A 56,087-nucleotide genomic window follows, 5' to 3' on the forward strand; every position below is an offset into this window, starting at 1 on the left:
AAAAAATTCCCAGAAATCGACACACTTTTCTTGTAAGATATTATATAATGTAGTTGCGGATAACGGTTTCATTTATTTCTAACCAGATCCTTTCATGTAAAGGATCCAGTAAAGGGTAAACCTGCTGAAAGGCAGGGACACAAAGTCTCGGGTCTAATGTAGAATTCTCTATCTACTACGACGGCTGGACTGCCTGGGGACGCAAATATTCTAGGAGGAGATATCTTGGAAAAGTCCAACCAGGGAAATGACGGAGAACTGCTGATGGGTGATCTGGATCTAGAATGGGTGTATTTGCTGATGTCGGCGAAGAAGGCAGGCATCGATGCGGATGAAATCCGCCGGTTTTTAAGAGAAAAGTCAGCGTTGCAGGCGATGTAGGGGCGTTCACTTTGCGGGAATACATACAGAAAAGGGCATAGCGGTCATACGCTGTGCCCTTTTCTGTATCGTTTACGAACAAACGGCCATTATTGATCCTTTTGCTCCAGACGCCATTTTTGATAATCTAGGAACTCTTTGAATTCCCGCTTGCTTATACCGGAAGCCATGGCTTCCTGAACGAGTCGGAACCATTCGCCATCTAGTGCGGATTCGTCAGTTTCTGAAGGGTCGCCGTAGAGCAGGCTGTGAATAGACACCTGGAGCGCATCGGCGATTTTTTCGATAAATTGAATTGAGGGGTTGGATTGAATATTTCTTTCTACATTGCTTAAGTATGATTTTGCCACATCTGCCTTGTCCGCCAATTCGGATAAAGACCAGCCTTTTTCCAGACGGAGTTGGTGGATGCGACTTCCCATATTATCCGGCACGATTGCAACGCCCCTCCGTACTTTTTGTTAAAATATGAGGATTAGGTTCTGCACCATCATCATCCTTATATTTCTCGCTGAAACGGCCCCCTGAAGCAATACGGGGTATTGCTGCTTCGGAATTATACGCTTGTAAAGGAATGCGCAGCCGTTTCCACTTGTCAGTATAACAAATTTCCGTAAAATGGACAAAAATCAACGTAATAAGGGGCAAAAGCAGCCTATTCTGCTCCGGAACCGGAATCAGAACAGGCTGCTTTCAGATTGCAGTCGGCTATGGATTAATAGTCTTTTTTAGGGCCTTGCTTCGCTTCGAAGTTCCAAGTCAGTTTCAGCTTATCCTTCTGGAAGTAATTCTGTACTTCACCGTTATCTACGAACTCGAACTTAACCGTAAAGCTATCGCTGCTATTGGCTTTGATACCATCGGCTTCCGTCCAGATCTGATCCAGGCCGGTATTGTTTACAAGATCAGGGGTTTGGCTCTTCAGGGCATCCAGTGTGGTTTCGTACACAACAACTTCCGGTGTGAGAATTGTTCCTTTATCATTGTTCTTCAGGAATTTGACCTTGATGAATTTGCTGAGATCTACACCGTTGTTGTCACCGAGGGTATCGGTAACCTCTGTGGTAGTTTTGAGCAGAATAGAGCCGATATCAAGGGTTCCGTCATTTTTGAGCTTGAAGGATCTGGTTACAGTATCACCCGGTTTCAGGTTAGGGATATCTACGATGACGGAGGGATCCGAGTTCAGATCCAGTGTGCCGGCCGCAAAAGTTGCTGTACTTGTAGCGGTGTCACTGAAATATGCAAAGGTACCTCCCCCAATCAAAGACAAACCGAGTGCTGCCGACGCCATACCAAAACCCAATGTTTTTTTGATACCCATATTCATATTCCTCCTTTGATTTGTGAAGCGAATGATAAATGTATATATTGTATCTTCCGTTTCGTAAGCGGAAGCGGACAACCGGATCAGGGCTGTGTGTCAGTTCCCGGAGGTGTCTCCAGAAGTGGGGTGTTCTTTTTCTCAAGAGCCGTAAGAGCTTTCCATGAGCTGTAGAGCGCATAGAGCAGGAGCAGTAATCCAGGTACGATCATCAGAACCACACTGCCTGCTTTGGAGGCGGCGAAATTCATGGCATATCCTATATAAGGAACGGTAACACCGGTGTACTCGGCCACGATATTTCCGGAACTTACGGGTGTCATATCCGCAGCGTCATTATTATCGCCTTTTGTATGATAGATGACCTCGCCGTTAGCATTCTTGGCTGAAGCATCCACAATACGGTGAGTGATCAGAATATTGCCCTCGCTAAGAAAGGTAATGACATCCCCTTTTTTGAACCGGGTCATATCTCCTCCGGGCTTCAGGGCGACAATGGATCCGGTTTGAATACCAGGCTCCATTGAACCGGAAAGCACCGATTTTATCTCATATCCAAAAAGGGTGGGTTCGCCTCCCGAGGCCCTGGACACCACAACAGCTGCTAGCAGTACCACAAAGATCAAAATCATCAATGCGGATAATATCTGGCTGATTATTTTTTTGATAAGCATGTCAGTCTCCACCTTTATTGAGTTGTGGCTCCGAAGGTGATGCAGTCTTTTGCGGACCTGTCATCGGAGACTCTGTTGCCTGGGGTTGTTCGGAAGGTATCTCTACCACATCCCCATCCGGAGGGGTAATCTGGTCGCCCGCAGTAGGTGCCGGAGTGGCGCTGGCTTCAGGTTCCTTAACGGTTTCAGGCTTAGGAGAGGCCTCAGGTGTAGGAGTAGCTTTCGGCTCAGGAGTAGGTGATGCTTCCGGTTTGGAAGAGGCTTCCGCTTTGGCCTTCTCTTCGTCTTCCTTCTGCTGTTTCTCGAGGGCTGCCTTGGATTCTTCCTCCAGCTTGGCCTTATCCAGTTCTTCCTGGCGGGCCTTCTCGATCTCTTCAAGCCGCTTGACGCGGGTCTGGCTGATCAACTGCTGCTGCTGCTCCAGTCCTGATATGCTGGCTGTTGTAGTCTCAATGGCACTGTTCAGCTCTGCCTCCAGCTTGTCATAGGCAGACATTAGCTCTATGGATAACTCTTCCTTTGGCTGGTTGAAAGCAGTCAGGATTGGAAAGAGCTCTGACGGTTCTTCCAGGCTGGAATTGAATGGGTTGTAGACAGCTTCATTAACCGTTAAGGATAATGGAGTATTGCGGTTCTGGATGGACTCGAGATAACGAAGGATTGCCGCTATGGAAGCCGTAAAGGATTCAGAGAGCACGCCGCTTTGACTAAGGCTGTTCTGCATTTCGTCAAAAAATTGCTTATCCCTGATTTCCATACAATTGGGATCGAGCTCGATCATATATCCTCCAATCTGTGCCACAACTGCAGCAGCAGCGCTGATCTCTGCGTGAATCCCGTTCCAAATCTCACGGTTGGCGGCCTGCTGCCCCTCGATAGCACTCCGTTCAGATTGAAGATCAGTAACCTGCTTTGAAATTTCGTTCTCCGCCAGATCAAGTTCTTCCAAAGACATAGACTCGATTCCAGACAGGCCTGTTAAGCCGGAAGGGGAACTGTAACCTTTCAAAGTTGCTTTTAGAGCTTCAGCAGCCTGGAGATGTCCTTCCAATTCATTGAGCAGCTGCTTGATGGAATCCGGGAACACACTACAAAAACCAATGGTGCTGACTGTCTCTGCAGTACCGTTAAACCCTCCGTAAGTACTGCCGACTTGGCCAGAGGTATACAGCAGAAGAACGGATATGGCCATTCCGGATTGCAGGATGCGAAGAGCATTTTTTTGATTTTTTCTTTTACGCCGTTTGGCGGATCTGGGGTACAGAGGCGGGCCCCCCTCTCATAACTTCCTATTGATATTATTCGCTATATTCGTTCTTAATTAAGAACGTTTTCGTAAGGAAATCATACACTGTCTGCAGGCCAAAAGAAAAATGTTAATTTCGTCTGAATGTTCGCAATAAAGACCATAAATCACATATTTATCTGCCTATAGCTTTCTTAATCGCTGTTTTTCGTAAAATGTTCTTAATAAAGAACGAAGTAGTGGGGGCGTTTGTTTGGTGGAGAGCGTGGTGGGGAGGAGCTGAAAAAGAGCCGTGCGAAAAGCACGACTCTTGTCAGGGGATTAATCCGCCTAAAGAGCGGTCGATTATGACGTACAGGGCTAGAGGTAGGATATTATCCAACTCCTTCAGGGAGGTCAGCCTCTATTAAGATAAGGGAGCAAACACCGCTGTCAGCGGAGAAGTCATACAAGTCTTAAGGCAGCTTCTCGCCGCGTGAGCTGACGTACAGGTCATACCATTCCCTGCGGGACAGCTCCAGTCTGTCCGCATCTCTGCAGGCGGCGATCCGCTGCGGATTGACCGTACCGATGACAGGCTGGATTGCGGCCGGATGACTCATCAGCCAGGAGAGGACAATCGCCTCCGGCGTTGTATTCTTCTCTTCGGCCAGCGCCTTCACCATAGCGGCGGTGTTCACAATATTCTCCGGCTGCCCGTCCAGAGGGCGTCCGCTGAATATTCCCTGGGCCAGTGGGCCCCAGGCCTGAAGCTGGATGTTCTCAGCGCGGCAGTGCTCGATGGTGCCCTCGGGGAAAGTGATATCTTTCCAGGGCTCCCGGTTAACACTGATCACGGCATCGACCCAGCTGATTTTGGCCAGGCTCATGTGCAGCTGGTTGACGATGAAGGGTTCATCGCAATAAGTCTGAAGCAGCTTGATCTGGGCTGCGCTCATATTAGAGACCCCGAAATGCCGCACCTTTCCCGCCGCCTTGAGCTGGTGCAGCGCTTCGGCGACTTCTTCGGGATCCATTAGTGGATCTGGCCGGTGGAGCAGCAAGATGTCGATATACTCCGTTCCCAGGCGGGCAAGAGTCCCATCGACACTGCTCAGGATATGCTCCCGGGAGAGATCGAAGACATTGGAGGATTCTCCCGGTTCGATCAGCTTGATTCCGCATTTGGATTGCAGAATGATCTCTTCCCGCAGGCCCGGACGGTCCTTGAAAATCTGTCCGAAGATCTTTTCAGCTTTTCCGCGGGTATAAATATCGGCATGATCAAAAAAGTTGATGCCGATGTCCAGCGCGGCTTCTACCGCTTCATGGCCCTGCTTTACTTGTTCAGCTGTAATCGGTTCATGATCCCAGCCTCCGCCAAGTCCCATGCAGCCCAAGGCAATGCGGCTGGCCGGGACTCCGCGTTGGTTCAGTGGTAGCGTTCTCAGCAAGATGATCCCTCCGTAACGATAAAATGACAGCTCTGAGCATAGTGTACCTCTTTAGAATCCGGTATGGTACTTTTTGTCACTGGAGGAACGGTGTTTGGTGCCTTCCTTATCTTTTTCTTCCTGCTTCTCCAGATTCAAATCCTCCATGGGGATCGGATCAACATTCTGTTCACTTTCGTCCAGATCGAACAGGCTGGGGTTCTCTGTGGGATATTGCTCAGGGTGGTCACGGTTATCTCCTTGGAGCTTTTTATCTTTGTCCATGTGGCTTCTCCTCACTTTCGGCAGTTTGCTCATTAATAAACGGATTTCCTCCCCTGTAAACAGGAAAGAGGCCCCCGGGGGCCTCTTTCCAAACCTAAGCATGCCATCCTACAAATCAAGCGGTGTACCGATATCATTCATTTTCCGTTCGGACACATCCGTATAGAGGCGCTTCAGCCATTTCAGTTCGATAAGACTGTGCTCATATTTGCCATACATCGCATGAAGCACCGAGCGTGGGACGATGGCAATATGCTCCTCATACACCTGATAGGCAAAATTCACTTTATGTTCGGTTTCCCGAATCCGTTCCTCCAGCAACTTCTCGACCTTACTTTGATCAATATGACGGGAGAACGCAAGCGCAGTATACAGCGGGTTGAAGATCAATTCGTTCTTTTTGATCTGCTGCAGAATCAACTGCTGGAACAGGTCCTTGCCTTTATCGGTGATGCGGTAGATCGTCTTGTCCGGACGGTCATTGCTGTGAATAACCTCTACGGTTTCAATGTGGCCTTCTTTGGCCATTTTGTCTACAGCATAGTATAAAGACCCCATCTGAAGCTTCATCATCTGGTCCATCGTCCGTTCTTTCATTACCAGCTTAATCTCATAGGGGTGCATATCCCGTTCCAGCAGCAGACCGAGAATCACCATCTTCATGGACATAACGGCTTAACCCTGATTGCCAGCCGGTTGCTGCTTTTTGCTGTGAACCTTGAGACGGTCGCCCGGCATCAGGAGGACAAAAACAAATCCCAGCACAGCCGGAACCAGCGCCCACATAAAGGTATGGGAAATTGAACCGGACAGTGCATTCGTGATCTTCTCCAGCACAGGAGCAGAAATCTGGGCTCTGGCTTGCGGAGTCAAGGCCGACCGGGGATCTCCGAAGGACGAAGTATCTGCACCTGCGCCAAAAGCATTACTAAGCTCATTCGTGAAGCTGTTGCGTTGGATAATCCCAAAGATTGTAATGCCCAGCGTCATTCCCAGTGAACGCATAAAGGTACTGGTCGAAGTAGCGGAGCCGCGCTGACGCATGTCGAAATGGTGGATTGAGGACATACTGAGCACGGAGAAAGAGAAACCTACACCAAATCCGGTCAGCGCCATGAACACATTAAGCATCAGGCGGGAAGTATCCGGGGTCAGCGTGCTTAAGGAGAACACTCCAGCCACGAAGCATACCGCAGATAACAGCATAATGTTGCGGAAGCTGGTCTTGGTGGTAAGCAGTCCGCCAACCTGGCTGCCGATGACTGTACCGATCATCATCGGCATGAGGATCAGCCCTGAGTTTGTAGCCGAACCACCGTATACCCCTTGTACATAAATAGGAATGTATACTGTGGCGACAATGAAGGCGGAGCCGTAGAACAAACCCAGCAGACTGCTGGTTGCAAATAACCGGTTGCGGAACATGGCGAAGGAAATGACTGCTTCCGGTGCTACCCGTTCAATGAACAGGAAGGCAATCAGCAGTACGGCGAAGCCGGCGAACAACCCGAGAATCTGAGCCGAATCCCAGGTATATTGATTGCCGCCCAGCTCCAGGGCAAACATCAGGCAGATAATGGCACCCACCAGAGTGAAGGCGCCGCCCCAGTCAATACGCTGTTTGGAGTGGGAGACGGATTCTTTGTAGGACACAGTGATCAGAATAAAAGCGACGATACCAATCGGCAGATTGATGTAGAATACCCACTGCCAGCCTACATAGTCGGTAATATAAGCACCAAGCAAGGGGCCAAGCACGCTCGAAATCCCGAAGACGGCACCGAAGAGTCCGGTCAGCTTGCCTCTTTTTTCCGGGGGATAGATATCGAACACAATGGTGAAGGCAATCGGCATAAGTGCCCCGCCGCCAATACCCTGAATAGCCCGGTATATACTGAGCTGTGTGATACTGGTTGCCGTTCCGCATAGTGCAGAGCCGGCCAGGAATACGATCAGGCCAAAGATGAAAAAACGTTTCCGGCCATACATATCGGACAGCTTGCCGAAGATCGGCGTTCCGGCCATAACCATAACCATATAAGCCGAGGTTACCCAGACGATTTTATCGAGTCCGCCAAGGTCGGAGACGATAGTGCCCATAGCTGAAGCTACGATGGTATTGTCCATTGCGGACATTAGAATACCGAGCAGCAGACCGACAACAACAAGCTTCAGGTTGCTTTCTTTACTATTCATGGTTTGAATACTCCTTCTGAAAATGTTTTGAGAGCCTTATTATAGTCAAATTTGAATAGGGTAGCAAGCCTTATTTTACTGCATTTTTAACAAAAATTTTTTCTGTTCAGGTCTTGAAATCATACAAAACGCAAAACACAAATAACCGCCGCCCTTATACAAGAACGGCAGTAGAACTAAGTATTGCAATAATGAGGGATATAAATAACAACAATTTTATTTTTATATAGTTCAGCTTATGTGGATCGCCGCTTCACTACTGATGGAGTCTTGCTTCTGGATGTATTGGATGAACAGCTCGGTCAGATCAGGGTCGAATTGGCTGCCGGCACAGGCGCGAAGCTCAATAATGGCTTCTTGGAATGACTTCGTCGGCTGGTAGGGCCGTTCGGTGGTCATGGCGTCGAAGGAGTCAATGATGGTCAGCATCCGGCATAGCCGGGGGATTTCTTCATATTTGAAGCCGTAAGGATAACCTTGGCCGTCGTAGCGCTCGTGATGCAGCTCGATGTAGGGGGCGAGCTCCTTGAATTTATCATTAGTTAACGCCATTTCTCTGCCCCAGGTGACATGCCATTTGACCATTTCCCACTCTTCGGGTGACAGCTTGTCCTTTTTGTTCAGGATTCCCCAGGGAATCTCCAGCTTGCCGATGTCGTGAATCAGTGCGCCCAGTGTAAACTGCCGTCTGGTGAGAGGGTCGAGCTGCAGCAGCTCGCTGATGTCCACCGCATAGCGGAAGACGCGCTTCGAATGCTTGAAGGTCTCCAGATCCTTGTACATGAACAGGTTCAGCTGCTGCTCAATATCCCGCACATCCTGGCTGAAATCGATGTCTTGCTCCAGCAGCGACTGGCTCCCATAGACATGAACGAGGTTTTTTCCCTGTTTTTTGGCATAGTAGAGTGCCTGGTCTGCATGGTCAACAAGCTCGGATTTGAAATGGACATCCGGCTGGTATGCGGCGATGCCGGCAGAGAAGGCCAGACAGCCCTGAGGGAAAATTTCGCTGCCTTCAAATCGGGAATGGTTGAGCGTTTTGCGCAGGGATTCGATAAAATTTCTGGCCGCTGCTGCGTCATAGCCGGGCATCAGCAGTGTGAATTCTTCCCCTCCATAGCGGGAAAGAATAATACTCGTATTCCGGGTCTCCCGCTTCAGCAGCTCCGCCAAAAAAACGATCAACCCGTCGCCCTTAAGATGGCCGAAATGATCATTGTACTTTTTGAAATCATCAATATCGATCATCGCCAGGGAAAGAGCCTTGCCGCCGGTTTGCGAACTGCGCATTTCTTCTTCCAGCGCAAGCTCAAAGTAACTGTGGTTGAATAATCCTGTCCGTTGATCGCGGTTGGAGCGTTCCTCGATATCGCGATACATGCTGAACAATCGTTTGAAGGCATAGGAGATGAGAATACTGAGGCACAGGAACAAGCCAAGCCCCACCATGTGATTGTGATATAGCAGAATGGTCAAGACCAGGGACAGCACCAGGGTACTGGAATAGGCCAGGAGGGTATCTGTCAGCATTCCTTTGAGGGTGTCGTACAAATTTTTGTGAAAAATAATGTAATAATAGAGGCTGATCAGCAGCGTGTTCAGGATAAAATATACAGCCATTGCGCTTACATAGGCCTCCAGGTGGTGGCTGAGCAGCGGTCCCGGCACGGCGCCGAGCATCTTGAAGACAGAAGAAGCGGATGTAATCATGATGCAGTATACGGCAAAATTATTGAGATGCTTCCACCACGCTGTTCTCCCCCATTCGACGAGAATGAGCACCAGGGAGCTCAGCAGCAGAGCCGTAAGACTGAAGGAAGGGCCATAGACAAAAATACAGGCCAAGTAAACAGAGGAGTCGAGCGACAGCCCGTTCCCCTGTGGAGGAAGCTGAAAGGTGAAGATCGTCAGAATCACTGCCGCCCCCGCCATGGCGGTAATCCAGCCCCAAGTGGCGGAAGGGAAGTGCTGCAGTGAACCTTCACTATAAATTACAAACAAGCCCAGACCAATTGAGCATATTATTAAGGAGTACAAGTGTCCCTTGTTCTTCAAGTGGTTGCCGGTTATGCATTTGAACAATGCTACCCCTCCTCTGCGTTCGTGAAATTGTAGAATTCGACCAAACGGATTTAAAGGAGCCTCAGAGATATACATTCGATTCCGAATCGGAAAATCCTGCTAAATCATGACAAATATAGGGTTTGTTCGTGAGGGTTCAGGAAAGGCGGATTGGGTATTGACATACCCATGGGGGGTATATTATATTGATATTGAGGAGGCTGATTCCTGTGTCTACAAATGAGAAGGAGCACGCGGAGCATTCCTGCGGAAATGATGGTCATCCTTCTGCTCCCGGTGTACGTAAAAGTCATCATTCAGCGGAATTCAAGAGCGGGCTCACTACCCGTCTCAACCGGATTGAGGGCCAAATCCGCGGTGTCAAAGGCATGATCGAGCGGGATACGTACTGCGATGATGTGCTCAACCAGCTGGCGGCGGTCCAGGCGGCACTGAACAGCGTCGGCAAGCTGCTGCTTGAAGGGCATATGAAGAGCTGTATTATCGAGCGGATTGAGGCCGGAGAACATGAGGTTATCGACGAGCTGCTGATCACGGTCAATAAGCTGATGAAATAAGTCTAACAAAACTTTTAGGAGGGTTAATATGTCTAATGCAACGTTGAATGTAGAAGGAATGTCCTGTGGTCATTGTGTGAGTGCGGTCGAGAAAGCGGTAAGCGGAGTGGGCGCCACAGCAAAGGTGGATCTGCAAGCTAAGAAGGTAGCCGTTGATTATGATGAGAACAAAGTGAGCCTAAGCGCAATTAAAGCGGCCATTGAGGATCAGGGATACGACGTAGTCTAATAGAAAATCAGCATATAAAGGCTTGGAGCAGGGAATCCTTGAGATTTCAGAGGCGCCAATGCCTTTTATTTTACAAAATATTATACCCCTTAGGGGTATGGGGGTGCGTATAAATGGAGAAGACAGCTGATCCCGCCCTTAAGCACACCACGCTGCAGATTACAGGAATGACCTGTTCTGCTTGCGCGGCACGGATTGAGAAGGGGCTCTCCCGTATGGAGGGAGTATCGAAGGCGAATGTGAATTTGGCGCTGGAGCAGGCAACAATCGGCTATGATCCAGCGGTTGCGGGAGTGCCGCAAATCGAGGAGAAGATCCGTTCGTTAGGGTATGATACCCGCAAGGAGTCCGTGGATTTCGACATCTCAGGAATGACCTGTGCAGCCTGTTCTGCACGGATTGAGAAGGTGCTGGGACGCATGCCGGGCATTGCGGACGTGAACGTGAATCTGGCGCTGGAAACGGCGCATGTGGAGTATTCGCCAGGAGACGTTGGCGTATCCGACATAATGGAGAAGGTAAGCAGCATCGGGTACAAGGCAACGCTGAAACAGGACCGCAAGGAACAGGCTGACCAGCGCGGGCAGGAGATCCTCCGCAAGCGGAATAAGTGGATGATTGCTGCAATACTCTCGTTACCGCTGCTCTGGGCGATGGCAGGCCATTTCTCTTTTACAGACTGGATCTGGACACCGGAGCTGCTGATGAATCCTTGGTTCCAGCTGGTGCTGGCGACACCGGTGCAGTTCATCATTGGCTGGCAATTCTATGTCAGTGCCTATAAGGCGCTGAAGAACGGCAGCGCCAATATGGACGTATTGGTAGTGCTGGGTACCTCAGCGGCCTATTTCTACAGTTTGTATCTGACGATTGATTCCCTGAGCATGACCGGAATGAATCATGCCGTGGATATGTACTATGAGACCAGTGCGATTCTGATTACGCTGATTCTGGTCGGGAAATGGTTCGAAGCTCTGGCAAAAGGGCGTTCCTCTGATGCGATCCGCAGCCTGATGGGCCTGCAGGCCAAGACTGCACTGGTAATTCGTGACGGCGCTGAGCTTAGCATTCCTGTAGAGGAAGTGGTTCCGGGAGATCTTGTTCTCGTGAAGCCGGGTACGAAGATCCCTGTGGATGGTGAGGTCGTTGACGGGCTGTCCTCTGTGGATGAATCCATGCTGACCGGAGAGAGTATTCCGGTGGAGAAGAAGCCGGGAGACAGTGTAATCGGAGCCACACTGAACAAAAACGGCATGCTGCGGATCAAGGCCCGCAAGGTAGGCCGAGATACCGCGCTGGCGCAAATTATTAGAGTGGTCGAAGAAGCGCAGGGCTCTAAGGCGCCAATACAGCGGATCGCTGATGTGATCTCCGGGATCTTTGTGCCGATTGTGGTGGCGATTGCGGCAGTGACCTTTGTAATCTGGTACGTATGGGGTGCTCCTGGACAGTTCGCTGAGGCGCTCGAGAAGGCTATTGCTGTGCTGGTGATTGCCTGTCCGTGTGCACTGGGTCTGGCCACGCCTACCTCGATTATGGCCGGATCGGGCCGTGCAGCTGAATTCGGCATCCTGTTCAAGGGCGGCGAGCATCTGGAAGCGGCTCAGGGGATTCAGGTTGTGGTGCTCGACAAGACAGGAACTGTTACAAGCGGCAAGCCGGTATTGACGGATATTCTTACCACAACAGGCATAGCAGCGCATGGCAGGGGAAATGCCGAGAACCGTCTGCTCTCCCTTACGGCGGCTGCGGAGAAGCTCTCAGAGCACCCACTGGCGGATGCCATCGTCGCCGGTGCTGAAGCCAGAGGTCTGGAATTGCCTGAAGCAGGACAGTTCCAGGCGGTTCCGGGACGCGGGATTTCAGCAGTGGTTGACGGACAATCTGTGAGCGTAGGTACACGCAGAATGATGGAGGAAGGCGGTGCGTTGCCTGGTCCATGGGAGCCGCTCATGACGAAGCTGGAGCATCAAGGGAAAACCGCGATGCTTGTGTCTGTGGAAGGGGTGATCGCGGGGGTTGTAGCGGTTGCTGATACCATCAAGGAAACCTCGCGGGAAGCGGTAGCCAAGCTGCATGAAATGGGCATTGAAGTGGTGATGATTACCGGGGACAATAAGATTACGGCCCAGGCCATCGCCGAACAGGCCGGCATCCATACGGTGCTGGCCGAGGTGCTTCCAGAGGGCAAGGCTGCCGAGATCCGCAGGCTGCAAAGCGGTGGAGTCAAAGTAGCCATGGTCGGCGACGGCATCAACGATGCCCCTGCTCTGGCGACAGCAGATACCGGGATGGCCATCGGTACCGGTACCGATGTGGCCATGGAAGCGGCGGATATCACCTTGATGCGCGGTGACCTGATGAGCATCCCGGATGCAGTCATGATGAGCCGCAGAACGATGCGGAACATCAAGCAGAATCTGTTCTGGGCACTGGCCTACAATACAATTGGCATTCCGATTGCTGCCTTGGGTTTCCTCGCTCCATGGCTCGCCGGTGCTGCAATGGCTTTCAGCTCGGTCTCGGTTGTCCTGAACGCGCTGCGGCTGCAGCGGGTGAAGCTGTAGATTACGGCCGCGGGCCGGAATACCTTGAAACAACGGCAAAAATACCGTTGTTGAAGCACCGCGGGCCGGATTGTCCTGTATCAGCTTCGCTTACCTGCTTGGTGTACTTTTCAAATGGAGATACAAGCGAAACCGCCCATCCGACAACTGGATGAGCGGTTTTTTTTCGTTCTGCTTCTTCTGCGCTTTTATCACCTGCTCAATCCCGAGCAGTATCAGCTTCAAGCCATTCTCAAACGCCTAGTCGGTTTCATCAGAAGGGACTATTGTCTGTCTAGAGAGGTGAAGTGGATAACGGAGGATAGAGTGAATCTCCTTGTTATCAGTGTTCCAGTTGTGTTCCCTTTGTGTTGTGTTCATAATATCCTTGAAGGATTAGGAGATAGCCAGGAACCTGGAACAACCCTATAAATAGAGCAAAGCGAGGAGAATCGATCATGAAACCCAATAACGAAACACTTGAGCTGCTGAACCGGCATACCTCTGTCCGCCAGTTTCTGGACAAGCCGGTAAGCGACGGACAACTGGCCGCCATCATCGGAGCGGGCCAGATGGCTTCAACCTCCAGCAGTGTCCAGGCTTATTCGGTCATTGCAGTGACGGAGCCTGCCATCAAAGCCCAGCTGTCCAAGCTATCCGGAGATCAGGCCTACATTGATCAGTGCCCGGTGTTCCTGGTCTGGTGCGCCGATCTGTACCGTCTGCGGGAGATCAGCAGACCTTATCTGCAGGGAGCCGAATCCTACGAGGATTCTACCGAGAACCTGATTGTAGCCACCGTCGACGTAGCGCTGGCAGCACAGAATGCGGCGGTTGCCGCAGAGTCGCTTGGCCTTGGTATTGTCTATATCGGAGGAGTCCGCAATCATATTGCGGAAGTGTCTGAGCTGCTGGGACTGCCAGAACTGGTCTATCCGGTATTCGGTATGTGCCTTGGATATCCCGCCGGAGTGAACGGCATCCGCCCGCGTCTTCCGCTCCAGGCTGTGCTGCATCATAACAGCTATCAGGCTAAAGCATCTGTAGGACAGGTGAAGTTGTATGATGAAATTACGAAGGATTACATGCTTGAACGGACCGGCGGGCAGAAGGATACGCCTTGGTCTGAGATGATGGCAGGGCGTCTCGCCCAGCCTGCCCGGCTGCAGATGAAGGAGTTCCTGCTGCAAAAAGGGTTCATGCAGAAATAGGGCAGGATTGCCTCATGCCTGCCAATCTCATAGAGTCGAAGGAGCCTTTCTGTCAACGCTGCACGTTGGCGGGAAGGCTCTTTGACATGCCCGGCGGAGAAGGGGGCTTGCTCTCTGTGCTTGCTCTAAGCCGGATGACAATTGTCACACGGAAAAAATGACAGTCCATACTGATGTCCTCTCCTGTTAATGATTACTATAGAAGTACGGCAAAGACATTCGGTAATGGAGGAATCAGGCATGAACCACGTGATTGAGATGAATGGCGTCAGCAAAGTCTTCAATGATAAAAAGGCGGTCGATGACATCAGCTTTACCATCGGCAAGGGGTCGATTACAGCGGTCCTTGGACCTAATGGTGCAGGCAAAACAACGATGCTCTCGATGCTTCTAGGGCTCCTGGAACCGACGGAAGGCACGGTGAAGGTATTCGGAAGCTCACCCCGGGATGTGTCGGTGCGGCAGCGCAGCGGGGCTATGCTGCAGGAGGTAAGTGTAATGGACCGGCTTAAGGTCCGGGAGATTATCGCCTTGATCCGCAGCTATTATCCGCAGCCGATGGATATGGATTTTCTGCTGGGGGCGACAGGGCTGGCTCCACAGGATCTGAACCGCTATGCGGAGAAGCTCTCTGGCGGCCAGAAGCGGAGTCTGTCCTTTGCGCTTGCGCTGGCGGGAAACCCGCAGCTGCTGTTCCTGGATGAACCAACGGTTGGACTGGATACCACGGCCCGGCGCCATTTCTGGGATACAGTGAGGGAGCTGGCCGCCCGGGGCACAACGATCCTGTTCACGACCCATTATCTGCAGGAAGCCGAGGATATTGCCGACCGGATTTTGCTATTCAGCCAAGGGTCTCTTGTAGCAGACGGCAGTCCGGCAGAGATCAAGGCAAGAATGGTGAAGCAGTCGCTATCCTTGCTCCCGGACGGAAATGCCGAACTCCTGCGCGGACAATTGCTGGAACTGCCCTCTGTAGAAGACTGCTACGACAAAGATGGCCGCATCCATGTGACAACAGAGAATACGGATGAGACACTCCGTTCGATAGTAACCGGCGGTCTTGCCGTGAGGGACATACGTATTCACCAGGGAAGCCTGGATGAAGCATTCGAGCAGTTAACATTGAATATGGGGGAAGATGCGAAATGATGAGACTTATTGCCGGCCAGTGCAAAGCGGAGATGCTGCGGATTTTTCGTAATCCCTATTATGTAATTTGGTCCTTGCTGATGCCGATCATGTTCTACTTTATTTTTACAAGAGTAGTGAGTACGGGGCAAGACGATGTCTCAGAGTGGCAGGCGCACTACCTGATGTCTATGGCTACCTTCAGTGTAATGGGTTCGGCCATTATGACACTCGGCATTCGTCTGGTCCAGGAGCGGACCCAGGGCTGGAATACTTTTATCCGTATCACCCCGCTGCCGTCTTCGGTATATTTTACAGGTAAAATGTTCGGCCAGACCCTCATGCATCTGTTCTCGGTACTCTGCATTTTTGCCGCGGGATATTTGATGAACGGCGTAACGCTGACGGCTGGACAATGGCTGCTGTGCGGGCTGTGGATTCTGGCTGGATCTATGCCTTTCCTGGCCCTAGGCACCCTGGTCGGTTTCATGAAGCGTGCCGATACGGCAAGCGGGGTCAGTAATGTGCTCTATATGGGGCTGGCGGTTGCCGGAGGCATGTGGATGCCGCTTGATATTATGCCGAAGCTGATGCAGCGGATTGGCCGCTGGCTGCCTTCCTATAATTTTGGGGATGGGGCCTGGAGGATCGTAGCAGGGAATCACCCGCAGTGGAGCAGCATCTTGATTTTGCTCGGATATCTGGCAGTATTTATGATACTATCGGTCTATATCCGAAAAAAACAGGAAGCGGTGTAATCTACAATGACGCGCAGGCAGTTCCGGTTGTTTCCGCAAAGATTCGGCTTTTTCCCTTATATGTGGCTCTTGTATTTATTGTTTCCGGCCATCAACCTGCAGGAGGAGCAGGGGGTCAAGATGGTGCTGGGTGCAGCCATGCTGGTTTTGTTCGTCGTGACCTATCGTCAGCTCTATTGGGTTACCGGCAGAGGATTTACCCTGTGGCTGGCGGTGCAGATGCTGATTATTGTGATTTTGAGTGTAGCTTATACGCCGTATGATCTGTTTATGGGCTTCTTCACGTCAAATTTCATCGGCTGGTATACAGATAAAAAGCATTTTAAAGTCGCTTATACCGCTTTTGCTGCCATGGTGATTATCCCGTTAATTATGGCTACCTGGAGGATGGCTGTGGGGGATCTGCTGTTCCTGTACCCTTTTATGATTATTATGCTGGTCACTCCATTTGGCATTCGCTCGCTGTACCGCAAGAGAATGCTCGAAAAAGAGCTGGATCAGGCCAATGAGGTCATCAAGGAGCTGGTCAAACGTGAGGAACGGATGCGGATTGCCCGGGATCTGCACGATACGCTGGGGCATACGCTGTCCCTGATCACCCTTAAGAGTCAACTGGTGGAAAAGCTTGCGGCCAAGGATACCGGTCGTACCCAGGCTGAAGCGAGAGAGATCCAGCGGATTTCACGCGCGGCGCTGCGGCAGGTTCGTGAGCTGGTGTCAGAGATGCGTGCCATATCCGTAGCCGAAGAGCTGGCTGAAGTGGGAGAGATGCTGCGCACTGCGGAGATTACCCTCGAGATCGAGGGAGATACTGTGCTGGAGGGTGTGTCCGACCTGACGCAGAATATTCTGAGTCTCTGCATCAAGGAAGCGGTGACCAATATCGTGAAGCACAGTGAAGCGGACTGGTGCCGCATTGCCATTAGCATGACAGAGGGAGATGTCCAGATTACCATTGAGGATAATGGAGTCGGTCTGCACAGCGAGGATCACACAGGCCGTGGGCGGAGCGAAGGTAACGGGATCAAAGGGATGGCCGAACGGCTGTCGCTGATTGATGGATCGCTTACGCTTCGCTCAGGAGCAGAGCGGGGGGCTGTCTTAACGGCAGTCGTCCCGAGAGTAGTCAAGGAGAGAAAGGATGGAGTGACCGCATGATACGGATCGTGATTGCTGAGGATCAGCGTCTGCTGCGCGGAGCCATGGCTTCGCTGCTGGATCTGGAGGACGATATTGAAGTGGTTGGGGAAGCCGGAGACGGAGCAGAGGCGCTTGCAGTAATCGAACGGCTTCAGCCGGATGTATGCCTGATGGATATAGAGATGCCATATAAAAGCGGGCTGGAGGTAGCAGAAACTCTGAAAGCTAAGGGCTCTGCCACCAAAATCATTATCCTGACCACCTTTGCCCGTCCGGGGTATTTTGAGCGGGGTGTAAAGGCCGGGATTCAAGGTTATCTGCTGAAGGACGAGCCGGTGGATAAGCTGGCGGATGCGATCCGCCGCGTGATGGGCGGCCACCGGGAGGTGTCTCCCGAGCTGGTCTTCGGCAGCCTGCGGGAGGAGAACCCGCTGTCTTCCCGGGAACAGGAGATCCTGAAGCTGGCAGGTGCCGGCCAGAGTGCGGGGGGAATTGCCGCTACGCTTCACCTTTCCTATGGGACCGTCCGCAATTACATATCGGAAATTCTGAACAAGCTGGAAGTGAAGAGCCGGATCGAAGCCGTGCGGTTGGCAGAAGAGAAAGGCTGGATTTAGCAGGAATTTTAACGGTACACATACGAATAGGCCCGGTCCCTTGTCATAGAGGCCCGGGCTTATTTGCTGCAGTTGTGTAAAGACAGCTACTGCATTTCAAGAGGGTTGACCGCAAGCAGATCCGATACGCTGCGGTGGAAAACGACGGGTATGCTGCGATGGAATGCGGGCCGGAACGCTTCTTTACCGGGCAGACCTGGCCTGCTCCTCGCGCATCCACTCCGACAGCTCGCGTCTGAGCTGCAGAAATTCGGGAGAATCGGTGATTTCTCCGCGCCGCGGACGCGGGAAGGGGACATCGATGGTATGCAGAACGGAACCGGGACGTCCGGAAAATACGTAGATGCGGCTGGAGAGAAGGAGTGCTTCCTCGATATTATGGGTAATAAATAGGACGGAACGGCGGTTCTCCTCCCATAGCTCCAGCAGCCAGCGCTGCATCTGCTCGCGGGTGAGCGCATCCAGCGCGCTGAACGGCTCATCTAGGAGCATCAGCTCTTGCGGTGCGAGCAGCGCCCGCAGGAAGGCCGCCCGTTGCTGCATACCGCCTGATAGCATATGTGGGTAGGCACGTTCAAACCCGCCCAGGCCGACCTTACCCAGCCAGTGGCGGGCAACCGTCCGCGCTTCGGCCTTCGGTTCGCCTTTCAGTTCACCGGCGAGCAGGACGTTGTCCTCAATGGTCCGCCACGGGAATAACGCAGGCTGCTGGGGCATGTAGCTGATCTCACCGCGTTGACCGGTGACGTTCTTGCCGCTCATGCTTACCGTTCCGGCACCCGGCAGCTCCAGGCCGCCGATGATATGGAACAGGGTGCTTTTACCACAGCCTGAAGGGCCGACAATGGAGACGAATTCCTGCGGCTCAACGGTTAGTGATACATTGTCGAGTACGCGGGTCTCCCGGCCGCGGTGGAAGTAGGACTTGGATACGCCTCTTACGTCCAGCGCAGGAGGGAGGGCTGGAGCTTCGGACATGTGCCCGAAGGGAACCTGTTCCCGGGTGTTCAAGTTTGGATGCCCTGCTGTCAAATCATTCATCCCCTTTCCGGGAAGTGTAAGTATCAGGAGGTCTTGCGCGGCTTCCAGCGTACCAGCCATTTCTCGAGAAGTGCGATCAGCGCAAACAGCACCAGACTAAGAAGAACAATAATTACAATGGCGACGAACATCCGGTCTGTGCGGTAGGAGGCCTTCTGAAGCAGCATGTAGTAGCCGATGCCCTTGTCTGCGCCGATCCACTCGGCGACTACAGCGCCCATTACTGCGTAGGTTGCGGAGATTTTAAGACCAGAGAACAGAGCTGGCAGAGAACCGGGAAGCTCCAGCTTCGAGAAGATTTGCCACTTGCTGGCCCCGGCCATTTTCATATAGTTCATCATGATCCGGTCGCTTTGGGCCAGCCCGCCCATGGCGGCGACGGCAACCGGGAAGAAGCAGACGAGAGTGATAAGTACGATTTTGGGCAGTAGTCCGAACCCGAACCAGATAATCAGCAGCGGCCCCAGAGCGATGGAGGGCACGTTCTGGCTGAGAATCAGCAGCGGGTACAGTGCTCTTCTTAGCCAGGGCACCAAATGCAGCAGCAGAGCGACAATGAGGCCAACGCCTGTGCCGATCGGGAAGCCGATCAAGGTCAGCCGCAGCGTAGCGGCCGTATGTGCCCAAATGCCTGAAGCATTTCCCCGGGATTCGCGCGCGATATCGCCGGGGCTTGGCAGCATCCAGGAAGGGACGTGAAGTACGGAAACCGCCAATTGCCATACGCCCAGAAAAAAGATGACCGCCACAAGGGGCGGCCAGATTTGGTTCCAGTACGATCTCACGGCCGGTACTTTTCCGTCAGCTTGTCCATGCTGATTCCGCTGGGGTTATGAGCAATCTTGATTTGCGAGATGACGCTGGGGCTGCCCGATGCGATCAGCGCTTCATGCATTTGGCGCACCACTTCAAGCAATTCGCTGAGTTCGCCCTCCATTGTCGTTTCCAGCGGATTCACCTGGTGCTTGACGCCCGATTGCTGAATGACCTCTATAGCCTTATCCACATAAGGAATGGAATCCTCGTTATTCGGAGTTTTCGGAATGACTTGAATACTAAGCAGGGTGTTTGCCATCTCAATCAGATCCTTTCGGGTTTTGTATCGTGAACTTTGCAAGGTTAATATATATTACTTGCTCTCCGGCAGATAATCATTCGTGAACGCCGAAGCAGCATCCAGCGGCTTGTCCAGCAGCTTCAGGCCGTACATCCAGTCGGCGTATTTCTGCCAGACCTCGGCTTTCTGCTCTCCCCATCTGGAGGCGTCGTCCGTATATTTCGGGCTAAGCCACTTCTGGCTGGCCAGGACGAGCTTAGGGTCCAGATCCGGCACAGCTTTGGAGAGGATGGCGGCAGCTTCTTCCGGCTTGTCGATCGCATATTGATAGCCTTTGGAGGTAGCAGCAAGGAAAGCCTTCACCAGCTCCGGATGCTCAGCAATTTCCTTCTCGCTGGTCGTCAGCACCGGGGTGTAATAATCCAGCTGAGGCGCGTAATCCTTCAAATACAGCATATCCAGCGGCTCACCGCGCAGTTCAGCTTCAATACCGGTCCAGGCATAGAATATCCAGGCAAAATCGATGTCACGTTTTACGGCGGTGAAGAAATCGGCTTCTCCGATATTGACCAGCTTCACTTTTTTGACATCGCCGCCTTCAGGGTCCATGATCGCCTTCATGGCAGCTTCCTCAGCCGGAGAGCCCCAGCCGCCGTAAGTTTTGCCTTCGAAATCCTTTGGTGTCTTGATATTGCGGTCCTTCGGAGCGGCAAACCCCGAGGTGTTATGCTGGATGATAGCGGCGATCGAGACGAGCGGCACATCCTGCAGGCGGGCCAAGGTGAACGCCTCCTGGGCACTGATGCCAAAAGCAGCTTCGCCCGAGGTAACCATCGTGTCGGCTCCCGCTGCACCCGGCTGTACAATTTCTACATCCAGGCCTTCCTCCTTGTAATAACCCAGCTCCTTGGCAGCATAGAGGCCGGTATGGTTAGTATTCGGCGTCCAGTCCAGGGCGACCTTGATCTTGGTCAGTTCCTTTGGCGCGTCCGTTTCTGCAGCGGTTGCGGTTGCTTCCGGTGCGGCGTTGCTGTCTCCAGAGGGTGCAGTGCTATTTCCGCCGGAGTTGGTTGTATTGCTGCCGCACCCGGCCATGATGATAACCAATATGCAGCTGATGCAGAGCATTAGTGCTTTTTTGACTCCCATTGCTATTCTTCTCTCCTTCCAGCTACCCAGTCTTCTTAATTCTGATGATGTCCATACCAAAAAAAGCGCCCCGAAGATCGGGACGCCAGCAATTGCGTTAGGTGGCCGCTTAGCCGAAGTGGCTGAATGCGGGTGATGATTCCTACGCTGGCATTATCCAGATCAGGTATAAGGGTCAGTATCTTTAACGGGATACACTCTCAGCCAGCCAATTCCAGCCCCCCTGGTACTATGAAGTTATGGGTGTTGCTGTGTTCTTACGCTGTATTATAGCGGTCCCCTTCGGGGTTGTCCAGTACCAGCCCCAGATTCTGGCGGACTGCCAAACCTCACCAGACAGTGGACTTTCCAAATTGTATATATTAAAATTGATACTTTACAATTCTGTTCTAATAAAGGAGTGACTCTTATGCACACTGATCAGCAAAATGCCGGAGAACGGCTGAAGGTGCTAGCGGAACAGTTGGCGGAGGAGGTCACTATACGTCAGTATGAGCGGCAGCCCGAGCTGCAGCACAGGTTCGGCCCTTCCGGAATGGCAAGAACCAAGCAGGATTCACTCTATCATTTACGGTATCTGGCGCAAAGTGTGGCGCTGGACAGTCCGCTTTTATTCATTAATTATATTATCTGGCTTAAGGTGCTGCTCGCACAGTACAAAATTACGGCTGAGGATCTGCAGATCAATCTGGGACTGATGAAGGAAGCTGTAGCTTCACAGGTAGAGACGCCGGAAAAAGAGCTGATTCTGAGCTATCTTGATATAGGAATCCACCATGCGCTAGAAGAGCAGAACCTGCCGCCCTTTCTTCAACCGGAGAAACCCTATTTCCGGGAGGCCGAAAGGTACCTGAAGCTGCTGCTGGACGGCGAACGCCGTAAGGCTTCAGAATTTGTGCTGGGGCTCCATGATGAGGGCGTGCCTATCCGTGATCTATATCTGCATATTTTTCAGAGCAGCCAGTATGAGATTGGCCGTCTATGGCAGCTGGGTCACATTACTGTCGCTCAGGAGCACTACTGTACAGCCTGTACCCAGAGTATCATTTCCCAGCTTTATCCGCGTTGGATTCAGGCGCAGGAAGGGAAGAAGACTCTGGTTGCGGTCGGAGTCGGCCAGGAGCTGCATGAGATCGGACTGCGGATGCTGGCGGATTTCTTCGAAATGGAGGGCTGGAACACCTTTTATCTGGGCTCCAACATGCCTGCAGAAGGCCTGATCCGGTATCTGAAGGAACAGCCTGCCGACCTGCTGGCCATCTCCATCACCATGACTTTTCATGTATCGGAGGTTCAGCGTCTGATAGCTTCCATCCGTACACATGCGGAACTGAATCCCATCAAGATTATGGTTGGCGGAATGCCCTTTAATATAGACAGAGAGTTATGGCAAAAAGTCGGTGCTGACGGCTATGCCCCTGATGCCAAGGGGGCGCTGGAAATAGCGGGGCGTCTTATTCCTGATGCGTGACTCCGGGAGAATTGACATAGAAGGCGGGAGAAGGAAATGACCGACCATGAGCAAGAGATCCGGAAACTGAGAGAGACGATTGAGAAGCTCTCTAACCAGGTGATCCAGGGACAGCAAAGAGAAGAACAAGCCCTGGCTGAATTTTCTGCGATGAACAATGAATTAATTACGATGCACCGGTTGCTCACCAAGAATAGTGCCAGCCTTAAGGCCATGAAGGAAGAGGCGGAACGGGCCAACCGGGCAAAAAGCCTGTTTCTCGCTACAGTAAGCCACGAGATTCGTACGCCGATGAACGGAATTGTGGGGATGACTGAGCTTCTGGAGGCTGAGAGCCCGACGGATGAGCAGCGGATTCATCTGGAGGTCATCCGGGAATCGGCACAATACCTGCTCCAGATGATCAATAATCTGCTGGATATCTCCAAGATTGAAGCCAGCAAAATGGAGCTGCAAAAGGCTCCGCTGAGCATACGCAATCTGCTTGAACATGCGGCAAGTCTCCTCTCTCCTGCTGCAGTGAAGCGCGGAAACACTCTGAAATGGCAGGTTGCAAGCAGTGTTGAGAGTACACTGAATGGAGACTCGTCCAAGATTCTTCAGGTGCTCATTAATTTGCTGGGGAATAGCATTAAGTTCACACAGGACGGAGTGGTGGAGGTACGTGTAGGGCTGGCTGAAGAGGATGGCAAGCATCAGCGGCTGTGCTTCGAAGTCAGGGACGAGGGCATTGGCATCCCGCTGAAGGCTCAAGCCGGGCTGTTCCGGCCGTATTCGCAAGTCAGCCAAGAGTCGGAGATGGCAGTGGAGGGAACGGGGTTGGGGTTGTCGATCTGCAAGTCGATGGTGGAGCTGATGGGAGGTGCGATCACGGTAGATAGTGCGCCTGGCCAAGGATCAACCTTCCGGTTTGAGATAGCGCTGGGCAAGACCGCCCGGCTGCAGGACAACCTGAATGCCGCTGAGGTTCTCCTGCCGGAGGCCCGCTTCAGTACAATGCCGGTGCTGGTTGCTGAAGACAATGGACTGAACAGCACACTCCTGCTGCTGCAGCTGAAAAAATTGGGCATTACCAATGTGGAACTGGCCAATAATGGGAATCAGGCTATAGAAGCATGGCAGAAGAGAGACTTCGGGCTTATCCTCATGGACAGCAGGCTGCCGGGCATGAATGGCGGCGAGGCGGTCCGGAGAATCCGCCAGCTGGAATCCACGGGAACAAGGATGAGAATTCCCATTATTGGTGTGACCGGGGATGGATCAGAAGAGAGCCGGGAAGCGTTTTTCCATGCGGGGCTGGATGACTGGGCCGTGAAGCCGCTGAATCTGGATAAGCTGAAGCAGCTTCTGGACAGATGGTTCGGGCCCAAGCCCTATATTCCGGTATTGAATCGGGATACAGTGTCCGGCATCCGGGAAATGGACGGGGAGGAAGAGCCGCAGCTGTTTCGCACGCTTGTCGATATGTTCAAGGAAGATACCCCGCTGCGGCTGGCTGCCCTGCAGGCAGCGGCGGAGGCCGGTGACCTGCCGGAGATGGCTTCGGTAGCCCATAGCCTGAAATCCGGCAGCCTTGGACTGGGAGCGCAGTACTTCGCCCATGTATGCGCAGGCGTTGAGCAGCATGCCAGAAGAGGAGAATATGAACGGGCGGCACTGCTGCTTCCCAGGCTTGCGCCTGCGTATGCGGAAGCCTGCCGTGAACTGGAGAGTCTGCTGTAGATCAGCGGGCTCTTTTTCTTTTTCTGCGGCGGCTGCGGATTCCGTTCCATAGCTGTTTCAGACTCAGGCCGATACTGACAGCGATTCCTGTGAAGGTGACGAACAGCGCCAGATATTCAAATGGGGAATACTCCAGCATTTTGCTCCAATCAATCTTGCCTTTAAGGTCCTCGATCACCTGATTCATGCCATAAATACCGCTCACCACGGTGAACACCGTCAGGATCATGAGCAGTGTGTCCCGCCGCTTGGCCTGGAATTTCTCCTGGTATTGAAACAGGTCATTCAAGGTCATTTTGACCTCTTCAAACAGGGCGTCGTTCCCGTAGACTTTGCGTAGTTGGAAAAAAATCTCCCGGCCCTGGGACTGCGAAATTAACTCCAGAAAATAAAATTTGGCAGAGAACTTGTTAATCATAAAAATCAGGTTCTCGATTTCATCCACATCGTGGTTAATGCGCAGCCGAGAGTGGATGTTGGCCAGCTTCAGCAGAACGATTTTATGAAATATGCTCAGCAGCAGCCCATAGTAATATTCTCCATACATCTGATTAATAAGCTGGGTGGCCAGCTCAGGTTCAGCCCGGCTCAGGCAGCAGAATGTCTGCTCATTCGTCAAATAGTAAGTGTCCGGTCCCCAGCGGTTGTAGCAGTGTTCCTCGCAGTAATCCCGGATGTATCCGGGATCGCTGGCACTGATGTACGGCGTGCCTTCCACGGTAAGGCCATCCAGCTGGGAAGCACGGTACTGCTGCTCCACACTGATCTCACCCTCCTGGCCCGCCTGCCCGTCAAAACCGTAAAAGGCCTGAACCAGCATTCTTTCATCCACAAAAAACGGTAAAGTCTCAAAATAAGCCCCATTGATTTCTGAAGGGTCGAGAAAAGGCTCCAGTCCGCTCACTAAATTCCTGAACACAAAATCCTCCACCTCATCAAAGGAGCGGTCATGGCAATGAATGGAGGTTTGTTTATCCCTTAAGGATACATCCTCCAGCGTACGGAAGCGGTCGGCAAATTCGAGGGCAATGCTGAAGGGGAGATGCTCCTCCTCTATGCTGACTCTAATGGTCAGGAAGCCGAGTTCGAAAGGACAGACGAATACATCCGTAGAGAGCACCTGGAAATGAACTGACTGTCCGGGCATCTCCATCCTGCAGGGAAGCTGATTGGCCCGGGAAAAGCGGCGGAAGGAATCTTTGTCCTTCTCACGGGGGAACAGCACATGGGCCGCAAACGGGAGGTAGCTCCGCTCCATTTTTTCATGGGAAACACAGTAGCCTTCGCCATAATAAGCGTCTTCCAGGTCTTTGTTGTCCAGAAAAAAACGGGTAAATCCCTCACGGGTCAGATGTTCGATCACTTTCGTGTCTTCACCCTCCTTGAGGGAGAAGGGGAAGATGAACTGCAGCAGGGCGGTATGGAGTGTTGGTTCAGAAGCTAAAGGGGTAAGTTCAGGCATCAATAGTTCCCACCCTTGCACAAGATATTTACATGAATTATATTACCCTATTTTCCAGGCTGCCACGCTTAACAGGAACAGCACGGCGGCAAAAGCAGCCAGCAGTCCCGAAGTCTGGGCGATCTGCAGATGATCCATGGACCAGCCGGTCACAAGCGGCAGCACCGCTCCGCCGATCCCGCCGGCAGCGATCATAATGCTTGGAGTGGACTCTTCGGCTCCGGGGAGCAGCTTGCTGGAGAAGACAAGTGATATGGAGAAGATGCCGGACATGCACAGCCCCAGCAGTGCCAGCACGGCAAAAGCGGCAATACGTTGCTCAGCAAACGGAAATATCGCTAAGAGCAGCAAGGTGGAGAAGCAACTAACCAGCACATATCTTCGATAGGAGATCCGCTCGGCAACAACTCCGGCATATAGCCGCCCAGCAGACATCGCCAGCCAGAAGAAGGTGACGGTCAGGGCCGCCGAAGCGTCGCCCATGCCGAGCTTGGCAATGAAGATCGCCGGCATGAAATTGACCAGGCTCATCTCCGTACCCACGTAGAGAAAGAAGAAAACAATGAACAGGCTGAGCAGCACCCACTGTTTGCCTTTATAGGGAAGTTTTCTTGAACGCAGGCGCTCAGTGCCCCGTTCCTTGCGCGGGGGGCGTTCGTCGAGTACGCTCTGCAGGCGGCCGAACCCGCCCTTGGCCCAGAACAGCAGAGAGATCAGCGCAAAGGCTGCGACGATCAGGAAGGCCAGTCTCCAGGCGCCGGCTGCAATTAACGGGCTTGCAACCAGCGGCATCACGAGTGCGCCTACGCCGAACAGCACCTCCAGCCGGCTCATGGCCACAGCGGTTCCTTCTGTGACAGCTGCTATAATGATGGTGCCGATGACGGCTTCAATCATGCCGAAGCCAAAGCCTGCGGCCACGGCAATGACATACATCCACCCCCATGGAGGGAGAAAAGCATAAGCGGTTTCCGCACACAGCAGCAGACCAGTGGCGATCAGCAGTCCGCCCCTTTTGCCGAAGCGGCGGTTGAGCAGCGGCGAGATCAGCACACCAGCTAGGAATCCGGCAAATTGGCTGAAGATCAGCTCGCCGCCTGCACTGTAAGTGCGGTCATAATGTTGCAGCAGAACGGGAAGAATAGAACCCAGCACCACATGTGCGAGTCCGATGACAAAGTAGGAGAGGCAGCCAATCCAGATCAATTTTTTCAAGTAGAGGAGCTCCTTTTGTAGTGGGTTAATGGCTGGATTCAGGATTCATTACGGATTCATTACCCTCAGAACGGGTACACTAATATAAACAACGGTTTTATCATAAATCCAAATTCCCGACGTGGATATATAAACTTATATTCACATGATTAGAGAGGAGCTATTTCGTCAATGGATAACAAAGAGCTGGAGCAGACGATCATCAAGGTGCTGGATGACAACAAATTCGGGTCCTTCGGCACGATAGAAGCCGGCAACAAACCTAAGGTGCGTTACATGGCGGTATTTCATGACGGGCTTCACATTTATTTGGCTACCAATCGCAAAACGCATAAAGTAGAGGAGCTCAAGGATAATCCGAATGCTTTTCTGCTGCTTGGATATGAACAGGGCGGCGGCAAGGATGTGCTTGAGATTGAAGCTACTGTTGCCGTTACCAAGGATGAAGGCCTGCGGTCCAAGGTATGGAACAAAGAGCTGGAGAAATGGTTCAAAGGGCCGGATGACCCCGACTATGTAATCCTTGAGCTGAAGCCGACGCGGATAGAGTACATGGGTAAGAACCAGCAGCATGGAGTCTGGGAAGGTTCGGCGGCGGTCTCCGGTTAGTTGGAGAAAGGCTGTCCATAAGTGGACTGTACCCCTTTAAATAGACAGGTAAATATAGCAAAGCAGCGATTCTTCCGTCATTTGGAGGATCGCTGTTTTTCGTTTTTATGAGGATTGCGGAATTTTTCTGCTGAATATGCATGCACCTCCTAAGGAGTTTGCTCATGGTGCTGGTCAGGCCGTGGCTGGCTAATGGGAAATCATGCTATACTTGGCCGTACAAGCCTTATCGACATCATGAGAGATGGAGGGGTTCCATGAGATGCATCGACTGTTCTCCAATTGAGCCGGTGGAAGACGAAGGGGATTTGAAATTCAGGCCTTGTACGGCTCCCTTTGCAGCCGCTGTAAGGGATGCCGGTTACGCGGTTGAAGAAGCACAAGACGCCGGGAAGATTACATATGGATCACGCGAGGAGCTCCTGCTTCTTCTGGAGCAGCTGGACAGGCTTCAGAACGAGCTGCACTTACCATTGTCGTTAAGCCTTAAGGGCCGGACTGGCAAGGTTTTGGTAGAGCGGTGGTTTACGCTGGAGCAGCTGAAACTCAGATTTACCAGTGAAAATCTGATTGCCATCATTGCCAACCACAATTTCTGCAGCCATATGCAGCCTATTGTGGATTTCAATGAGGCTATTATGGGCTTTGAGCTCTTGTTGCGGCCGTTGCCGGGAAGCGCCTCTTTTAAACCTTATGAGCTGTTTGAGATGGCCAGGCAGACCGGATTTCATTCTTTTCTTGACCGGGCTGCGCGCATATCAGCCATTGAGACCAGCGCAAAGCTGCTGCCCAAAGGGATCAAGCGGTTTGTTAATTTCCTACCCTCCTCCATCTATAATCCCAAGTATTGTCTGACTCATACCTTTGAAGCCATCAGACGCCTCGGCCAGGCCCCGGAGGATTTTGTGTTTGAAGTCGTAGAGACAGAGAAGATTTCAAATATCCCCCATCTGCAGGATATTTTCAGCGAATATCGCAATCAGGGTCTGCTGGTCGCACTGGATGATGTCGGCGCGGGTCATTCCACCATAGAGGTTATGACGAGCCTGAGACCGGATTATGTCAAGATTGACCGGGGGCTGATCAGCTTCTGTGATCAGGATGAGACGAAGCAGCTGGCCATCCGGGATATCATGAACCGGGCGTGGGATTTTGGAGCCAAGGTGCTGGCTGAAGGAATTGAGCGGCGGGAGGAATTTCTGTTCTGCCGGGATATCGGCATGGATCTTGGACAAGGATATCTGCTGGGTAAACCCTCAGACAAGCCGCCGGCCCATTTTGGCCATATTGCATAATAGTATTCTATTCATCCTCGGGTACGCAGACGTTTCTCTATGCTGCCCCGGGGATTTCTTGTTGTGCCTAATGAAGAAGGGAGGATTTGAAGCTAATGGGTATTACGCTGTTGTATATAGAAGATGACAGGGACATCGGAACTGCCGTTTCCGCTGATCTGAAGGAGCGGGGGTATGCTGTCCGCTGGCTGGAGAGCGGGGAGGGAGCTACCGAGGCGGCGGCAGGCTGCCAGCTGGCCATCCTTGATGTCATGCTGCCGGGGCTGGACGGATTCACGGTCGGACAACGGCTGAAGCGGGCGTATGCGAATCTGCCGATTCTGATGCTGTCTGCCCGCACTTCCATCGACGACAAGCTTCAGGGCCTGGAATTTGCCGACGACTATTTGACCAAGCCGTTTCATCCGGATGAACTGGCTGCGCGTATTGAGGTGTTGTTAAGACGGACAGGCGCTGCCCAGTCCACCCCCCTGACCCTAAAGCATCTGATGGTGTACGAAGGGGACAACCGGATTATAGAGGCGGACAGCGGAAAGGAAATTTTGCTTACTGGCAAGCAGTTTCAGATCTTCTCATATTTGCTGCGCCATCTGGGCCAGATCCTGACGAAAGAGCAGATCTATGAGGCGGTGTGGGGAGAGAGCTATATGGAGGGTGACAAGACACTGATGGTGCATATTCGTTATTTACGGGAGAAGCTGGAGCTTGATCCGGCCGCGCCGGAGATTATTGAGACCGTCCGGGGGATCGGCTACCGGGTACGCGCATGAGGAAGACGAGCCTTCTGCGTAAGGTGCATACTTCGCTGCTCTCCCGCTATCTGCTGATTATTATCGCCGCACTGCTGTTTATTCCCGCTGCGCTGCTAAGTATCCCGTTGACCATGACGGTGTATGGCCTGTTTACCGGATTGAGCCAGGAAGAGCGGCCGAAGGAATATGCGCCATATGACAACATAACTCAAGTAGAGAAGATCTGGCATAAGGAAGCTGCCGGGCTTCTTGGCAAACCGCCCGAGATGATTAATGAGCGGCTGCGGGCGTTAAGCACCACGTACAGCTTGGCTACGATCTTCTGGGTAGACGGGGAAGGGCGCACCCGGCTGTTATTGGAGTCTGCAAATCCGAAGCTATGGCAGGAGAAGGAACGATACTCCATTCCCTTGCAATGGACCGCGGCAGAGGCAATTTCATTTATGAAAAAAAGCACGAACCTGGAGCCTTTGGGCATAGTCGCATTTGTAGGTGATCAGGCCGAAGCCGGAGAAGGGTTTATAGTGATGCAGATTCCAGGCGTCGTCAGAGAGCAGACTTCTTTTGACGGGATTAGTATATGGTTTACGCTAGTTATCCTTTTACTTTTTACAGGTTTCATTATCGTCTCGCTGCTGTTCTTCATCCAGATCCGCAAAAGGCTGGTACGGCTGCAGACAGCTATGGCTTTTACTGGAGAAGCTGGTGTGCCTCCATTGATTGCTCCAGGCAAGCCCGATGAGATTGGCCGTTTGGAAACTGCTTTTAATACCATGGTCACCGAGCTTGCGGCCAGCCGTGTGCGTTCGGCGGAAGAAGAGGGGCTGCGCAAGCGGCTTGTCGCTGATTTGTCCCATGATCTGCGTACTCCGCTAACGGTAATCCGAAGTCATCTTCATCTTCTTAACAAGGAACAGTTGACCGGACGCGGACAGGAATCCCTGAAGCTTGTGGATGAACGGATTGAAAGTATGGGCATCCTGATCGAAAATCTGCTGTCCTACAATCTGCTCAGCAGCGGACGGATGACGCTCAAGCTGGAGCGCAAGGATGTTCTGCGTCTGCTCAGAGAGAGTGCTGCAGCGTGGTATCCGCTGTGGGAAAAGGAAGGTTTCCAGATTGATATTGATCTGGAGGGAGAGCCGCTGTATTGGAAGGTGGATGAGAGCTGGTTCCGCCGGATTCTGGATAATCTGTTCCAGAATATAGTGCGCCACGCGCGAAGCGGATTATATGCGGGGGTGGCTGTAGAGGCCAGAGACGGCGGGCGTGTAATTGTCATCCGTGACCACGGCAAGGGTCTGGGCAGCGACTCCGGCTCCAAGGGTGCAGGACTGGGCTTGTCCATTGTTGAGCTGCTGCTCCAGCGGATGGAGCTGGAGTGGAAGGTGGACAGCACAAGGCAAGGCACCAGTATTGTGATTCTTAGCCCGCTGCCGGATGTAAATTTAAACGAAATTTAAACTTGCCGCCTCCGTGCTTTTAACCTTGGGAAGTTATGCTGATTACCGAGGTGAAGAAGATGAAGGAAACAGTAATTGAAACCAGTGATTTATTGAAAGAATACCGTGGCCGGGCTGCGGTGGAGCATTTGAATCTGAATATAGGCAAAGGGGAAATCTACGGATTTCTTGGACCCAACGGCGCAGGCAAAACAACGACCATCCGCATGCTGCTGGGGCTGATTAAGCCGACCTCAGGCAGTATTAGAATCTTTGGCCAGGATCTGAAGCGAAATAAGCTGCAAATTCTCCGCAAAGTGGGCTCACTTGTAGAATCACCGTCGTATTACGGGCATCTGAGCGCACTCGATAATCTGGAGGCGATCCGCCGGATCCTGGATGTGCCCAAGTCGCGTATCGGAGAAGTATTAGACATCGTATCCTTAAAAGGGGAGGAAAAACGCCCGGTGAAGGGTTTCTCCCTGGGCATGAAGCAGCGGCTCGGCATCGCAGCCGCGCTGCTGGGAAGCCCGGAGCTGCTGATCCTGGATGAGCCCACCAATGGCCTTGATCCATCGGGCATCCAGGAAATCCGCTCGCTGATCAAGCGCTTGCCCGAAGAAGAGGGGATCACGGTTCTTGTGTCGAGCCATCTGCTCAGCGAGATTGAACAGATGGCTGGAACTGTAGGTATCATCCGCTCCGGCAGGATGATCTACCAGGATACGATTGCCCATCTGCAGCAGCAGGCAGCCGGTGATCTCCGTCTCGCCGTATCCGAGCCGGAAGAAGCGCTAATTCTGGCAGGGCGGCGCGGCTACGAAGGTACGCTCCTGGAAGGACGTATCACCCTGCCCAGAATGAGTGATGCAAGGGTAGCGCTCCTGATTAAGGAGCTGGTCGAAAATGGTCATGCGATCTACCGGGTCGAGGAGCACAGACAATCGCTGGAGGAATTCTTCCTTCAGATAGTCGAAGGGGGCCATTCTTTATGATGTGGCGTTCGTTCTCGGCGGATTGGCTCAAAATCCGCGGCAAAGGCTTGTGGTTTTTGGTCTTCCTCGGCCCGGTAGGGCTCCTGGCCATGCAGGGACTGAACTTCGGCCTCCGTTATGATTATCTGAAGGAGCAGTATCAAGCGGACCTTTGGGGCGGACTGCTCTCTAATCTGGCCGACTTCGTTCCCGTAGCACTGTATCTGGGAGGGACGCTGATATGCTCGCTTTTGGCGAACGTAGAGCACCAGATGAGTTCATGGAAGCAGCTGCTGGCCTTACCTGTCTCACGCACTTCTGTTTTTATGTCCAAGCTTCTGGTATGTCTGCTGCTTCTTGCCGTCTCGTGTGCGCTGCTGTCTGCAGGAACGGTTGCTTTGGGTCTAATCCTCGGTTTCGGCTCAGACCCGGTTCCCTATACGGATGTGCTGCGGATCAGCTTCGCTTCTTATGCTGGCGCATTGCCGGTGATTGCCCTGCAGCTGTGGCTCTCTCTAATCAGCCGCAATCAGACCCTGCCTGTATCGCTTGGCCTTACTTTGTCGTTGCTGAGTCTCTTCTCGGTGTTCTTGTCTAAGTGGATCCCCTTGTCCTGGCCTGCCCTAGCCTGGAGTACCTCGCGTCCTTGGCTGTTCAGCGGAGCCGGACTCCTGCTGGGCCTGCTTGTGCTGTTGCCGGGTGCTGTGCATTTTGCCAGAAGGGATGTGAACTGATCATGCGTATGTTCTGGAGAGTACTATCCTCGGAAAGACTCAAAATGTCCAAATCCTTCATCTGGTTGCTGATCATTGGCAGTCCGGTGGTAGCTATAGCCGTGGGATTGCTAGCCAATATACAGGAAGAAGGCCAGCCTCTCACCTGGGATATGCTGCTTGGAGTCATGTCAGTGTTTCATGCCATGATGTTCCTTCCTGTACTCTCGGGTGTCTTCGCAGCACTGATCTGCCGGGCAGAGCATGCTGACGGGGGGTGGAAAATGCTTCTGGCGCTGCCTGTTACACGTACTTCCGTATATCTGGCCAAATACACCATGATTATGTCATTGATGGCTGCTGTGCAGCTGCTGTTCTTTGCAGCAGTGTTTGGTGTGGGGCTTCTGCGGGGTGTGGATATGCCTGTCCCATGGACGCTGTTCTTCTCCAGCTGCTTCGGCGGCTGGCTTGCCTGCTTGCCGCTGGCTGCATTGCAACTGGCGGTGTCTCAGAGCTGGAGCAGCTTTGGTGCACCGCTCGCACTCAATGTGAGCTTTACCCTGCCCAACATGCTTATAGCCAATTCATCTACTTACGGACCTTATTATCCTTGGGTTCAACCCTTACTGGCGATGTCCTCTTTTGGGGAAGAACGCTTTGGAGCCTTCAATTTACCACTGGAGAGCTTGCTGATCGTTGTGTTTGGCAGTCTGCTTGTATTTTTGTCAGTTGGCCTGTTCTCCTTCTGGCGCAAAGCCGTCTAAAGCAGGGTGCCTCTTGCTGCTTGCAAGTCTTCCCATAACGGCCTCCGACATGGACATCAAGTAAAGTTTTGCTATAATTAATCGTAGAAGATTCGATGAACCATCGGTATGGGCGGAGGAAAGAGATGGAGGAGGGCGAGAGCATGGAGCCAGTAGCACTCGAAGAATGCGACAATACATGTAAAGGTTCGGAGCTGGAACCGGAATCTATGGCGTTGATCCTGCCTGACCGGGGGACAACGGATAAGATGGCGGAGATGTTCAAGGCATTGGGTGACCCCACAAGGGTGCGGATGATTTATGCCCTGTCGCAAAGGGAGCTGTGTGTGCATGATTTGTCCTCTATATTAGATATGGGACAGTCGGCTGTATCCCACCAGCTGCGGTATCTGCGTAATCTGCGGATCGTCAAACGCCGCAAGGAAGGTAAAACCGTGTATTACTCGCTGAATGACGCCCATGTGGAGCAGATATTTCTGCAGACGCATGAGCATATCCGGCACGAATAGATGACAAGAGTGCTCAGCAAGCCGATATGGCTGCGGAGCACTCTTTTTTTTGACAAGAATAATGAGTAAAGGACGAGGGGATGCCGGGAATAACGGCAGAACTGCCGTTGTTGAAGCCATAAAGGCAGTTTGTTCTAATATTGGCAGCCGCTTTGTTCCTGAGTATTCATACTCGCAGCTCCCTGTGCTTCAGGGAGGAATTCTCAATCTGCAGAGTGGCGTGCTGAATTTTAAATTTATCCTCCACTATAGAGATGGCCTCCTGAAGAATACTATGAGGGTCAGCCTGGTCCTTGATCAGCAGATGCCCACTGAGTGCATCCATGCCTGAAGTGATGGTCCAGACATGCAGGTCATGGACACCGATGACACCGTCGATGCCATGCAAAGCTTCTTTGATCTCATCCGTGTTGACGGCATCCGGTGTTCCCTCCATTAGAATATGAAAGGCCTGCTTCAGAACGCCCCACGCTCCTCTTAGAATAAGCAAGGCCACCAGTACACTGATGATAGGATCGGCGACATACCACGAGAACAGCTTCATAAGGAGTCCGGCAAGCAGTGCACCCACGGAGCCGAGGGCATCACCCATAATATGCAGATATGCGCTACGGATATTGATGTTGTCTTTAGTATCGCTCTTGTGCATAAGGGACCAGGCACTGATCAGATTGGCCAAGAGTCCTATAGCCGCAATAATCATCATGGTGCCGCTTGCCACTGCCGGTGGTGCGAAAAACCGTTGCCAAGCCTCCCATATAATAAATCCGGCAATGACAAATAGTGTAACTCCGTTGAATAAAGCAGCCATAATTTCAAACCGGTAGAAACCGTATGAATTCTTCAATGAGGGGGGTCTGACCGCAAATATCATCGCTACAAGACTTAAGGCAAGAGAAGCCGTATCGCTCAGCATATGCCCGGAGTCAGAGAGCAAAGCGAGACTGCCTGTAACCAGTCCCCCGAAGAACTCAAGGAACATAATACCTCCGGTAATAACGAGAGCGATCAGCAGGCCCTTTTTGTTGTTTGGCCCATGGGAATGGGAATGGGAATGGGAGTGGGAGTGGCCGGAATGGCTGTGCCCATGCTCATCCTTATGTACATGGCTTTGCTCTTGATGATGTTCATGTGGGTGACCTGGATGGCTGTGGTTGTTCATAAAATGACTCCTTTCCACAAAACATATGAATGAATGCTCATATATAAATTTTATCCTGAATGAAAGCAGATTACAAGAGATAATCATCCGACTGTGCAGCCTTGACTTACCTATTATTTACTGTCAGCATCTCTTCTACCCTTAAGGAAAAACAATACACTCTGCGTTGACACTCCGAGATTGAGGGGCATATAATGTGTGTAAGTAAACATATGAACAAATACTCATATATAGGTTTGACTAAGGGAGATGAGTCATTTGAATGCGGTTCAGGGAAATGTAAGACAACAGTGGATGCTGGAAGGATTGGATTGTGCCAATTGCGCCATGAAAATTGAAAATAAGGTCAAGAAAATTGAGGGAGTCGCGTCCTGCTCAGTGAATTTTGCCATGAAGCTGATGACGCTGGAAACCGCAGTGGCCGATGCCGAAGCCGTATCCGCCGAAGCCCGGCGGACAGTTCACACACTAGAGCCACACGTGAAAATCAAGGAAGTGAAGGCAGCAGGCGTGGGTAGAAAGCCGAAGCCCGGCGGCAGTCTGGAGCAGGAAAAGAGTACCTCCCACACTCATAACGCTATGACTACCCACGGGCATAGTCATGAAGCGCATGCACAAGGTGATGCCAACAGCCATGAAGCCCATGCTCAAGGTGATGCCCATGGCCATAGCCATGAACATGGCGAAGGCGGAACCCGTTCTATCCTGCTGCGGCTGGGGGCTGGAGCCATTCTTGGAGCAGCAGGAATGTTCCTGCCGGTCAGCGGAATCACGGAGTTGCTGATTTTTCTGGCTGCTTATCTGGTTGTCGGAGGCGAAGTCGTCTGGTCTGCTGCCCGGAACATCGTCCGGGGTCAGGTCTTCGACGAGAATTTCCTGATGGCACTGGCAACGATAGGGGCATTCGCGATTGGAGAATACCCGGAAGGCGTGGCTGTTATGCTGTTCTATCAGGTGGGCGAGCTCTTCCAGGGTCTTGCTGTCAACCGTTCCCGACGCTCGATTACGGCGCTGATGGATATCCGCCCGGAGTTCGCATATTTGAAGGAAGGCGGAGGTCTAAGACGTGTTGCTCCCGAAGAAGTGGGGATTGGCGACCATATTGTAGTCAAACCTGGCGAGAAAGTACCGCTGGATGGAATGATCCTGGAGGGCAGCGCTATGATGGATACCTCAGCGCTGACGGGGGAATCGGTACCGCGCTCAGCTGAACCGGGCAGCAAGGTGCTGAGTGGTTTTATTAACCGCAATGGTGTGGTTACGATTGAGGTGACGGCTAACTTCGGAGAATCGGCTGTCTCCAAGATTCTGGAGCTGGTGCAGAATGCCTCCAACAATAAGGCGAAAACCGAGAATTTTATCACCAAATTTGCCAGAGGCTATACCCCTGTTGTGGTTATTACGGCACTGCTGCTGGCCATCATCCCTCCGCTCGTGCTGAACGGGGCTACCTTCTCCGATTGGATCTACCGGGCACTCGTATTTCTGGTCATCTCTTGTCCTTGTGCGCTTGTCGTCTCGATCCCGCTCGGCTTCTTCGGCGGTATTGGCGCAGCGTCCAAAAGCGGTATTCTCGTCAAGGGCAGCAACTTCCTGGAGGCCTTGAACGATGTGAACATTGTTGTGTTTGATAAGACGGGAACACTCACCAAAGGGGAGTTCAAGGTGACTGGAGTATACCCTTCCGAAGGAGTGGAGAAGGATGAACTGCTGCGGATAGCCGCTTATGCTGAGAGCCACTCCAGCCATCCGATTGCGGAATCCATCCGGTTAGCTTATGGTGAAGAGATCCCCGGTGAGGACATAGCAGACTACAATGAAATATCGGGTCACGGTATTGCCGTTACGGTAGAGGGCAGGGCGGTACTGGCGGGTAATGTGCGGCTGATGGAGCGTGAGGGCATTGTCAGCCGGACACAGGAAGCGCCCGGAACAGTGGTCCATATCGCTGTAGATAAGCAGTATGCGGGTTATCTGGTGATTGCCGATGAAGTGAAAGAAGATTCGCTTCAAGCCATTCAGGCCCTTGGACAGCTTGGAATTCATAGAACTGTGATGTTGACGGGTGATGCTTCAAGTGTTGCCGAAGCGGTAGGCCGGCAGCTGGGCATAGGGGAGATTCACGCTGAGCTGCTGCCCCAGCACAAGGTCGAGGCCATTGAGAAGCTGGAGCGGGAAAAATCACTGCGTGACAAAATTATTTTTGTAGGCGATGGAATTAATGATACTCCGGTGCTGGCCAGAGCAGATGTAGGTATTGCCATGGGCGGACTGGGATCAGACGCAGCGATTGAAGCGGCGGATATTGTAATTATGACTGACGAACCTTCAAAGATTGCAACAGCGATCAGCATTGCCAAGCGTACACGGGCCATTGTCTGGCAGAATATTATTTTTGCCCTTGCGGTGAAGGCGCTGTTCCTGCTGCTGGGCGCATTTGGGATCGCTACGATGTGGGAAGCCGTCTTCTCGGATGTGGGTGTGACTGTGCTTGCGGTTCTGAACAGTGTACGGGCTCTGCAGGTTCCCAAAGCGGGATAACCCTCTTTTGAACACATTCTTTTCTCGTCCGGGAGGTTCAATCTTTACAAATAAAAACACCCCTCAATTCCGCACACGGCCGTGTGTAGAATCGAGGGGTGTTTTACTTCGTGGGGAGCAGATTACACCTTTTCCTCCAGGTTCAGGCTCTCTATGCCGCGGCGGATAATATTGCAGGAAGCCTCCAGCTTCATGGATTCCTCCGGGCTAAGGTTCAGTTCAAGCAGCTCCTGTATGCCGCCGCTGCCAATAATCGCCGGGGCTCCGGCACATACGCCGGTTTGGCCGTATTCTCCGTCCAATATGGCTGAGACGGCAATGATCTTATGCTCATCATTCAGGATGGAGCGGGTGATGTAGGCCAGTGCACTGCCGATACCAAAATGCGTGGAGCCCTTGCGCGTGAAGATCTCCCAGCCGGCATCCTTGGTCTTGCGGGCGATATCTTCCAGATCCAAAGTGCTGAACCGTTCCCGGTGCTGCTCCATGATCTGCAGAATCGGTTTGCCGCCGATCGTTACATGGGACCAGGCGACGAATTGGGATTCGCCATGTTCACCAAGTGCATAACCGTTGACACTGCGGGGGTCGATGGTGAATACCTCAGACAGCAGCGTCTTCAGGCGCGAAGAGTCGATAGAGGTACCAGTGCCGATAATTCTGTGGCGCGGCAGTCCGGATATTTTCCATACCATATAGGTGACAATATCCACAGGATTAGCAGCAACTACGAAGATGCCATCGAAGCCGCCAGCCATAATTTCCGTAATAATTTCTTTGGTAATCACAGCCGCAGCATCTAGAACATCAAGTCTGCTCTGTCCCGGCTTGGGATTGGCGCCCGCTGTCAGAATGACAACGTCCATTGCGGCACAATCGCTGGAGGTGCCGGCGTATACCTTGGTGCGGGATCCGGTGAAATCCATGCAGTGCGAGAGGTCAAGTGCTTGTGCCATAGCGCGGTCATAGCTGCGGTCAATCATCATGATCTCGTCACATATCGCCTGATTGACCATAGAATAGGCACAACTGGAACCGACCATTCCTGAGCCGACGATCGCCACTTTTCTTGATTTACTTTTCAATTGCCTTGTCCCCGCTCTCTAAAAATGATATCTGCTTATATTCTAACTGATCTCTTCGCAAGTTACCTGACATCAGGATCAAAAAATGGGTTCCACTGTGTTCATAATCTGCCACAAATAACACATGAGGTTAGAAATTCCTGGGCTGACTACTGATATTATATGCAAACTAGTGGGAATGGGGAATGTAAGCTGACAGTGAATAGGTGAATTTTCTGGGTGGGTGCGGGCTCCTCATACAGCCGAGTAGCCCGGACAATATAAAGAAGCATTCCTGAGCCTGCCAAGCTCCCGAATGCTCCTTATATGCACTATGGACAGTGTTCAGCCCCGGGGCTGCGGGATGGGCGTTTCCGGTGGAGCCATCTGATTGTAGCGTTTGTACATGAAGAATCTCCAGTGGAGGATCATGCCGAAGGCCAGGATGAAGAAGAGTCCGCCTGACTGCGGAATGGATACATATTGATTGATGAATTCATGCAGCAGGGTCCGTACCAGCAGCAATCCCAGCAGAATGAACGCGAAGCTCTTGGAACGCTGGGCATAAATCTGGCCTCCCCGTTCTTCAAACCTGGTGCTGCGCATCAGCGGATAAGCAAATATAAACCATCCGATCAGAAAAGCAGCCGCCGCCCACCACCAAGGGAATCTGACTTCAGGTGCCACAAACATGGCAAAGCCCGTGGACATGCCGAGCGGCGGAATCCATATTTTGCGGATCGTCACGGGACGCGCGCTAGCCTTCAGGCGGATAACAATTACCATCAGTGCCATGAACAGAGCCCCCAGCGTGGAGCCGACATGCAGAAGTGAAGGGTTGATATTGCCCATAATTCACTTTCCTTTCTGTGATTTGTGTCACTTATTTTTCCATTATAGCAGAAAAAAGAAGGCAAAACATTGAACCCTTCTTGGCAGCAATCCGGCGATTTTCTACCCGTGCGGCAATGCGATAAGCCGCAAGAAACCCGCCAAGGAGGACCCTGGCGGGTTTCGGTTCCAGTCCTGCTAAGCAGGTTCTGGCTAATGTATCAGGCTAGCCTTAAGAACGGCTGCGTCCACCGACCGAACGGAGAATCAGACTGACGATAAAGATCAGAACGATTGCACCGATAAGCGAAGGGAAGACGTAGAAATCACTGATTCTAGGTCCCCAGCTTCCCAGCAGCATTCCGCCGAGCCATGAACCAAGAATACCGGCGATAATGTTACCGATAACACCGCCTGGAATATCTCTACCCATGATCAGACCAGCCAACCAACCAATTACGCCACCAACAATCAACATCCACAGAAAACTCATTATGCTTCAGCTCCTTTAAGTTTTGTTATCTTCGATGGTTACTATTAACCTCATGCCGGACGTTTAAACCATTGTAAAAATTTGTAGGCATCTTAATAACTAGTACTTCATTATGTCCTGAAATAGGCTGTTTAAACCGGGTGCGCTATTGGGTACATAAACATGTTATAGTGAAAAAAGTCCTGTATCTGGAGGTGTATTCTCCGGGGTGAAGGGTATATAAGAAGTAAGTTGAACTACGTGCCTATATACATTGGAGGGAGACGCTGCCATGCAACAGCCTAATGAAGTTCTATTCTATGCAGGAACCTACAATAGCGCCGATCAGGAAGCCATTATACTGGGGGCTTTGAACAAGGATACCGGGGAAATGAGGGTGATGAACAGCACCGGGGGTATCGAGAATCCTTCATATCTGGCTGTGAACGGTTCTGGAACTGTTCTATACGCTGTAAGTGAGAAGGATGACGGCGAGGTCTATGCATTTACGATTGAGCCAGGCAGTAGAGAACTGCACCTGCTGGGAAGCCGGCCGACGGATGGAGGCGCCCCATGTTATGTGTCGATCTCTCCGCAAGAGGATTACATATTTGTCTCCAATTATTCGGGAGGCAACGTCAACGTCTTTCCAGTGAATGGTGATGGCTCGCTTCAGGAGATGTCCGCGCAAGTGAAGCATGAAGGGTCGGGCATGCGCGAAGACCGGCAGGAAGCGCCGCATCCCCATTCGGTCATTCCTGACCGGACCGGGAGCCATGTGCTGGTGTGTGATCTGGGACTGGATCAGATTGTGTTCTACCGTGTGGAGGGCGGCAAGCTGGTGACTCACCGCGAAGTTCCGCTTCCGCCAGGCTCGGGTCCCCGTCATCTTGCTGTACATCCATCAGGACAATGGATCTACCTGATCAATGAGCTCAACAGTACAATTACTGTATTTGCTAACGATGAAACAACTGCTGATCTGAAAATTCTGCAGAACGTAAGTTCATTACCGGAGCATTACGCCGCCGGAAGCGACGATACGGCAGCGGACATCCATGTATCCCCATGCGGCCGCTTCCTGTATGCCTCTAACCGCGGGCATGACAGCATCGCCATGTTTAACATCGACGGAGCGACTGGATTGCTCGAACCGCAGGATTGGGTCACTTCCGGGGGCCGGACACCGCGCAATTTCGCTATTATTGGCGGGATGCTGCTCGCCGCGAACCAGAACAGTGATAATATCGTTTCGTTTAGAATTGATAAGGATACCGGAAGACTGATTCCTACCGGCAATGAGCTGGAGATTACGTCACCGGTCTGCCTGAAGCAGCTGTAAAATAGAAGTGCCTCCTATGCGGCCGGCTGCCGGCAGATAGGAGGCACTTTTTGGTGTGTTATGGATAGGTTCGGATTGATACATGTGTTCCTGCTTATTGTATAATGGCGGTTTGCTTCGAGCCTTCCATTCCATTTCCCTTATGGTAGAATCCGATATCATCCAGCATAATTCTGTCGCCTTCGCCTTGCAGATAAAAAGTGATTGTGCTCAGTTTATCTGGTTCAAGCCTCGGCTCTTTCTCGAGAAACCGTTCAAAAGGCAACTCGTAGGTCTGAAATACCGCTTCCGAAAGATCACCATATTTGCCGTCACTCATCCGCTCCTCCAGCCAGGGAAGGATCGTGAACCGGGTCTGGGGCAAGGGTAAAATGTCCATGAACTCATTCAGCGGGAGCCGGGCTGCCGTACCATTGCCGTCAGTCAGTTCCACTTCCACAGTGGGGGAGATTGCCGGTTCTTCCTTGCCCTTTGTCTTTACAATATCTGCATTGCGGTTAGCCATGGAGAACGTCAGCCCTGCGGCCTCAGTATCAGCAAGCCTGGCTACTATGCTGTCCTTCAGTTTAAGTCTGTAAAAGGCGGCCTCCCTGCCCTTTTCTTTATGTTCCAGCAGAAGGCCATAAGTGGCTTTACTCTTGGATTCCCGGTCCATAGCGGTCTCTTCGCTCCAGGCAAGCCCTACTGCTTCAGCAGTTCCTCCAGCGGCAGTGCCTTTAATGCGGTCTTCATCAAAGGTGGCTAGAGGAATATAATCCCCGCTCTGAAAACGGCTATAGTAGGCGGTGTCTGGAAGCCATTGCAATCCGCTGCGGTAATCGCGGAACAGGTTCTGGTAGACTTCCTCGCCATACAGGGTGGTCTCCAGAAAGGCTGTAACATACACCTTGGCGATTTGCCGCTGGGCTTCCCCGTCCATAATCTCCGTACGGTCCAGAAGCAGTCCTGCCGGAAGCGACTGGTCATACAGTCCCCAGCTGGTATTGAACTGGCTGTGATTGGCATCGGCGATGTACAGCGAGCTTTTGAATGAAGAAGCAGCTCCTGTAAATGAAGAACGGATATACTGTCTGTCTCCGTAAAAATCATGTACATCCCCGTCTCGTGCCCCCTGAAGGGTCAGATAGTTGACATCCACAAGACTGGCCTGTTCATCGTCAATCGTCTTGTCGGTAGGCGCTAGCGCAATGACTGAGGCTATGTGGAACTTGCCGGTGGCAGCATAGACCGGGTCGTTCTTGAACCAGCGTCCGGCATCAGCGGCCATGGCAACGGCTTGCCCGCCGCGGCTGTGTCCGAGCAGGGCGGTCCGGCTATAATCTACCTTTTGATAGAACGGGTTGCCGGGCTGCTCCGTGAAATCGCCAATCTGCTGCAGGTGCTTCAGGATCATCCAGGTACGTACCTTGAAGTCATTGTCCGGAATGCCCGACCAGGCGGAATAGTTCAGAAAGTTCTCATCCAGGGAAACGGCGATGAACCCCCGGCTGGCGAGTTGCTCACCCAAGTAGGCATAGCCGCCCTCCGAGTAGTCCTCCATCATGTGATTGCCATGCACCATCAGCACAAGCGGATAGAGTCCATCTCCATCAGGCATCCAGACCCGGGCATTTACAGGAAGTGCACTGTAGTCGAAACCCCAGAATAAGGTGCGCAGCCTGGGCCAGCTTTTAATGTAATCAGAGGCATCCACGGAGGATGTAATCAGCTCCGTTCCATTGCCATACTCGGTACGGTGCAGATCCTGGCCACTGGCATAGGTGAAGCTGTGGAAGGTATAGTTCCCCGGCACTCCTGGATTTTCTGCAAGGATGGGTGCCGGGCTTCCGGCAGAAGCAGTCATCCCGGAGACCTTATCATCCTTGCTCCCGACCGAGAGGGCGAGCGGGGATGCCAGCACGAGGGCCGCCAGCACTAGCCCGATGGTGAACCGCCGGCTGCGCAGGAATCCCAGTGCCAAACCTCCCAGCCCTCCGAGGAGAGTGGCGGTTACAGCTATGGCTGCTGCCGCTTCCAGCTCCAAATCCGCATAATAGAAGATTAGCAGGACGGCTCCCAAAGCGCTCAATAAAGAGCCCGTGTAAAGGCGCGGGATGCGCAGTCCTGTCAGGGCCAGCAGTGCAGCAAGAATGTTTCCTGCAAACCCTAAGACGAGGGTTGCAGCGGTAGTGGCAAGCATAATGTCAGCAGCGGTGCCGAGTCCGGTAGGAATGCCCAGGACAGCTGCTGTAAACGCCAAAAAACATATGACCCAAGGGCCGGTTAGCGCTGTTCTCCATAACTGTGTATCGTATCGGTACGTGTCCAGGATGCGCCTTGCTATCCCTCCCAGAATACGCCGGTGCAGTCGCGGCCGTTGCGGCGAGGGTGCGGGTATAGGTACAGGCACATACTCCAGATTCATTCCCATGATTGTCTCCCCCGGTATTTGCGGTAATGTCAGCTTATTTTTTGACCTTTAAGATGTAGCAATAATAGTACTTTACTGCTTCAATGACAAGTGGGTCTTACAGGAACAGCGGCCACTTGCTGCCGTCAGAACCGCCCCAAACCGACTTTACGCTATTATGAAAAAAAGATTTGACAGTAGGGGGAGCATTCAGTATTATGTTTTCATAACCTACTAAATGGGTAGGAATAATCGAATAAAGTTCTTACCGTACAGACGGAGGAATGCCCGCCAGTAGCTCGCAGACACGTGTCCACAGGACCGGTTTGACCTGCCATACGTGGGCCTTCCTCCGTCTATTTTTGCTGAAATGCAGGGGTCAGATTTACCGGAACTTCATGAGATAACACCAATAAAGAACGGCCAAGAGAAAAGCACAGGGGAGTGGCTTGTAATGAAGAAGACTGTACTGAAGAAAGGGATCAAGAAGGGACTTATCACCGGATTCACATTACTATTGACGGCAGGTCTGGCTGCTTGCGGCAACAATAATTCGAATAATGGAGCAGCCGCCCAGACAGATGCACCGGCAGCAAGCAATACGTCAGGAGCAGCTGAAGCTACCAAGGCGCCGGTCAAAGATCCGGTAGAGCTATTGAATGTATCTTACGACCCTACGCGTGAACTGTACGAGAGTTATAACAAAGCGTTCTCTGCCTATTGGGAGAAGGAAACCGGCCAGAAGGTTACGGTTAAACAATCGCATGGCGGTTCAGGAGCCCAAAGCCGGGCGGTGCAAGAGGGTCTGGAAGCGGACGTGGTTACCCTTGCCCTGGGCTACGACATTGACGCATTGAAGGAGAAAGGGCTGATCAAGGAAGGCTGGGAGAGTAAATTCGAACATAACAGCTCCCCATACACCTCGACCATTGTGTTTCTTGTACGCAAAGGCAATCCCAAAGGCATTAAAGACTGGCCGGATCTGCTAAAAGAAGGGGTTGAGGTTATTACCCCGAACCCCAAAACTTCCGGTGGCGCCCGCTGGAACTATCTTGCCGCCTGGGGCTATGCGTTTGACCACAATAATAATGATGAAGCCAAGGCGCAGGCATTTGTCCAGGAGCTGTTTAAGCATGTGCCTGTGCTGGATACTGGCGCGCGCGGGGCAACCACAACTTTTGTAGAGCGTGGAATCGGGGATGTGCTGATTGCCTGGGAGAATGAAGCCTACCTGTCGATTAAGGAGCTGGGCCCGGACAAATTCGAAATCGTTAACCCGTCTGAGAGCATTTTGGCTGAACCGCCGGTTGCGGTCGTAGACAAGGTTGTCGATAAAAGAGGCACCCGTGAAGTCGCAGAAGCCTATTTAAAATATCTGTACACCGAAGAAGGGCAAAAAATCGCGGCGGAGAATTACTACCGTCCAACCCTGGAAAGTGTGAAAGAAGAATACAAGGATAAATTCCCTGAGATCAAGCTGTTTACATTGGCAGACAAATTCGGAACCTGGAAAGAAACCCAGGAGAAGCATTTCAACGACGGCGGGATCTTCGACAAGATCTACGTGCCTGGAAGCTGATCGGCCCATATGCCGAAGGCAGGGAAGGGATGAAGGGAACAATGAATGTCACCACAACAGCTGCGGTACGGCGCAAAGTGCTGCCGGGCTTCGGACTAACGATGGGTTACAGCATACTGTATTTGAGTCTCGTCGTGCTGCTGCCGCTTTCGGCACTGCTGTTCAATTCAACAGGACTAAGCTGGGGGAAATTCTGGGGTATCGCTACAGACCCGAGGGTCCTGGCCTCTTTCCGGGTCAGCTTGAGTACTGCAGCAGCGGCAGCCTTGGCAGATGCCTTGTTAGGGTTGCTGCTGGCCTGGGTGCTGGTGCGATATGAGTTTCCAGGCAAACGGATCTTTGACGCCCTCATCGATCTGCCGTTTGCACTCCCGACAGCTGTAGCGGGTGTCTCTTTGACGGCGCTATATTCACAGAATGGCTGGATTGGTTCCCTGCTGGAACCGCTGGGGTTTAAGATTGCTTTTACCCCGCTCGGGATCACACTTGCACTGATGTTCATAGGCATTCCCTTTGTCGTCCGTACCGTACAGCCTGTGCTGGAGGACTTGGACCGGGATATGGAGGAGGCTTCGGCAACACTTGGAGCGGGGCGCTGGCGGACCTTCCGCAGCATCGTGCTCCCGGAGCTGTTTCCGCCGCTGCTTACCGGTTTTGCGCTCGCCTTTGCCCGGGGGATCGGGGAATATGGCTCCGTGGTATTCATCTCCGGTAATATGCCAATGCGCACGGAGATTGCCCCGCTGCTCATCATGTCCAAGCTGGAACAGTTCGATTATGCAGGGGCAACGGCAGTGGCGCTGCTGCTGCTGCTGATCTCGTTCCTGCTGCTGCTCGTGATCAACACCCTGCAGCGCTGGGCCCGTAAAACTTCGCGGTGAGGAGCGGAGCGTATGCTTTCGAAGTGATTTTTGTACGAAGTAAATCATAAGATGTCTATGCTCACAAAACTTGAGCGTATGCTTTCGAAGTGATTTTTGTACGCTGATTAATCATGGGAGTGATCCTAACAAAAATAAGCGTATGCTTTCGAAGTAGTTTTGTACGAAGTAAATCATAAGACGTCTATGCTCACAAAACTTTCAGGAGGTGACATCATGGCTGGTACTGTACCTATGGCTGCCCCGGGGGTGCAGCGGAGCGCAGCCTCCCCGGCAACAACGGAATCCTCCGCCGTGAAATGGGTGCTGGTCGCCGCGGCCGGACTCGTGCTGTTCTGGCTGATTGCCCTGCCGCTGATCGTGGTGCTGACAGAGGCGCTGACGCGGGGCTGGGATGTGTTTGCCGCAGCGCTGACCGATCCGGATGCTGCTTCCGCCCTGCGGCTGACGCTTCTGGTTGCAGTGATTACCGTACCGCTGAATACGCTGTTCGGAGTCATGGCAGCGTGGGCGGTGACCAAGTTCCGTTTTCGCGGCAAAGGGTTTCTGATTACACTGATTGACCTTCCCTTTGCTGTATCGCCGGTAATCGCCGGTCTGATCTTTGTGCTGGTATTCGGCTCGAACGGCTGGTTCGGTTCCTGGCTCAGCGCCCATGACATTAAGATTGTGTTCGCCCTCCCCGGCATTGTGCTGGCGACCCTCTTTGTCACCTTTCCTTTTGTGGCCCGCGAGCTGATTCCGCTAATGGAGGACCAGGGCACGCAGGAGGAGGAAGCGGCTATTACACTCGGGGCGCATGGCTGGCAGATTTTTTGGCGCGTGACCCTGCCGAATATCAAATGGGGGCTGCTGTACGGGATTATTCTCTGCAACGCGCGCGCGATGGGAGAGTTCGGTGCGGTATCTGTTGTCTCTGGGCACATTCGCGGTGAGACGAATACGCTGCCGCTGCATGTTGAAATTTTGTACAACGAATATCAGTTTTCAGCTTCCTTCGCTGTGGCCTCTCTGCTGCTGCTGCTGGCTTTGGTCACGATGATCGTAAAAAGCTGGCTCACACGCAAAAATGCACATTGACAGCCCTTTTAATTCCATGCTAAGTTAAATCATAGTAAATTGGTTGGTTATTAAGGAATTGGTGGAGAATCCCCTGTCCGGGGTAAGGGAGGCTGGAGAATGGCTAAGCCACTGAAAGTGGATGAGGTATGGCTTACGCGGATTGCGGAGCTTTTGGATGATATGGAATTCGGATCCCTGCACATTGTGGTACACGAAGGACAAATTGTACAGATGGAGCGGACAGAACGCAAACGTTTTGAGAACAGTACTGCCAATACACGTTATAGTGGAGAGGCCGGAAGCCGGCGGACCGATTCCCGTTCTGTGGGACGAGGATAGAAGCAAGAAGAATCAGGGTAAACATAAGAGGCAGCTATCAAAAAAGCGAAGGTCCATTCTGATAAATTCAGATAGATCTTCGTTTTTCTGCTGTCCATCTCTTTGCTTTTTTTGAAAAACAATAATGTATTATTTACTGGATACCGTGTGCACCCATGCGGCGTATAAACGCCCGAGCTTCCGGAAGATCAATGGTAGTATTAAGGCTAACACTAAGCCGATGCCGGCTGCTATCCAGGAGCGCTCGAAGGAAGACAAGTCTGAGAGAGAGAGAAACTGGTTGGAGCTAGACGGGAAAAGATCAAAGGAGAATAGTCGGTCACTCACCAAATAGGCCACAGGAGACAGTAGAACCCCAAATGCGGTAGCTGGCAGGACGACAGCCAATGTGAAACCGAGAATCCCGACGGGAAGCTGCATTATGCTATAGAGGAGTCCCCGGTATGTTTGGCCTTGACTAAGAAGAGTAAATAAAGACCTCCAACCCTCCGGGCGCATAGGTACTGAGTTGTTTATAGGTTCAGGCTGTTGACGATCTCCGTGAATCCAGCGATCCACCACTAATTCTTCTTGTACCATCATTCTACGGCACGCTGCAAGTGTCGCTGCCAGCAAGGGCAGCCCAACCCATAATATAATCAGCGGTAAGCTTACACATAGACCTGTAACCGCAATAACAAAGGCCATAATTCCTTTCGGAAGAGACTTCACAAGCATACTCCAGGTGTCCATAAAGCTTTGTTTTTTCATTTTATAACTCCCCCTTAGCGGTCTGTTCTCATTGTACTTGGAAATTGTTGTATGAACACTAACCCCAGGTCTGAAATTTCACCCGACTTTGGTCCAGTCATTGGATGCACTATATTCAATAAACGGAAAGGAAAAAGAATCCAGACCCGCATAAGGGGCCTGGACTACAATATGCCTTGAAATTTGTACACTTCATTCATGCGTAATCATCCATACTAGGGCTGCCGTTTTAGTAGCGGGGGCTACGCCGTGAAGCGGAGATGCCCTCAACAAGAAGAATAATTGCCGTAATAACGTGCATAATCCATCCGACCAAAGGGATCAAACCGACAACCGAGGTGATAATCCCGACCACGTTCCCAATAAACGGGCCACGCTCTTTCATTAACAATACTACGGCTACGACATGCAGCAAAAAGGCAACCCCCAGCGGCACCCAGGCATTTGCAACAACAAAAGCGCCTCCGATAATCGGCAGTGCCAGAAAAGCTTCATAAGCAAAAGTGCCCCATTTGAACAGTTTTCCTGTTGGAGTCATGATTACTTCACCCAACCTTTCAGTATAATATGATGAGAGTTTAATCCACATTTACCCATGAATATAGGTCTAGAATATTGCAGCTTACAAGAAGAACTTCCCTGAGTCATTGTACGCCGTACCACGGATAATGTTTCAACTCTTTGGGTATGGGATGGAGACGGGCTATTCTTGCTTGGCAGGGGTACGGTCATATATTATGGGTAACAGAATAAGTGCGCAGTAAGATTTAGGAGCCAGTCATGCCTGATTCGCAGGAAATGTTCCTGCGGCGCTAATATAGGGTAACCATTTTGGATATAGAGCAGGATAAAGGGAGGAAATCAGGATATGGATGTTGTAGTTTTTGGGGCAACAGGAACGATTGGCAGAGCTATTGTACAGGAAGCGTTAAAAAGAAAACATGAGGTCACTGCCGTGGTCCGAAATCCGGCCTCACTGGAGCTGGAGCATGAGCGTCTGCATGTAGCCACTGCTGATATTCTCGATCCGGTGTCGGTAACGGAGGCAGTGCGCGGACATGAAGAGGTGATCAGTGCCTTTGGCCCCGCTGCCGGGCGGGAGAACGACCTGGTGCGTGCGGCCGAGAGTCTGCTTGCGGGCATGCAGGCTGCAGGTCTTGAACGGCTGCTTGTTGTCGGTGGAGCAGGTAGTCTGAAGACGGAGTCTGGCGAGTGGCTTATGGATTCACCGGGGTTTCCGGACAAGTTCCGCCCGCTTGCGCAAGCTCATGGACATGCCTACGAAATCTATAGCGGCTCTGAGCTTGACTATACGTATATCAGCCCGCCGGCCACGATCCGCCCGGGCCGACGGACGGGACAGTTCCGCATTGGCCTGGACCGGCTGGTGGCGGATGAGAACGGGGACAGCAGCATCAGCGTGGAGGATTTTGCCGTAGCTGTTGTTGACGAGCTGGAGGAAGGGAATTTCAGCCGCACCCGGTTTACCGTTGGATATTGAGCCGGATACAGGCTAACCTTGCAACACCCGCCGTAACTATATGGTATAGGGCCTTCCGTGACCGGAGGGCTTTTATTGAAGATAAGGATGTATCTGGTGTCCACTGGAAGGACGAGATTGTCAGGCTGCCAACGAAGCAGCTAAAAAGGGGGCTGGGCTATGTATATGGTAACTGCGGAGGAAATGCGGGAGCTGGACCGGCAGACCATTGAAGTGCTGGGTATTCCGGCTATTGCGCTGATGGAAAATGCGGGCAGGGCCATTGCGGAGGAGATCATCCGGTTCTGCCGTGACGCAGCCGGCGGGAGAGATACCCCTGCTGCATGGAGTCAGGCAGGCGGAACAAGTGCAGCTGAGGGGACATGCGGCTCGGGGCGGGGAGATGCGGGCGCAGCGGGCAGAAGTCGGACCGGAGGAGCATATGGTCCAGGCGGACTGGGTGACGCCGGAGCACTGGGAAGCGGCGGCCCGGGGATCCGGCCGCCGGGGTTCACGGTCAGCGGAGATCGCGTGCTGACCCTGGGGCGTGCCGACGCCGAGCATTGGCTCGTTCTCGTCGGCAAAGGCAATAACGGCGGCGACGGCATCGCCGCCGCCAGGCACCTGCGTGAGGCGGGCATCGCCATCACGCTGGTGTACGCGGCCGCGCCGGAGTCGCTGGCCGGCGAAGCCGCGCTGCAGCAGCGTGCCGCTGCAGCCATGGGCCTGCCCGCCGTAGTCTACGGCCGGGACCGGGTAGACTTTGCCGCATGCAGCGGCATCCTGGATGCGCTGCTCGGCACGGGCAGCGCGGGAGCTCCGCGCGGTGCCTATGCGGATCTTATTGCCGCTGCGAACGGCAGCGGCAAGCCCATTGTGTCCGCAGACATCCCGAGCGGGCTGGATGCGGACACAGGCCAGGCGCATGAGCCTTGCATTCATGCGGCAGTGACAGTCTGCCTCGCGTTCCTTAAGCGCGGGCTGCTGCAGTATCCCGGCTCAGCCAGCGCCGGGCATGTGGTGGTCCGCTCCATTGGCATCCCTGCTGCCTTGGCCCGGGAGAGCGGCGTCCCGGTCAGCCTGCTGACGCCGGAGGTGCTGCGGACACGTCTGCAGGTCGACGTGTCGCGCCGCCGGTCGCCCGAAGGCCACAAGGGCACCTACGGGCATGTGCTGGTGGCGGCAGGAAGCCTCAGCATGAGCGGTGCCGGCCTGCTGGCCTCCCGCGCAGCGCTGCGCGCTGGCTGTGGCCTGGTGACCTGGGCGCTGCCTGAGAAGCTGCTTGCCTTTGTTATCGGCGCAGCCCCCGAGCTTATGCTGGCAGCAGCCGGCGGGGAGAACGGAGCCTGGAGCGCCGGGACTGCCGCAGAAGTGCTGCGGCTCAGCAGCGGAAGAGATGTCACCGCCGTGGGACCTGGGCTTGGCCGGTTTGAGGGTGACGGGGAATGGCTGCGTGCGCTGTGGGAAGGCATCGAAGCTCCGCTGGTCATCGATGCCGACGCGCTGAATATTCTGGCGGACAGCGACTACAGCTCTTGGGCAAGCCGCCGCCATCCGGTGATCCTGACCCCTCATCCGGGGGAGATGGCCCGGCTTGCCGGGCTATCCACAGCTGAGGTGCAGCGGGACCGGATCGGTCTGGCGCTGGCTTATGCCGGGAAGCATGGAGTTACCCTTGTACTCAAAGGAGCCCACACGGTCATTGCAACCCCTGAAGGCGAAGCTTATATCAATATTACAGGTCATCCGGGTATGGGGACCGGCGGTGCGGGCGATGTGCTGACCGGCATCATTGCGGGATTGCTCGCACAGGGGCTGAATGCCGCGCAGGCAGCGGCTTTTGGGGTCTACTTGCACGGGCTGGCGGGGGAGAGGGCGGCCCGCCTGCGCCATGATCCGGCGGCGCTCATCGCCGGGGATATCATCGAGGCGCTCTGATTCCGGAGGGCTCTGAGCACAGCTTAGAACAGCACCAGGCAGAGCAGCGGGACAAACAGGGCAAATACCGGAAGCAGGAGCGGCTGCCGCTCTCCGGCCAGTTGTGCAAGCCGGAACAGTAGCAGTGCAAATATTCCGGCGATGCCGCAGGATACCGCGTCTCCGCCCTGCTCAGAGGCGAGCCACAAGCCTGCGCCATAGCCGGTGACGGCATACAGGCAGAGGGCCGGGAGAAGCGAAGTGGAGCGGAACACGTGAAGCAGGGCATCTGCGACTAGAGCAGCTGGCAGTCCGTAGGCATAGATGGCGTAAGGCACCGAGGTCGGCCAGCCTTCCGGCACGCCACCGGTATGCGGGAATGCCAGCATGACGAGGGAGACCAGCATAAATGTCAAACCGGCGGCAGACAGTTTGGTTAATGCGTACATGCCTGCGCTTAGACGGACGGACGGAAGATCGTAATCTTTTAGCTTGTTCATCTTTTACATCCTTTCAGGGAAGTGAACACGGCTTACGGGATGATTCATCCCGCAAGCGGCTGGTTAGCTAGTAACCATGTCCCCTCCATTTACGTGAATACAGGTTCCGGTAACATAAGAAGAATCGGGACCCGCTAAATAGACATAAGCGCCGGCCAACTCATAGGGCTGGGCTGCCCGCTTGAATGGGGTGTCGCTACCAAAAACGCTGGTCTCTTCAGCAGAAAAGCTGGAAGGAATCAACGGAGTCCATACAGGTCCTGGAGCCACACTGTTCACACGGATTCCCTGATCGGCCAGCGACAGGGCGAGCGAGCGGGTGAACGAGACGATAGCGCCTTTGGTGGACGAATAATCGATAAGATCTTTTTTTCCCTGATATGCTGTAACAGAAGCTGTATTAATGATCGCTGTTCCTTGTTTCATATGCGGCAGCGCGGCCTGTGTCAGGAAGAAGAACGGGAAAATATTCGTGCGGTACGTCTCGTAGAGCTGCGCCTCGGAGATATCCAGAAGACTCTGCTGCGGATACTGCACACCATGATTGTTAACCAGGATGTCCAATTTGCCGAAGGTCTGCACGGTGTGTTCCACCGCCTGGGTACAGTTAGCTTTGTACCGCAAATCCGTCTGAATGCGCAGGCAGCGTTGCCCCAGCTCTTCAATACGCCGCTGCGTGGCTTCCGCATCCGAAGCTTCGTATAAGTAGGCAATGGCGACATCGGCACCTTCTTTGGCAAAAGCAATCGCAGCGGCTTTGCCGATCCCGCTGTCTCCGCCCGTGATGAGCGCCACTTTGCCGCTCAGCTTTCCGCTGCCGCGGCTCTCCGGGTTCTCGCTGATGGGCCGGGGCATCATCAGGCTCTCCAGACCCGGCTGGCGGTCTTGGTGCTGCGGAGGAAAGCCTATAGGCTGCACACGGCAGACTGTACGTTCTCCGTAATAGGGGTAAACAGGATTCATTAGCGACACTCCTCGGGTGTGTTCTGGTTTCCTGTATATTTTTATGCATCCGCCCAGAAAAGCGTGCGACTCTGATGTCTGATGAAAGGGATCAAACGACTTATCCATACATACTAAATACAAACAGAGATGGGGAAAGAGAATGAACTACAGGCCTATGATTGCCGATGATTATGAAGCCGCATATCATTTATGGGAGAATACGGCGGGCATGAACCTTAGTCAAGCAGATTCCCGGGAAGAAATTCTCCGCTATCTGGAGCGTAACCCTGGAATGAGCCAGGTCTGCGAGAACGAGGACGGTACGCTTGCCGGTACAGCGATGTGCGGACATGACGGGCGCAGGGGGTATATGTATCATGTGGCAGTCAGCAGGGACAGCCGCGGTAAAGGAGTCGGCCGTGGGATGGTTTCGCGCTGTCTGGACAGGCTGCTTCAGGAGGGTATCGACAAATGTCATCTGATGGTGATAGAGGGGAACAGCCTCGGCCGCAGCTTCTGGGCTGGAATTGGGTGGCAGGAGCGGGACGGCATTGTCCTGTTTTCCCGGAATACCTTTTAGGTAACAGATAATGTCATAGTGTAGCTTTTACGCGGCTGCAGTATAATATAGAAGTGAAGTATATTGTCGAATTTTGATAGGTGGAGATCTGAACAATGCGTTTCAAAGATGTATTCTCAATTATCGGTCCGGCCATGGTCGGGCCTTCCAGTTCGCATACAGCAGGCGCGGCAAGGATCGGAAGGGCTGCCCGGCAGGTGCTGGGCGAACCGGCGTCTTCGGCCGAGGTAACTTTCTTCGGCTCTTTTGCTGCGACGTATCAAGGGCATGGGACGGACCGGGCGATTGCCGGCGGACTGCTGGATTTCGCTACGGACGATTCACGTCTGCCTGATTCTATCGAACTTGCAGCCGAGGCCGGGATGGCAATTTCCTTCGGTGAGGGGACGGGTCTGTTCCCTCATCCCAATACAGTAAGGCTACACTTAACAGGTGCTCAGACAGGTACAGAATTAACACTTACCGGAATATCCATCGGCGGCGGGAATATTGAAATTGTGGATATTGACGGTTTTGGAGTGAAGCTGACGGGAATGTATCCCACCGTACTGATTAATCATATGGATTACCTGGGGGTACTCGCCAGTGTTACGGATGTCATGCGCAGAGGCCAGTTCAATATCGGGCATATGTCGCTGGACCGTAAAAACCGCAGCGGTGCAGCTCTGACAGTGCTGGAGCTGGACGAAGCGGCGACGCCGGAGCTGCTGCATGAGCTGAGTGCACTGCCTGCCGTCCAATCCGTTAAGGTAGTAGATCTGAATGAAGCTCCGCAAGAACAGAAAGGGAAGGACAACACACCATGAATTTTCAAACCTTAAGCCAGCTGGCCGTATTATGCGAGGAACGGGGAATGGGGATCGGCGCTTTGATGCTGGAGCAGCAGAGTGAAGAATCCGGACGGTCCAAGGAACAGGAATTTGCTACCATGAGCCAGTATTATGGCGTAATGAAAGAAGCCGTCCACCGCGGCATGACCGAGGATACGACCTCGCGCAGCGGACTGACAGGACTGGACGCCCAGCGGGTTGCCGCCTATAACACAGCAGATGAGCCTTGTCTCGGCGGACCTGCCGGTCAGGCCATGGCCTATGCACTGGCTGTATCGGAGGTCAATGCCTCCATGGGCCGCATAATCGCAACACCGACAGCCGGCTCCTGCGGAATTATTCCCGGCGTCTTTCTGAGCTGCCAGGAGCGGTTCGGCTGGGATGATGACTATATGGTGTCCGGTCTGTTCGCGGCCGGAGCGATAGGGTATGTAATTGCCAATAATTCATTTGTCTCCGGAGCGGAGGGCGGCTGCCAGGCTGAGGTTGGCTCAGCTATCGGAATGGCAGCGGGAGCACTTACTGAACTGCGCGGAGGAACTCCGGCTCAAGCCGTACATGCCGTTGGTCTTGCGCTCAAAAATACACTGGGGCTGATCTGTGATCCTGTGGGCGGGCTTGTGGAGATTCCCTGTATCGTCCGCAACGGCTTCGGAGCCGTTACGGCGCTGGCTGCTGCCGATATGGCACTGGCCGGGGTGCGCAGCGTAATTCCATCTGACGAGGTCATCAAGGTCATGCTGGAGGTTGGATCGGCTATGCCGGAGAAGCACCGGGAGACAGCCGGAGGCGGACTGGCCCAGACTCCGACCGGACGGAAAATTATGAAGGATCTGAAGAATAAGAAATAGTATGCAGCTTGTATTAGGACATCATAACCGCGTAGGGGTTCAGCCTTGGCTCAGAGCATATGGAACCTTTCCAGCTGCTCCCATTGCCCTTCCTGCCGGAGGATCTCCGGCTGCTTCGGTCCCATAAGATCGAAATGCGGGAAAGGTCTGCGGTTATGAATATACCGGGACGGAAGCCCATGCTGCTCGCACCAGCTTCTCAGGCGGTCCAGATTGCTGCAGCCGACTTTGGTTACTGTGGTCATCCCCGGAAAGCGCGGGTCGAGCCAATAATGGGTTAGGAAGGCGATTTCTCCTGCGGAGACCGCCTGTTTCCAGCGGCTCAATTCTTCTCTGTTAATACCGAAGGCCATGGTTGTCTCATCCTTATCCTTAATCTGAATTAGTAATTCTATTATAACTTGAGAGGGGGGAACGCATCATGAACGGGCAAGTTAGAGCAGATATCCGTGCCGGGCTTGAGGTGGATATTGTACTGAAACAGGATCAGCCTACGGGCAAACTCACACATGGCGTAGTCAAAGATATTTTAACCAATTCGCCTCGCCATCCGCACGGCATCAAGGTAAGGCTAACTGACGGTCAAGTTGGACGGGTCAAGCACATTA

At 52.8% G+C, this 56,087-nt stretch carries 58 protein-coding genes and 2 riboswitches (1 of these 60 cut by a window edge); of the genes, 32 read left to right on the top strand and 26 right to left on the bottom strand.

The window, feature by feature from the left end:
- Window positions 1–104 precede the first annotated feature (104 nt).
- A riboswitch (cyclic di-GMP riboswitch) is annotated at window positions 105–197 on the top strand.
- Window positions 198–225: 28 nt separating this feature from the next.
- Window positions 226–381: an anti-repressor SinI family protein gene (locus tag ACAN54_RS17880; protein WP_379158091.1), complete on the top strand. Its 156-nt coding sequence runs from the start codon at window positions 226–228 to the stop codon at window positions 379–381.
- Window positions 382–470: 89 nt separating this feature from the next.
- On the opposite strand, the gene ACAN54_RS17885 is transcribed toward ACAN54_RS17880, so the two are convergent.
- The 10 genes from ACAN54_RS17885 to ACAN54_RS17930 all read right to left on the bottom strand — a co-directional run bounded on the left by ACAN54_RS17885 (window position 471) and on the right by ACAN54_RS17930 (window position 9,600).
- Window positions 471–803 (bottom strand): helix-turn-helix domain-containing protein, encoded by a 333-nt coding sequence (locus tag ACAN54_RS17885; protein WP_379158094.1) that lies wholly within the window; start codon window positions 801–803, stop codon window positions 471–473.
- Window position 804: 1 nt separating this feature from the next.
- On the bottom strand, window positions 805–1,014 hold the full coding sequence (locus ACAN54_RS17890; RefSeq protein ID WP_379158097.1) for a hypothetical protein: 210 nt from the start codon (window positions 1,012–1,014) through the stop codon (window positions 805–807).
- An 82-nt stretch (window positions 1,015–1,096) separates the two neighbouring features.
- The gene (locus tag ACAN54_RS17895; RefSeq protein WP_379158100.1) at window positions 1,097–1,705 is read right to left on the bottom strand and encodes a TasA family protein; all 609 of its coding nucleotides are present in this window, start codon (window positions 1,703–1,705) and stop codon (window positions 1,097–1,099) included.
- Window positions 1,706–1,791: 86 nt separating this feature from the next.
- Window positions 1,792–2,379 carry a signal peptidase I SipW gene (sipW, locus tag ACAN54_RS17900; protein WP_379158103.1) on the bottom strand — a complete coding sequence of 196 codons (588 nt, stop codon included), beginning with the start codon at window positions 2,377–2,379 and terminating at the stop codon, window positions 1,792–1,794.
- Window position 2,380: 1 nt separating this feature from the next.
- The gene (locus tag ACAN54_RS17905) at window positions 2,381–3,571 is read right to left on the bottom strand and encodes a hypothetical protein (RefSeq protein ID WP_379158106.1); all 1,191 of its coding nucleotides are present in this window, start codon (window positions 3,569–3,571) and stop codon (window positions 2,381–2,383) included.
- A gap of 509 nt (window positions 3,572–4,080) precedes the next feature.
- Window positions 4,081–5,058 (bottom strand): aldo/keto reductase, encoded by a 978-nt coding sequence (locus ACAN54_RS17910; protein ID WP_379158109.1) that lies wholly within the window; start codon window positions 5,056–5,058, stop codon window positions 4,081–4,083.
- 51 nt (window positions 5,059–5,109) lie between these two features.
- A complete protein-coding gene (locus ACAN54_RS17915) occupies window positions 5,110–5,322 on the bottom strand; it encodes a hypothetical protein (protein WP_379158112.1) in 213 nt (70 codons plus the stop codon).
- Between the two features lie 108 nt (window positions 5,323–5,430).
- Window positions 5,431–5,985: a PadR family transcriptional regulator gene (locus tag ACAN54_RS17920; RefSeq protein WP_379158115.1), complete on the bottom strand. Its 555-nt coding sequence runs from the start codon at window positions 5,983–5,985 to the stop codon at window positions 5,431–5,433.
- A 12-nt stretch (window positions 5,986–5,997) separates the two neighbouring features.
- Entirely contained in the window at window positions 5,998–7,518 is a 1,521-nt protein-coding gene (locus tag ACAN54_RS17925; protein ID WP_379158118.1) for an MDR family MFS transporter, read from the bottom strand.
- A gap of 231 nt (window positions 7,519–7,749) precedes the next feature.
- The gene (locus ACAN54_RS17930; RefSeq protein ID WP_379158121.1) at window positions 7,750–9,600 is read right to left on the bottom strand and encodes a bifunctional diguanylate cyclase/phosphohydrolase; all 1,851 of its coding nucleotides are present in this window, start codon (window positions 9,598–9,600) and stop codon (window positions 7,750–7,752) included.
- Window positions 9,601–9,809: 209 nt separating this feature from the next.
- On the opposite strand from ACAN54_RS17930, the gene ACAN54_RS17935 reads away from it, so the two are divergent.
- From ACAN54_RS17935 to ACAN54_RS17970, 8 genes are all read left to right on the top strand, one after another.
- Window positions 9,810–10,157 (top strand): metal-sensitive transcriptional regulator, encoded by a 348-nt coding sequence (locus tag ACAN54_RS17935; protein WP_379158124.1) that lies wholly within the window; start codon window positions 9,810–9,812, stop codon window positions 10,155–10,157.
- Between the two features lie 28 nt (window positions 10,158–10,185).
- On the top strand, window positions 10,186–10,386 hold the full coding sequence (locus ACAN54_RS17940; protein WP_379158127.1) for a copper ion binding protein: 201 nt from the start codon (window positions 10,186–10,188) through the stop codon (window positions 10,384–10,386).
- A gap of 113 nt (window positions 10,387–10,499) precedes the next feature.
- A complete protein-coding gene (locus tag ACAN54_RS17945; RefSeq protein WP_379158130.1) occupies window positions 10,500–12,953 on the top strand; it encodes a heavy metal translocating P-type ATPase in 2,454 nt (817 codons plus the stop codon).
- A gap of 437 nt (window positions 12,954–13,390) precedes the next feature.
- Window positions 13,391–14,143, top strand: a complete 753-nt coding sequence (gene nfsA / locus ACAN54_RS17950) for an oxygen-insensitive NADPH nitroreductase (protein WP_379158133.1) — start codon at window positions 13,391–13,393, stop codon at window positions 14,141–14,143.
- Window positions 14,144–14,383: 240 nt separating this feature from the next.
- Window positions 14,384–15,295: an ABC transporter ATP-binding protein gene (locus ACAN54_RS17955; protein WP_379158136.1), complete on the top strand. Its 912-nt coding sequence runs from the start codon at window positions 14,384–14,386 to the stop codon at window positions 15,293–15,295.
- Entirely contained in the window at window positions 15,295–16,032 is a 738-nt protein-coding gene (locus tag ACAN54_RS17960; protein ID WP_379158750.1) for an ABC transporter permease, read from the top strand. The genes ACAN54_RS17955 and ACAN54_RS17960 overlap by 1 nt, the downstream gene beginning before the upstream one ends.
- A gap of 6 nt (window positions 16,033–16,038) precedes the next feature.
- A complete protein-coding gene (locus ACAN54_RS17965) occupies window positions 16,039–17,190 on the top strand; it encodes a sensor histidine kinase (protein ID WP_379158139.1) in 1,152 nt (383 codons plus the stop codon).
- The gene (locus tag ACAN54_RS17970; RefSeq protein ID WP_379158142.1) at window positions 17,187–17,789 is read left to right on the top strand and encodes a response regulator transcription factor; all 603 of its coding nucleotides are present in this window, start codon (window positions 17,187–17,189) and stop codon (window positions 17,787–17,789) included. Before ACAN54_RS17965 ends, ACAN54_RS17970 begins: the two co-directional genes overlap by 4 nt.
- Window positions 17,790–17,972: 183 nt before the next feature.
- Here ACAN54_RS17970 and ACAN54_RS17975 read toward each other — a convergent pair whose 3' ends face one another.
- The 4 genes from ACAN54_RS17975 to ACAN54_RS17990 form a co-directional block, all read right to left on the bottom strand.
- Window positions 17,973–18,767 carry an ABC transporter ATP-binding protein gene (locus ACAN54_RS17975; RefSeq protein WP_379158753.1) on the bottom strand — a complete coding sequence of 265 codons (795 nt, stop codon included), beginning with the start codon at window positions 18,765–18,767 and terminating at the stop codon, window positions 17,973–17,975.
- A gap of 86 nt (window positions 18,768–18,853) precedes the next feature.
- Window positions 18,854–19,615 carry an ABC transporter permease gene (locus ACAN54_RS17980; RefSeq protein WP_379158145.1) on the bottom strand — a complete coding sequence of 254 codons (762 nt, stop codon included), beginning with the start codon at window positions 19,613–19,615 and terminating at the stop codon, window positions 18,854–18,856.
- Window positions 19,612–19,905 (bottom strand): thiamine-binding protein, encoded by a 294-nt coding sequence (locus tag ACAN54_RS17985; RefSeq protein ID WP_379158147.1) that lies wholly within the window; start codon window positions 19,903–19,905, stop codon window positions 19,612–19,614. Before ACAN54_RS17985 ends, ACAN54_RS17980 begins: the two co-directional genes overlap by 4 nt.
- 54 nt (window positions 19,906–19,959) lie before the next feature.
- Window positions 19,960–21,036, bottom strand: a complete 1,077-nt coding sequence (locus ACAN54_RS17990; protein ID WP_379158150.1) for an ABC transporter substrate-binding protein — start codon at window positions 21,034–21,036, stop codon at window positions 19,960–19,962.
- Window positions 21,037–21,158: 122 nt separating this feature from the next.
- Window positions 21,159–21,271: riboswitch (TPP riboswitch) on the bottom strand.
- A gap of 174 nt (window positions 21,272–21,445) precedes the next feature.
- On the opposite strand from ACAN54_RS17990, the gene ACAN54_RS17995 reads away from it, so the two are divergent.
- Both ACAN54_RS17995 and ACAN54_RS18000 read left to right on the top strand, forming a co-directional pair.
- Window positions 21,446–22,507, top strand: a complete 1,062-nt coding sequence (locus tag ACAN54_RS17995) for a cobalamin-dependent protein (RefSeq protein WP_379158153.1) — start codon at window positions 21,446–21,448, stop codon at window positions 22,505–22,507.
- A 36-nt stretch (window positions 22,508–22,543) separates the two neighbouring features.
- Entirely contained in the window at window positions 22,544–24,229 is a 1,686-nt protein-coding gene (locus ACAN54_RS18000) for an ATP-binding protein (protein WP_379158156.1), read from the top strand.
- 1 nt (window position 24,230) lies between these two features.
- Here the strand turns inward: ACAN54_RS18000 and ACAN54_RS18005 are convergent, their stop codons facing one another.
- Window positions 24,231–25,691: a hypothetical protein gene (locus ACAN54_RS18005; protein WP_379158159.1), complete on the bottom strand. Its 1,461-nt coding sequence runs from the start codon at window positions 25,689–25,691 to the stop codon at window positions 24,231–24,233.
- Between the two features lie 42 nt (window positions 25,692–25,733).
- On the bottom strand, window positions 25,734–26,906 hold the full coding sequence (locus ACAN54_RS18010; RefSeq protein ID WP_379158162.1) for an MFS transporter: 1,173 nt from the start codon (window positions 26,904–26,906) through the stop codon (window positions 25,734–25,736).
- A gap of 171 nt (window positions 26,907–27,077) precedes the next feature.
- Here ACAN54_RS18010 and ACAN54_RS18015 point away from each other — a divergent pair, with 171 nt between their 5' ends.
- From ACAN54_RS18015 to ACAN54_RS18050, 8 genes are all read left to right on the top strand, one after another.
- On the top strand, window positions 27,078–27,515 hold the full coding sequence (locus tag ACAN54_RS18015; protein ID WP_379158165.1) for a pyridoxamine 5'-phosphate oxidase family protein: 438 nt from the start codon (window positions 27,078–27,080) through the stop codon (window positions 27,513–27,515).
- A 257-nt stretch (window positions 27,516–27,772) separates the two neighbouring features.
- Window positions 27,773–28,810, top strand: a complete 1,038-nt coding sequence (locus ACAN54_RS18020) for an EAL domain-containing protein (RefSeq protein WP_379158168.1) — start codon at window positions 27,773–27,775, stop codon at window positions 28,808–28,810.
- A 95-nt stretch (window positions 28,811–28,905) separates the two neighbouring features.
- Window positions 28,906–29,580 (top strand): response regulator transcription factor, encoded by a 675-nt coding sequence (locus ACAN54_RS18025; RefSeq protein WP_379158171.1) that lies wholly within the window; start codon window positions 28,906–28,908, stop codon window positions 29,578–29,580.
- A complete protein-coding gene (locus ACAN54_RS18030) occupies window positions 29,577–31,025 on the top strand; it encodes a sensor histidine kinase (RefSeq protein WP_379158173.1) in 1,449 nt (482 codons plus the stop codon). Before ACAN54_RS18025 ends, ACAN54_RS18030 begins: the two co-directional genes overlap by 4 nt.
- Window positions 31,026–31,084: 59 nt before the next feature.
- The gene (locus tag ACAN54_RS18035) at window positions 31,085–31,999 is read left to right on the top strand and encodes an ABC transporter ATP-binding protein (protein ID WP_379158175.1); all 915 of its coding nucleotides are present in this window, start codon (window positions 31,085–31,087) and stop codon (window positions 31,997–31,999) included.
- Complete coding sequence (locus ACAN54_RS18040) at window positions 31,996–32,712, top strand: ABC transporter permease (RefSeq protein ID WP_379158178.1); 717 nt, start codon at window positions 31,996–31,998, stop codon at window positions 32,710–32,712. The genes ACAN54_RS18035 and ACAN54_RS18040 overlap by 4 nt, the downstream gene beginning before the upstream one ends.
- A gap of 2 nt (window positions 32,713–32,714) precedes the next feature.
- On the top strand, window positions 32,715–33,455 hold the full coding sequence (locus ACAN54_RS18045; protein WP_379158181.1) for an ABC transporter permease: 741 nt from the start codon (window positions 32,715–32,717) through the stop codon (window positions 33,453–33,455).
- Window positions 33,456–33,598: 143 nt separating this feature from the next.
- Complete coding sequence (locus tag ACAN54_RS18050) at window positions 33,599–33,964, top strand: ArsR/SmtB family transcription factor (RefSeq protein WP_379158184.1); 366 nt, start codon at window positions 33,599–33,601, stop codon at window positions 33,962–33,964.
- A gap of 166 nt (window positions 33,965–34,130) precedes the next feature.
- Here ACAN54_RS18050 and ACAN54_RS18055 read toward each other — a convergent pair whose 3' ends face one another.
- A complete protein-coding gene (locus ACAN54_RS18055; protein WP_379158187.1) occupies window positions 34,131–35,126 on the bottom strand; it encodes a cation diffusion facilitator family transporter in 996 nt (331 codons plus the stop codon).
- 258 nt (window positions 35,127–35,384) lie between these two features.
- Here ACAN54_RS18055 and ACAN54_RS18060 point away from each other — a divergent pair, with 258 nt between their 5' ends.
- Entirely contained in the window at window positions 35,385–37,667 is a 2,283-nt protein-coding gene (locus tag ACAN54_RS18060; protein ID WP_379158190.1) for a heavy metal translocating P-type ATPase, read from the top strand.
- 122 nt (window positions 37,668–37,789) lie between these two features.
- Here the strand turns inward: ACAN54_RS18060 and ACAN54_RS18065 are convergent, their stop codons facing one another.
- The 3 genes from ACAN54_RS18065 to ACAN54_RS18075 form a co-directional block, all read right to left on the bottom strand.
- A complete protein-coding gene (locus ACAN54_RS18065; RefSeq protein WP_379158193.1) occupies window positions 37,790–38,752 on the bottom strand; it encodes an L-lactate dehydrogenase in 963 nt (320 codons plus the stop codon).
- A 324-nt stretch (window positions 38,753–39,076) separates the two neighbouring features.
- A complete protein-coding gene (locus tag ACAN54_RS18070) occupies window positions 39,077–39,583 on the bottom strand; it encodes a CcdC family protein (protein ID WP_379158195.1) in 507 nt (168 codons plus the stop codon).
- A 211-nt stretch (window positions 39,584–39,794) separates the two neighbouring features.
- A complete protein-coding gene (locus tag ACAN54_RS18075; protein ID WP_379158198.1) occupies window positions 39,795–40,055 on the bottom strand; it encodes a GlsB/YeaQ/YmgE family stress response membrane protein in 261 nt (86 codons plus the stop codon).
- A 271-nt stretch (window positions 40,056–40,326) separates the two neighbouring features.
- Between ACAN54_RS18075 and ACAN54_RS18080 the strand changes: the two genes are divergently transcribed.
- Window positions 40,327–41,376, top strand: coding sequence for a lactonase family protein (locus ACAN54_RS18080; RefSeq protein WP_379158201.1), 1,050 nt, complete (start codon window positions 40,327–40,329; stop codon window positions 41,374–41,376).
- A gap of 94 nt (window positions 41,377–41,470) precedes the next feature.
- On the opposite strand, the gene ACAN54_RS18085 is transcribed toward ACAN54_RS18080, so the two are convergent.
- Entirely contained in the window at window positions 41,471–43,786 is a 2,316-nt protein-coding gene (locus ACAN54_RS18085) for an alpha/beta hydrolase family protein (RefSeq protein ID WP_379158204.1), read from the bottom strand.
- A 433-nt stretch (window positions 43,787–44,219) separates the two neighbouring features.
- Here ACAN54_RS18085 and ACAN54_RS18090 point away from each other — a divergent pair, with 433 nt between their 5' ends.
- The 4 genes from ACAN54_RS18090 to ACAN54_RS18105 all read left to right on the top strand — a co-directional run bounded on the left by ACAN54_RS18090 (window position 44,220) and on the right by ACAN54_RS18105 (window position 47,626).
- Window positions 44,220–45,344, top strand: coding sequence for a sulfate ABC transporter substrate-binding protein (locus ACAN54_RS18090; protein ID WP_379158207.1), 1,125 nt, complete (start codon window positions 44,220–44,222; stop codon window positions 45,342–45,344).
- Between the two features lie 29 nt (window positions 45,345–45,373).
- Complete coding sequence (gene cysT, locus ACAN54_RS18095; protein ID WP_379158210.1) at window positions 45,374–46,225, top strand: sulfate ABC transporter permease subunit CysT; 852 nt, start codon at window positions 45,374–45,376, stop codon at window positions 46,223–46,225.
- A 216-nt stretch (window positions 46,226–46,441) separates the two neighbouring features.
- Window positions 46,442–47,305 carry a sulfate ABC transporter permease subunit CysW gene (cysW, locus tag ACAN54_RS18100; protein ID WP_379158214.1) on the top strand — a complete coding sequence of 288 codons (864 nt, stop codon included), beginning with the start codon at window positions 46,442–46,444 and terminating at the stop codon, window positions 47,303–47,305.
- Between the two features lie 99 nt (window positions 47,306–47,404).
- Window positions 47,405–47,626, top strand: a complete 222-nt coding sequence (locus ACAN54_RS18105) for a YezD family protein (protein WP_379158217.1) — start codon at window positions 47,405–47,407, stop codon at window positions 47,624–47,626.
- A gap of 129 nt (window positions 47,627–47,755) precedes the next feature.
- Here ACAN54_RS18105 and ACAN54_RS18110 read toward each other — a convergent pair whose 3' ends face one another.
- Both ACAN54_RS18110 and ACAN54_RS18115 read right to left on the bottom strand, forming a co-directional pair.
- Entirely contained in the window at window positions 47,756–48,376 is a 621-nt protein-coding gene (locus tag ACAN54_RS18110; RefSeq protein WP_379158220.1) for a sensor domain-containing protein, read from the bottom strand.
- 229 nt (window positions 48,377–48,605) lie between these two features.
- Complete coding sequence (locus tag ACAN54_RS18115; protein WP_379158223.1) at window positions 48,606–48,914, bottom strand: hypothetical protein; 309 nt, start codon at window positions 48,912–48,914, stop codon at window positions 48,606–48,608.
- 330 nt (window positions 48,915–49,244) lie between these two features.
- Here ACAN54_RS18115 and ACAN54_RS18120 point away from each other — a divergent pair, with 330 nt between their 5' ends.
- From ACAN54_RS18120 to ACAN54_RS18130, 3 genes are read left to right on the top strand one after another with little or no spacing between them, the layout of a single operon-like run.
- On the top strand, window positions 49,245–49,877 hold the full coding sequence (locus ACAN54_RS18120; RefSeq protein WP_379158226.1) for an NAD(P)-dependent oxidoreductase: 633 nt from the start codon (window positions 49,245–49,247) through the stop codon (window positions 49,875–49,877).
- Window positions 49,874–50,089, top strand: a complete 216-nt coding sequence (locus ACAN54_RS18125) for a hypothetical protein (RefSeq protein ID WP_379158229.1) — start codon at window positions 49,874–49,876, stop codon at window positions 50,087–50,089. Before ACAN54_RS18120 ends, ACAN54_RS18125 begins: the two co-directional genes overlap by 4 nt.
- Window positions 50,037–51,794, top strand: coding sequence for an NAD(P)H-hydrate dehydratase (locus ACAN54_RS18130; RefSeq protein WP_379158232.1), 1,758 nt, complete (start codon window positions 50,037–50,039; stop codon window positions 51,792–51,794). The genes ACAN54_RS18125 and ACAN54_RS18130 overlap by 53 nt, the downstream gene beginning before the upstream one ends.
- Before the next feature lie 23 nt (window positions 51,795–51,817).
- Here ACAN54_RS18130 and ACAN54_RS18135 read toward each other — a convergent pair whose 3' ends face one another.
- Both ACAN54_RS18135 and ACAN54_RS18140 read right to left on the bottom strand, forming a co-directional pair.
- Entirely contained in the window at window positions 51,818–52,273 is a 456-nt protein-coding gene (locus ACAN54_RS18135) for a hypothetical protein (protein ID WP_379158235.1), read from the bottom strand.
- A 63-nt stretch (window positions 52,274–52,336) separates the two neighbouring features.
- A complete protein-coding gene (locus ACAN54_RS18140; protein ID WP_379158238.1) occupies window positions 52,337–53,236 on the bottom strand; it encodes an SDR family oxidoreductase in 900 nt (299 codons plus the stop codon).
- Between the two features lie 142 nt (window positions 53,237–53,378).
- On the opposite strand from ACAN54_RS18140, the gene ACAN54_RS18145 reads away from it, so the two are divergent.
- The 3 genes from ACAN54_RS18145 to sdaAA all read left to right on the top strand — a co-directional run bounded on the left by ACAN54_RS18145 (window position 53,379) and on the right by sdaAA (window position 55,479).
- Entirely contained in the window at window positions 53,379–53,798 is a 420-nt protein-coding gene (locus tag ACAN54_RS18145) for a GNAT family N-acetyltransferase (RefSeq protein ID WP_379158242.1), read from the top strand.
- A gap of 95 nt (window positions 53,799–53,893) precedes the next feature.
- The gene (sdaAB, locus tag ACAN54_RS18150; RefSeq protein ID WP_379158245.1) at window positions 53,894–54,604 is read left to right on the top strand and encodes an L-serine ammonia-lyase, iron-sulfur-dependent subunit beta; all 711 of its coding nucleotides are present in this window, start codon (window positions 53,894–53,896) and stop codon (window positions 54,602–54,604) included.
- A complete protein-coding gene (sdaAA, locus tag ACAN54_RS18155; protein WP_379158248.1) occupies window positions 54,601–55,479 on the top strand; it encodes an L-serine ammonia-lyase, iron-sulfur-dependent, subunit alpha in 879 nt (292 codons plus the stop codon). The genes sdaAB and sdaAA overlap by 4 nt, the downstream gene beginning before the upstream one ends.
- Window positions 55,480–55,529: 50 nt before the next feature.
- On the opposite strand, the gene ACAN54_RS18160 is transcribed toward sdaAA, so the two are convergent.
- Window positions 55,530–55,832 (bottom strand): hypothetical protein, encoded by a 303-nt coding sequence (locus ACAN54_RS18160; RefSeq protein WP_379158251.1) that lies wholly within the window; start codon window positions 55,830–55,832, stop codon window positions 55,530–55,532.
- A 68-nt stretch (window positions 55,833–55,900) separates the two neighbouring features.
- Between ACAN54_RS18160 and ACAN54_RS18165 the strand changes: the two genes are divergently transcribed.
- A protein-coding gene (locus ACAN54_RS18165; protein ID WP_379158254.1) for a YwbE family protein crosses the window boundary here: on the top strand, window positions 55,901–56,087 show its 5' portion. 5 nt of this gene lie beyond the right edge of the window; only the first 187 of its 192 coding nucleotides appear in the window; it begins with the start codon at window positions 55,901–55,903; its stop codon lies beyond the right edge, outside the window.

It is taken from the genome of Paenibacillus diazotrophicus (assembly GCF_042610465.1).

Excerpts from the sequence above, each read along its gene's own strand:
- ACAN54_RS17885 (WP_379158094.1), bottom strand. The coding sequence starts at position 803 with ATGGGAAGTCGCATCCACCAACTCCGTCTGGAAAAAGGCTGGTCTTTA.
- ACAN54_RS17895 (WP_379158100.1), bottom strand. The coding sequence starts at position 1,705 with ATGGGTATCAAAAAAACATTGGGTTTTGGTATGGCGTCGGCAGCACTC.
- sipW (WP_379158103.1), bottom strand. The coding sequence starts at position 2,379 with ATGCTTATCAAAAAAATAATCAGCCAGATATTATCCGCATTGATGATT.
- ACAN54_RS17905 (WP_379158106.1), bottom strand. The coding sequence starts at position 3,571 with ATGGCCATATCCGTTCTTCTGCTGTATACCTCTGGCCAAGTCGGCAGT.
- ACAN54_RS17915 (WP_379158112.1), bottom strand. The coding sequence starts at position 5,322 with ATGGACAAAGATAAAAAGCTCCAAGGAGATAACCGTGACCACCCTGAG.
- ACAN54_RS17920 (WP_379158115.1), bottom strand. The coding sequence starts at position 5,985 with ATGAAGATGGTGATTCTCGGTCTGCTGCTGGAACGGGATATGCACCCC.
- ACAN54_RS17925 (WP_379158118.1), bottom strand. The coding sequence starts at position 7,518 with ATGAATAGTAAAGAAAGCAACCTGAAGCTTGTTGTTGTCGGTCTGCTG.
- ACAN54_RS17940 (WP_379158127.1), top strand. The coding sequence starts at position 10,186 with ATGTCTAATGCAACGTTGAATGTAGAAGGAATGTCCTGTGGTCATTGT.
- ACAN54_RS17945 (WP_379158130.1), top strand. The coding sequence starts at position 10,500 with ATGGAGAAGACAGCTGATCCCGCCCTTAAGCACACCACGCTGCAGATT.
- nfsA (WP_379158133.1), top strand. The coding sequence starts at position 13,391 with ATGAAACCCAATAACGAAACACTTGAGCTGCTGAACCGGCATACCTCT.
- ACAN54_RS17955 (WP_379158136.1), top strand. The coding sequence starts at position 14,384 with ATGAACCACGTGATTGAGATGAATGGCGTCAGCAAAGTCTTCAATGAT.
- ACAN54_RS17960 (WP_379158750.1), top strand. The coding sequence starts at position 15,295 with ATGAGACTTATTGCCGGCCAGTGCAAAGCGGAGATGCTGCGGATTTTT.
- ACAN54_RS17965 (WP_379158139.1), top strand. The coding sequence starts at position 16,039 with ATGACGCGCAGGCAGTTCCGGTTGTTTCCGCAAAGATTCGGCTTTTTC.
- ACAN54_RS17970 (WP_379158142.1), top strand. The coding sequence starts at position 17,187 with ATGATACGGATCGTGATTGCTGAGGATCAGCGTCTGCTGCGCGGAGCC.
- ACAN54_RS17975 (WP_379158753.1), bottom strand. The coding sequence starts at position 18,767 with ATGTCCGAAGCTCCAGCCCTCCCTCCTGCGCTGGACGTAAGAGGCGTA.
- ACAN54_RS17985 (WP_379158147.1), bottom strand. The coding sequence starts at position 19,905 with ATGGCAAACACCCTGCTTAGTATTCAAGTCATTCCGAAAACTCCGAAT.
- ACAN54_RS17990 (WP_379158150.1), bottom strand. The coding sequence starts at position 21,036 with ATGGGAGTCAAAAAAGCACTAATGCTCTGCATCAGCTGCATATTGGTT.
- ACAN54_RS17995 (WP_379158153.1), top strand. The coding sequence starts at position 21,446 with ATGCACACTGATCAGCAAAATGCCGGAGAACGGCTGAAGGTGCTAGCG.
- ACAN54_RS18000 (WP_379158156.1), top strand. The coding sequence starts at position 22,544 with ATGACCGACCATGAGCAAGAGATCCGGAAACTGAGAGAGACGATTGAG.
- ACAN54_RS18005 (WP_379158159.1), bottom strand. The coding sequence starts at position 25,691 with ATGCCTGAACTTACCCCTTTAGCTTCTGAACCAACACTCCATACCGCC.
- ACAN54_RS18015 (WP_379158165.1), top strand. The coding sequence starts at position 27,078 with ATGGATAACAAAGAGCTGGAGCAGACGATCATCAAGGTGCTGGATGAC.
- ACAN54_RS18020 (WP_379158168.1), top strand. The coding sequence starts at position 27,773 with ATGAGATGCATCGACTGTTCTCCAATTGAGCCGGTGGAAGACGAAGGG.
- ACAN54_RS18025 (WP_379158171.1), top strand. The coding sequence starts at position 28,906 with ATGGGTATTACGCTGTTGTATATAGAAGATGACAGGGACATCGGAACT.
- ACAN54_RS18030 (WP_379158173.1), top strand. The coding sequence starts at position 29,577 with ATGAGGAAGACGAGCCTTCTGCGTAAGGTGCATACTTCGCTGCTCTCC.
- ACAN54_RS18035 (WP_379158175.1), top strand. The coding sequence starts at position 31,085 with ATGAAGGAAACAGTAATTGAAACCAGTGATTTATTGAAAGAATACCGT.
- ACAN54_RS18040 (WP_379158178.1), top strand. The coding sequence starts at position 31,996 with ATGATGTGGCGTTCGTTCTCGGCGGATTGGCTCAAAATCCGCGGCAAA.
- ACAN54_RS18045 (WP_379158181.1), top strand. The coding sequence starts at position 32,715 with ATGCGTATGTTCTGGAGAGTACTATCCTCGGAAAGACTCAAAATGTCC.
- ACAN54_RS18050 (WP_379158184.1), top strand. The coding sequence starts at position 33,599 with ATGGAGCCAGTAGCACTCGAAGAATGCGACAATACATGTAAAGGTTCG.
- ACAN54_RS18055 (WP_379158187.1), bottom strand. The coding sequence starts at position 35,126 with ATGAACAACCACAGCCATCCAGGTCACCCACATGAACATCATCAAGAG.
- ACAN54_RS18070 (WP_379158195.1), bottom strand. The coding sequence starts at position 39,583 with ATGGGCAATATCAACCCTTCACTTCTGCATGTCGGCTCCACGCTGGGG.
- ACAN54_RS18075 (WP_379158198.1), bottom strand. The coding sequence starts at position 40,055 with ATGAGTTTTCTGTGGATGTTGATTGTTGGTGGCGTAATTGGTTGGTTG.
- ACAN54_RS18080 (WP_379158201.1), top strand. The coding sequence starts at position 40,327 with ATGCAACAGCCTAATGAAGTTCTATTCTATGCAGGAACCTACAATAGC.
- ACAN54_RS18085 (WP_379158204.1), bottom strand. The coding sequence starts at position 43,786 with ATGGGAATGAATCTGGAGTATGTGCCTGTACCTATACCCGCACCCTCG.
- ACAN54_RS18090 (WP_379158207.1), top strand. The coding sequence starts at position 44,220 with ATGAAGAAGACTGTACTGAAGAAAGGGATCAAGAAGGGACTTATCACC.
- cysT (WP_379158210.1), top strand. The coding sequence starts at position 45,374 with ATGAAGGGAACAATGAATGTCACCACAACAGCTGCGGTACGGCGCAAA.
- cysW (WP_379158214.1), top strand. The coding sequence starts at position 46,442 with ATGGCTGGTACTGTACCTATGGCTGCCCCGGGGGTGCAGCGGAGCGCA.
- ACAN54_RS18105 (WP_379158217.1), top strand. The coding sequence starts at position 47,405 with ATGGCTAAGCCACTGAAAGTGGATGAGGTATGGCTTACGCGGATTGCG.
- ACAN54_RS18110 (WP_379158220.1), bottom strand. The coding sequence starts at position 48,376 with ATGAAAAAACAAAGCTTTATGGACACCTGGAGTATGCTTGTGAAGTCT.
- ACAN54_RS18115 (WP_379158223.1), bottom strand. The coding sequence starts at position 48,914 with ATGACTCCAACAGGAAAACTGTTCAAATGGGGCACTTTTGCTTATGAA.
- ACAN54_RS18120 (WP_379158226.1), top strand. The coding sequence starts at position 49,245 with ATGGATGTTGTAGTTTTTGGGGCAACAGGAACGATTGGCAGAGCTATT.
- ACAN54_RS18130 (WP_379158232.1), top strand. The coding sequence starts at position 50,037 with ATGTATATGGTAACTGCGGAGGAAATGCGGGAGCTGGACCGGCAGACC.
- ACAN54_RS18135 (WP_379158235.1), bottom strand. The coding sequence starts at position 52,273 with ATGAACAAGCTAAAAGATTACGATCTTCCGTCCGTCCGTCTAAGCGCA.
- ACAN54_RS18140 (WP_379158238.1), bottom strand. The coding sequence starts at position 53,236 with ATGAATCCTGTTTACCCCTATTACGGAGAACGTACAGTCTGCCGTGTG.
- ACAN54_RS18145 (WP_379158242.1), top strand. The coding sequence starts at position 53,379 with ATGAACTACAGGCCTATGATTGCCGATGATTATGAAGCCGCATATCAT.
- sdaAB (WP_379158245.1), top strand. The coding sequence starts at position 53,894 with ATGCGTTTCAAAGATGTATTCTCAATTATCGGTCCGGCCATGGTCGGG.
- sdaAA (WP_379158248.1), top strand. The coding sequence starts at position 54,601 with ATGAATTTTCAAACCTTAAGCCAGCTGGCCGTATTATGCGAGGAACGG.
- ACAN54_RS18160 (WP_379158251.1), bottom strand. The coding sequence starts at position 55,832 with ATGGCCTTCGGTATTAACAGAGAAGAATTGAGCCGCTGGAAACAGGCG.